This window comes from Streptomyces sp. NPDC001668 (genome assembly GCF_042893155.1).
Classification (GTDB): Bacteria; Actinomycetota; Actinomycetes; order Streptomycetales; family Streptomycetaceae; genus Streptomyces.
Map to the genome: position 1 here is coordinate 440527 of NZ_JBIAUQ010000003.1, position 54757 is coordinate 495283.

Annotated in this window: 56 protein-coding genes (2 of these 56 running past the window's edge); 29 read left to right on the plus strand and 27 right to left on the minus strand. The window is 70.2% G+C overall.

The genetic code is table 11. The annotated features are described in order from the left end of the window. Together ACFYZ8_RS11665 and ACFYZ8_RS11670 are read left to right on the plus strand one after the other, a co-directional pair. Positions 1–203, plus strand: partial view of a GNAT family N-acetyltransferase gene (locus ACFYZ8_RS11665; RefSeq protein ID WP_359033685.1) — the 3' end only. Its footprint begins 454 nt before the window's first position; 203 of the gene's 657 nt are visible here — the last part of the coding sequence; its start codon lies beyond the left edge, outside the window; it ends in the stop codon at positions 201–203. 368 nt (positions 204–571) lie between these two features. Continuing rightward, on the plus strand, positions 572–1372 hold the full coding sequence (locus ACFYZ8_RS11670) for a GNAT family N-acetyltransferase (protein WP_388534570.1): 801 nt from the start codon (positions 572–574) through the stop codon (positions 1370–1372). A 402-nt stretch (positions 1373–1774) separates the two neighbouring features. On the opposite strand, the gene ACFYZ8_RS11675 is transcribed toward ACFYZ8_RS11670, so the two are convergent. After that, complete coding sequence (locus ACFYZ8_RS11675) at positions 1775–2584, minus strand: rhomboid-like protein (RefSeq protein ID WP_388534573.1); 810 nt, start codon at positions 2582–2584, stop codon at positions 1775–1777. Positions 2585–2723: 139 nt separating this feature from the next. Between ACFYZ8_RS11675 and ACFYZ8_RS11680 the strand changes: the two genes are divergently transcribed. The 5 genes from ACFYZ8_RS11680 (at position 2724) to ACFYZ8_RS11700 (ending at position 9748) form a co-directional block, all read left to right on the plus strand. After that, positions 2724–3401: a spermidine synthase gene (locus tag ACFYZ8_RS11680; protein ID WP_359033689.1), complete on the plus strand. Its 678-nt coding sequence runs from the start codon at positions 2724–2726 to the stop codon at positions 3399–3401. Between the two features lie 123 nt (positions 3402–3524). Further along, complete coding sequence (locus ACFYZ8_RS11685) at positions 3525–4262, plus strand: response regulator transcription factor (protein WP_053851412.1); 738 nt, start codon at positions 3525–3527, stop codon at positions 4260–4262. Further along, positions 4259–5365, plus strand: a complete 1107-nt coding sequence (locus ACFYZ8_RS11690; protein ID WP_359033692.1) for an ATP-binding protein — start codon at positions 4259–4261, stop codon at positions 5363–5365. Before ACFYZ8_RS11685 ends, ACFYZ8_RS11690 begins: the two co-directional genes overlap by 4 nt. A gap of 292 nt (positions 5366–5657) precedes the next feature. After that, the gene (locus tag ACFYZ8_RS11695; protein ID WP_388534576.1) at positions 5658–9479 is read left to right on the plus strand and encodes a multifunctional oxoglutarate decarboxylase/oxoglutarate dehydrogenase thiamine pyrophosphate-binding subunit/dihydrolipoyllysine-residue succinyltransferase subunit; all 3822 of its coding nucleotides are present in this window, start codon (positions 5658–5660) and stop codon (positions 9477–9479) included. An 89-nt stretch (positions 9480–9568) separates the two neighbouring features. Then, positions 9569–9748, plus strand: a complete 180-nt coding sequence (locus ACFYZ8_RS11700) for a DUF6104 family protein (protein WP_003992906.1) — start codon at positions 9569–9571, stop codon at positions 9746–9748. A gap of 416 nt (positions 9749–10164) precedes the next feature. Here the strand turns inward: ACFYZ8_RS11700 and ACFYZ8_RS11705 are convergent, their stop codons facing one another. After that, positions 10165–11010, minus strand: a complete 846-nt coding sequence (locus ACFYZ8_RS11705) for a hypothetical protein (RefSeq protein ID WP_388534579.1) — start codon at positions 11008–11010, stop codon at positions 10165–10167. A 117-nt stretch (positions 11011–11127) separates the two neighbouring features. Between ACFYZ8_RS11705 and ACFYZ8_RS11710 the strand changes: the two genes are divergently transcribed. Together ACFYZ8_RS11710 and ACFYZ8_RS11715 are read left to right on the plus strand one after the other, a co-directional pair. Then, the gene (locus ACFYZ8_RS11710) at positions 11128–12342 is read left to right on the plus strand and encodes a hypothetical protein (protein ID WP_388534582.1); all 1215 of its coding nucleotides are present in this window, start codon (positions 11128–11130) and stop codon (positions 12340–12342) included. 1 nt (position 12343) lies between these two features. Next, entirely contained in the window at positions 12344–13411 is a 1068-nt protein-coding gene (locus ACFYZ8_RS11715) for a helix-turn-helix transcriptional regulator (protein ID WP_388534584.1), read from the plus strand. Positions 13412–13907: 496 nt separating this feature from the next. Here the strand turns inward: ACFYZ8_RS11715 and ACFYZ8_RS11720 are convergent, their stop codons facing one another. From ACFYZ8_RS11720 to ACFYZ8_RS11735, 4 genes are all read right to left on the minus strand, one after another. Beyond that, on the minus strand, positions 13908–14471 hold the full coding sequence (locus ACFYZ8_RS11720; RefSeq protein WP_388534587.1) for a Clp protease N-terminal domain-containing protein: 564 nt from the start codon (positions 14469–14471) through the stop codon (positions 13908–13910). Beyond that, positions 14471–14680 (minus strand): helix-turn-helix domain-containing protein, encoded by a 210-nt coding sequence (locus ACFYZ8_RS11725; RefSeq protein WP_007384656.1) that lies wholly within the window; start codon positions 14678–14680, stop codon positions 14471–14473. The genes ACFYZ8_RS11720 and ACFYZ8_RS11725 overlap by 1 nt, the downstream gene beginning before the upstream one ends. Positions 14681–14781: 101 nt before the next feature. Beyond that, positions 14782–15747: a zinc-binding dehydrogenase gene (locus ACFYZ8_RS11730; protein ID WP_388534590.1), complete on the minus strand. Its 966-nt coding sequence runs from the start codon at positions 15745–15747 to the stop codon at positions 14782–14784. Positions 15748–16283: 536 nt separating this feature from the next. Further along, on the minus strand, positions 16284–17507 hold the full coding sequence (locus tag ACFYZ8_RS11735) for an NADP-dependent malic enzyme (protein WP_359040557.1): 1224 nt from the start codon (positions 17505–17507) through the stop codon (positions 16284–16286). A gap of 589 nt (positions 17508–18096) precedes the next feature. Here ACFYZ8_RS11735 and ACFYZ8_RS11740 point away from each other — a divergent pair. The 5 genes from ACFYZ8_RS11740 to ACFYZ8_RS11760 all read left to right on the plus strand — a co-directional run bounded on the left by ACFYZ8_RS11740 (position 18097) and on the right by ACFYZ8_RS11760 (position 23398). Further along, the gene (locus ACFYZ8_RS11740; RefSeq protein WP_359040555.1) at positions 18097–19059 is read left to right on the plus strand and encodes an ABC transporter substrate-binding protein; all 963 of its coding nucleotides are present in this window, start codon (positions 18097–18099) and stop codon (positions 19057–19059) included. Positions 19060–19088: 29 nt separating this feature from the next. Next, positions 19089–20018: an amino acid ABC transporter permease gene (locus tag ACFYZ8_RS11745; RefSeq protein ID WP_359040553.1), complete on the plus strand. Its 930-nt coding sequence runs from the start codon at positions 19089–19091 to the stop codon at positions 20016–20018. Continuing rightward, positions 20015–20782 (plus strand): amino acid ABC transporter ATP-binding protein, encoded by a 768-nt coding sequence (locus tag ACFYZ8_RS11750; RefSeq protein WP_359040551.1) that lies wholly within the window; start codon positions 20015–20017, stop codon positions 20780–20782. Before ACFYZ8_RS11745 ends, ACFYZ8_RS11750 begins: the two co-directional genes overlap by 4 nt. A 141-nt stretch (positions 20783–20923) precedes the next feature. Next, positions 20924–21580 carry a hypothetical protein gene (locus ACFYZ8_RS11755; protein ID WP_359040549.1) on the plus strand — a complete coding sequence of 219 codons (657 nt, stop codon included), beginning with the start codon at positions 20924–20926 and terminating at the stop codon, positions 21578–21580. A gap of 93 nt (positions 21581–21673) precedes the next feature. Then, a complete protein-coding gene (locus tag ACFYZ8_RS11760; RefSeq protein WP_359040547.1) occupies positions 21674–23398 on the plus strand; it encodes a BTAD domain-containing putative transcriptional regulator in 1725 nt (574 codons plus the stop codon). 6 nt (positions 23399–23404) lie between these two features. On the opposite strand, the gene ACFYZ8_RS11765 is transcribed toward ACFYZ8_RS11760, so the two are convergent. Beyond that, on the minus strand, positions 23405–24040 hold the full coding sequence (locus ACFYZ8_RS11765) for a hypothetical protein (RefSeq protein WP_388535067.1): 636 nt from the start codon (positions 24038–24040) through the stop codon (positions 23405–23407). Positions 24041–24147: 107 nt separating this feature from the next. Further along, positions 24148–24906, minus strand: a complete 759-nt coding sequence (locus ACFYZ8_RS11770) for a class I SAM-dependent methyltransferase (protein ID WP_388534594.1) — start codon at positions 24904–24906, stop codon at positions 24148–24150. Between the two features lie 99 nt (positions 24907–25005). Here ACFYZ8_RS11770 and ACFYZ8_RS11775 point away from each other — a divergent pair, with 99 nt between their 5' ends. Further along, on the plus strand, positions 25006–25635 hold the full coding sequence (locus ACFYZ8_RS11775; protein WP_388534596.1) for a CGNR zinc finger domain-containing protein: 630 nt from the start codon (positions 25006–25008) through the stop codon (positions 25633–25635). On the opposite strand, the gene sodX is transcribed toward ACFYZ8_RS11775, so the two are convergent. Further along, complete coding sequence (gene sodX / locus ACFYZ8_RS11780) at positions 25539–25976, minus strand: nickel-type superoxide dismutase maturation protease (RefSeq protein WP_359040539.1); 438 nt, start codon at positions 25974–25976, stop codon at positions 25539–25541. The two genes, ACFYZ8_RS11775 and sodX, sit on opposite strands and share 97 nt — an antisense overlap. 146 nt (positions 25977–26122) lie before the next feature. On the opposite strand from sodX, the gene sodN reads away from it, so the two are divergent. Next, complete coding sequence (sodN, locus tag ACFYZ8_RS11785; protein ID WP_351729542.1) at positions 26123–26518, plus strand: superoxide dismutase, Ni; 396 nt, start codon at positions 26123–26125, stop codon at positions 26516–26518. 147 nt (positions 26519–26665) lie between these two features. On the opposite strand, the gene ppk2 is transcribed toward sodN, so the two are convergent. Genes ppk2 through ACFYZ8_RS11800 form a run of 3 tightly spaced genes read right to left on the minus strand, consistent with a single transcriptional unit; the run spans position 26666 to position 28963 of the window. Further along, on the minus strand, positions 26666–27538 hold the full coding sequence (gene ppk2 / locus ACFYZ8_RS11790; RefSeq protein WP_359030314.1) for a polyphosphate kinase 2: 873 nt from the start codon (positions 27536–27538) through the stop codon (positions 26666–26668). 13 nt (positions 27539–27551) lie between these two features. Continuing rightward, positions 27552–27788 (minus strand): hypothetical protein, encoded by a 237-nt coding sequence (locus tag ACFYZ8_RS11795; protein WP_007384642.1) that lies wholly within the window; start codon positions 27786–27788, stop codon positions 27552–27554. Between the two features lie 20 nt (positions 27789–27808). After that, entirely contained in the window at positions 27809–28963 is a 1155-nt protein-coding gene (locus ACFYZ8_RS11800; protein WP_359030313.1) for an inorganic phosphate transporter, read from the minus strand. Positions 28964–29066: 103 nt separating this feature from the next. On the opposite strand from ACFYZ8_RS11800, the gene ACFYZ8_RS11805 reads away from it, so the two are divergent. The 3 genes from ACFYZ8_RS11805 (at position 29067) to ACFYZ8_RS11815 (ending at position 30716) form a co-directional block, all read left to right on the plus strand. Continuing rightward, positions 29067–29462 carry a helix-turn-helix transcriptional regulator gene (locus ACFYZ8_RS11805; protein WP_266522248.1) on the plus strand — a complete coding sequence of 132 codons (396 nt, stop codon included), beginning with the start codon at positions 29067–29069 and terminating at the stop codon, positions 29460–29462. Between the two features lie 9 nt (positions 29463–29471). Continuing rightward, a complete protein-coding gene (locus ACFYZ8_RS11810) occupies positions 29472–29885 on the plus strand; it encodes a VOC family protein (protein WP_359030311.1) in 414 nt (137 codons plus the stop codon). Positions 29886–29972: 87 nt separating this feature from the next. Next, positions 29973–30716, plus strand: coding sequence for a VOC family protein (locus ACFYZ8_RS11815; protein ID WP_388534602.1), 744 nt, complete (start codon positions 29973–29975; stop codon positions 30714–30716). Positions 30717–30929: 213 nt separating this feature from the next. On the opposite strand, the gene ACFYZ8_RS11820 is transcribed toward ACFYZ8_RS11815, so the two are convergent. The 7 genes from ACFYZ8_RS11820 to ACFYZ8_RS11850 all read right to left on the minus strand — a co-directional run bounded on the left by ACFYZ8_RS11820 (position 30930) and on the right by ACFYZ8_RS11850 (position 36863). After that, positions 30930–31253 (minus strand): DUF952 domain-containing protein, encoded by a 324-nt coding sequence (locus ACFYZ8_RS11820; protein ID WP_359030309.1) that lies wholly within the window; start codon positions 31251–31253, stop codon positions 30930–30932. A 9-nt stretch (positions 31254–31262) separates the two neighbouring features. After that, complete coding sequence (locus tag ACFYZ8_RS11825; protein WP_388534605.1) at positions 31263–32468, minus strand: RNA polymerase sigma factor; 1206 nt, start codon at positions 32466–32468, stop codon at positions 31263–31265. Between the two features lie 5 nt (positions 32469–32473). Beyond that, positions 32474–32887: a YciI family protein gene (locus ACFYZ8_RS11830; RefSeq protein WP_388534609.1), complete on the minus strand. Its 414-nt coding sequence runs from the start codon at positions 32885–32887 to the stop codon at positions 32474–32476. 93 nt (positions 32888–32980) lie between these two features. Then, entirely contained in the window at positions 32981–33178 is a 198-nt protein-coding gene (locus tag ACFYZ8_RS11835; protein ID WP_388534611.1) for a hypothetical protein, read from the minus strand. A 179-nt stretch (positions 33179–33357) separates the two neighbouring features. Then, the gene (locus ACFYZ8_RS11840; protein WP_359030305.1) at positions 33358–33960 is read right to left on the minus strand and encodes a GNAT family N-acetyltransferase; all 603 of its coding nucleotides are present in this window, start codon (positions 33958–33960) and stop codon (positions 33358–33360) included. Positions 33961–34131: 171 nt separating this feature from the next. Beyond that, positions 34132–35301, minus strand: coding sequence for a family 2 encapsulin nanocompartment cargo protein polyprenyl transferase (locus ACFYZ8_RS11845; protein ID WP_388534614.1), 1170 nt, complete (start codon positions 35299–35301; stop codon positions 34132–34134). 155 nt (positions 35302–35456) lie between these two features. Next, positions 35457–36863 (minus strand): family 2B encapsulin nanocompartment shell protein, encoded by a 1407-nt coding sequence (locus tag ACFYZ8_RS11850; protein ID WP_359030302.1) that lies wholly within the window; start codon positions 36861–36863, stop codon positions 35457–35459. A gap of 313 nt (positions 36864–37176) precedes the next feature. Between ACFYZ8_RS11850 and ACFYZ8_RS11855 the strand changes: the two genes are divergently transcribed. Further along, on the plus strand, positions 37177–37767 hold the full coding sequence (locus ACFYZ8_RS11855) for an N-acetylmuramoyl-L-alanine amidase (RefSeq protein WP_388534617.1): 591 nt from the start codon (positions 37177–37179) through the stop codon (positions 37765–37767). A 22-nt stretch (positions 37768–37789) separates the two neighbouring features. Continuing rightward, the gene (locus ACFYZ8_RS11860; RefSeq protein WP_388534620.1) at positions 37790–38683 is read left to right on the plus strand and encodes a 1-aminocyclopropane-1-carboxylate deaminase/D-cysteine desulfhydrase; all 894 of its coding nucleotides are present in this window, start codon (positions 37790–37792) and stop codon (positions 38681–38683) included. Between the two features lie 11 nt (positions 38684–38694). On the opposite strand, the gene ACFYZ8_RS11865 is transcribed toward ACFYZ8_RS11860, so the two are convergent. Then, the gene (locus tag ACFYZ8_RS11865; RefSeq protein WP_388534622.1) at positions 38695–40293 is read right to left on the minus strand and encodes a Na+/H+ antiporter; all 1599 of its coding nucleotides are present in this window, start codon (positions 40291–40293) and stop codon (positions 38695–38697) included. 85 nt (positions 40294–40378) lie between these two features. Here ACFYZ8_RS11865 and ACFYZ8_RS11870 point away from each other — a divergent pair, with 85 nt between their 5' ends. The 3 genes from ACFYZ8_RS11870 to ACFYZ8_RS11880 all read left to right on the plus strand — a co-directional run bounded on the left by ACFYZ8_RS11870 (position 40379) and on the right by ACFYZ8_RS11880 (position 42473). Further along, complete coding sequence (locus ACFYZ8_RS11870; RefSeq protein WP_359030298.1) at positions 40379–40639, plus strand: UBP-type zinc finger domain-containing protein; 261 nt, start codon at positions 40379–40381, stop codon at positions 40637–40639. 260 nt (positions 40640–40899) lie between these two features. After that, on the plus strand, positions 40900–41313 hold the full coding sequence (locus ACFYZ8_RS11875) for an anti-sigma regulatory factor (protein WP_004925829.1): 414 nt from the start codon (positions 40900–40902) through the stop codon (positions 41311–41313). Positions 41314–41330: 17 nt separating this feature from the next. Beyond that, positions 41331–42473, plus strand: a complete 1143-nt coding sequence (locus ACFYZ8_RS11880; protein WP_359030297.1) for an RNA polymerase sigma factor SigF — start codon at positions 41331–41333, stop codon at positions 42471–42473. Between the two features lie 180 nt (positions 42474–42653). Here the strand turns inward: ACFYZ8_RS11880 and ACFYZ8_RS11885 are convergent, their stop codons facing one another. Then, entirely contained in the window at positions 42654–43103 is a 450-nt protein-coding gene (locus ACFYZ8_RS11885) for a hypothetical protein (RefSeq protein ID WP_359030296.1), read from the minus strand. 170 nt (positions 43104–43273) lie between these two features. Between ACFYZ8_RS11885 and ACFYZ8_RS11890 the strand changes: the two genes are divergently transcribed. Both ACFYZ8_RS11890 and ACFYZ8_RS11895 read left to right on the plus strand, forming a co-directional pair. Then, positions 43274–44242, plus strand: coding sequence for a diacylglycerol kinase family protein (locus ACFYZ8_RS11890; RefSeq protein ID WP_359030295.1), 969 nt, complete (start codon positions 43274–43276; stop codon positions 44240–44242). Positions 44243–44563: 321 nt separating this feature from the next. After that, positions 44564–44821, plus strand: coding sequence for a WhiB family transcriptional regulator (locus ACFYZ8_RS11895; RefSeq protein ID WP_006142322.1), 258 nt, complete (start codon positions 44564–44566; stop codon positions 44819–44821). Between the two features lie 197 nt (positions 44822–45018). Here the strand turns inward: ACFYZ8_RS11895 and ACFYZ8_RS11900 are convergent, their stop codons facing one another. Together ACFYZ8_RS11900 and ACFYZ8_RS11905 are read right to left on the minus strand one after the other, a co-directional pair. Further along, positions 45019–46485: a PAS domain-containing sensor histidine kinase gene (locus ACFYZ8_RS11900; protein WP_359030338.1), complete on the minus strand. Its 1467-nt coding sequence runs from the start codon at positions 46483–46485 to the stop codon at positions 45019–45021. Between the two features lie 387 nt (positions 46486–46872). After that, positions 46873–47514 (minus strand): TetR/AcrR family transcriptional regulator, encoded by a 642-nt coding sequence (locus tag ACFYZ8_RS11905; protein ID WP_388534627.1) that lies wholly within the window; start codon positions 47512–47514, stop codon positions 46873–46875. Positions 47515–47607: 93 nt separating this feature from the next. On the opposite strand from ACFYZ8_RS11905, the gene ACFYZ8_RS11910 reads away from it, so the two are divergent. Next, entirely contained in the window at positions 47608–48360 is a 753-nt protein-coding gene (locus ACFYZ8_RS11910) for an SDR family oxidoreductase (RefSeq protein ID WP_388534630.1), read from the plus strand. A 181-nt stretch (positions 48361–48541) separates the two neighbouring features. Then, positions 48542–49327: a glucosamine-6-phosphate deaminase gene (gene nagB / locus ACFYZ8_RS11915; RefSeq protein ID WP_359030292.1), complete on the plus strand. Its 786-nt coding sequence runs from the start codon at positions 48542–48544 to the stop codon at positions 49325–49327. A gap of 72 nt (positions 49328–49399) precedes the next feature. Here the strand turns inward: nagB and ACFYZ8_RS11920 are convergent, their stop codons facing one another. The 4 genes from ACFYZ8_RS11920 to ACFYZ8_RS11935 all read right to left on the minus strand — a co-directional run bounded on the left by ACFYZ8_RS11920 (position 49400) and on the right by ACFYZ8_RS11935 (position 54099). After that, on the minus strand, positions 49400–50902 hold the full coding sequence (locus tag ACFYZ8_RS11920; RefSeq protein WP_388534632.1) for a glycoside hydrolase family 3 protein: 1503 nt from the start codon (positions 50900–50902) through the stop codon (positions 49400–49402). An 8-nt stretch (positions 50903–50910) separates the two neighbouring features. Then, the gene (locus ACFYZ8_RS11925) at positions 50911–51753 is read right to left on the minus strand and encodes a carbohydrate ABC transporter permease (protein ID WP_359030290.1); all 843 of its coding nucleotides are present in this window, start codon (positions 51751–51753) and stop codon (positions 50911–50913) included. Then, positions 51750–52730, minus strand: coding sequence for a carbohydrate ABC transporter permease (locus ACFYZ8_RS11930; protein ID WP_388534635.1), 981 nt, complete (start codon positions 52728–52730; stop codon positions 51750–51752). The genes ACFYZ8_RS11925 and ACFYZ8_RS11930 overlap by 4 nt, the downstream gene beginning before the upstream one ends. An 85-nt stretch (positions 52731–52815) precedes the next feature. Beyond that, entirely contained in the window at positions 52816–54099 is a 1284-nt protein-coding gene (locus ACFYZ8_RS11935) for an extracellular solute-binding protein (protein ID WP_359030288.1), read from the minus strand. A gap of 306 nt (positions 54100–54405) precedes the next feature. Between ACFYZ8_RS11935 and ACFYZ8_RS11940 the strand changes: the two genes are divergently transcribed. After that, on the plus strand, positions 54406–54757 hold the 5' portion of the coding sequence (locus ACFYZ8_RS11940; RefSeq protein WP_359030287.1) for a GntR family transcriptional regulator. It continues 413 nt past the right edge of the window; 352 of the gene's 765 nt are visible here — the first part of the coding sequence; the start codon lies at positions 54406–54408; its stop codon lies off the right edge, out of view.

The following is a 54757-nucleotide window of genomic DNA, read 5'->3' on the forward strand; positions in this document are numbered from 1 at the left end:
AGATCGAGACCGTGGCCGCCCATCGGCGCCGAGGGCTGGGCAGCGTCGTCATGGGCACCCTCCAGGCCGCGGCGGCCGCCACGGGGGCGAAGACCGGCGTCCTGGCGGGGACGCCCGCGGGGCGGTGGCTGTACGAGTCTCTGGGCTGGCATGTGCAAGCTCCGCTCACCAGTGCGAAGTTCGTGGGACCGGACGCCGGGTGACCGCCCGTCACCGCCCGCGGGAAACCCGGAGGCGGCCTGGGACGCTCTCTGTCATGCTGCGCCGGTGATCGCCCCGACACCTCCGGGGGTTCCCGCCGGCCGCACGGCGGACAACGCCCAGCCGACGCCGGGTCTTCCCGAGGGCCTGGAACCGCGTCGGTGGCCCACCCCGGACGCCGGCGCCCCGGGTGGCTGAGAGCCACGGCCCGGCGACCAGCCGGCGGAACCTGCCCGCGCCGACCGAGGACGCGGGACGCGCACGCGGATCGGACGGATGCGGGAGCGGGGGGAGCCGGAGATGCGACCAGTCACCTCCACGCGCGCGTGCGAGGCGAGACGACCGAGAAGACCAAGGGAACGAACCGACCATGACCGCCACGGACACACCACCCCTCCTCTCCGCCTACGACGACCAGATGCGCGGCGCTCCGCCCACCCCGCCCGCCGGGGTGACGTACGAGCAGGACGGGCCGCTGCTGCGGATCGTCGGCCAGTTCCGCGGGTTCGTGAGCGGGCCGCGTGACCTCGGTCTGGAGGGCGCCGCACTCGACGAACTCATCGCGCGGCAACGTGACTTCTTCGCGGCGCGCGGCGAGGCCGTCGAGTGGAAGACCCGCTCCCACGACACCCCGGCCGACCTCACCGAACGGCTCCGCACGGCCGGTTTCGTGCCCGAGGAGCGGGAGACGGTACTGGTCGGCCGGGCCGCCGAGATGGCCGTAGGAGAGCCCGTGCTGCCGGACGGCGTCGCCGTGCGCCGGGTCACGGCGGACGCCGACATGCGGCGGATCGCCGCGATGGAGTCGGCGGTCTGGAGCCAGGACTGGAGCTGGCTCGCCGACGATCTGATCGGCCGGGTCGCCACCGCGCCGGACGACATCGCGGTGTACGTGGCCGAGGCGGACGGCGAAGTGGTGTGCGCCGCCTGGCTGGTGTTCCGCGCGGGCACGGAGTTCGCGAGCCTGTGGGGCGGTTCCACGCTCGCCGAGTGGCGGGGCAAGGGCATCTACCGTGCCCTCGTCGCCGTACGCGCCGCCCTCGCCGCCTCCCGCGGGGTCACCTACCTGCACGTGGACGCCTCGGACGACAGCGCGCCCATCCTGCGCCGGCTCGGCATGCGTGCGGTGACCACGACCACGCCGTACGTCTGGACCCCGCCCGGTCTCTGACACCGCCCTGTGCCGAGCCGCCGAGCCGCCGGGACCCGGAGGCCGCGAGCCGAGTTTTTGGCGCCGTGGACGCCGCGGTGAGCGCGGAACGGCGAGGAGTCGGCCCTCGTTCCGGGCGAGCCCTCCCAGCAGCGATGCCGCACCTGCCGGGGAGGTCACCGGTCCTGCCCCATTCCCGGGGCCCCGCTCCCGACGCCATACTGTCGGCCGACTCGCTGGAAGCGGCGCGGACTTCACGCGGGCAGACGCCGACACCCCGCTGTGCGCGCGGGCCGTAGTGGACGGCCACTCGTCCGTCTCGGGGCCGCCAAGCGGTCGCCCGCCTGCCAGGACCGATGGCCGCCCCGCCCGTCGGCATCCCCCCATCTCCAGCGAGGCTCCCTTCCATACGCCCGCGCCGGCTCAGGAACCGTCACCGCGCAAGCGCCGTGAGCGGCCGCGTCGCACCACGGGCCAGGTCGCGACACCGATGGTCAGGGCGATCAGGTGACCCCAGTCGGTCATCGGGTCGGTGAAGGCGAGCAGGTCGGTCACCAGCATCCAGCCGAACAGCAGCAGCAACGGCCAGCGCAGATACGGCCCGAGCAGCCCCGCCAGAGCGCCCAGGCTCGCGGCCACGCCGAAGCTGACGCCGTAGTCGAGGCGGTGCAGTGAGCTGGCGGGCAGATGCCCGACGAGCACCGCGAGGCCTATGGGGACCTCCGTCGCGAGGGTCGCCCCCACATGCCCGAGCAGGAAGACACCGGCCGTGCGCATGCCGCCGATCCGGCGCTCCAGCGCGGTGAGCACGAACAGCAGGGCGACGGCGTACGGCGAGAGGATGCCGCCGGCGATCCACAGCGCACTGGCGACCAGGACCAGCACCGGCGTCCGCAGGAGGTGGGCGACATCGGTGCTGGAGCCTTGGTGGAGGGTGTGCACGAGCGCGGGATCGAGGTGCGCGGCGACCAGCGCGACGGCGGCCAGGACGGCGCCGTAGGCGAAGGTGAACGGTGTTCCGGTGGGGGTGGGGAGCAGCCGGAGCAGCCGCTGGGGGCGGGTGTCCGGGGTGGCCGTCGGCGGTGCCGGCGGCGGTGTTGCGGCGGTGACCGCCCGTTCGCGCTGGCGGGGCATGCCGTCGAGCAGAGCGGCCACGTCCGGAACGCACGCGTCCGGGGCGGGGGTCTGCGGTGCGGGCGCGTCGGAAGGAGCTGTGGGGGCGATCCGTTCCAAGGTGAACTGCTCCTTCCGTTCCGCCCCACCCTTCGTGCCCCACCCGCCCCTTGTCTGTGACCGGCGCCACCTCGACCCCGATTCACAGGGACTTCTCAAGGAGCCCCGGGCGGGCCGGAGTAGCTGCCAAGATGGGCCGATGCCCACCTCGTACGACATTCCCGAAGTCCTGGACCGTCGCGAGGGCCCGTACGGAGAGGTCGTCCTGCGGCGCCACGGCGAGTTGCTCCAGATCATCGCCAACGGCTGCTTCCTGATGGACACCTCCGACGGGCGCTCGGAGCGGACGCTCGTCGACGCGGCGCTAGGCGCGCTCGACGACCGCCCGGAGCCGCACGTGCTCATCGGCGGCCTCGGCGTCGGCTTCTCGCTCGCACACGCGGCCGCGAACCCCCGCTGGGGCCGGATCACGGTCGTCGAGCGGGAGCCCGCCATCATCGACTGGCACCGCACGGGCCCGCTCGCGGCGCTCTCCGCCGAGGCGCTCGCCGATCCCCGGACGAACATTCTGGAAACGGATCTGGTCGGATTCGTCAATGAGACATGCGCCACTTTTGACGCGCTGTGTCTCGACATCGACAACGGGCCCGACTGGACGGTCACGGAGGGCAACGGCGGACTCTACGCGCGTGCCGGACTCACAAGCTGCGCAAGGGTGTTGAAGCCGGGCGGGGTACTGGCCGTGTGGTCCGCGAAACCCTCTGCGGAATTTGAGGGATCACTGGCAAATGCCGGGTTCCAGCAGGTACGTACCGAGGAGATCCCCGTTGCCCGGGGCGTACCGGACGTCGTGCATCTCGGCGTCCGACCTGGATAGCAAAGGGGTGATGTCTCCCCGTACTCTGCTCCCCTACGCCGATCATTCAAGCGTCAATCGCAGTCATGCGCAGACAAGGAATCACCCCACATGGTTCCGGAAAGCACTCCCCAGGGGCGGGCGATGGAGCAGACACACACCTCCCACAACGGTTCGACGGCTACCCCGGGCGCTCAGCGCCGGGTCCTGGTCGTCGAGGACGATCCGACGATCGTCGACGCCATCGCGACCCGCCTGCGCGCCGAGGGATTCCTCGTGCAAACGGCGGTCGACGGTCCGTCGGCGGTGGACACGGCCGAGGCCTGGCAGCCGGACCTGCTGATCCTCGACATCATGCTGCCCGGCTTCGACGGCCTGGAGGTCTGCCGCCGCGTGCAGGCCGCCCGTCCGGTGCCGGTGCTCATGCTGACGGCCCGTGACGACGAGACCGACATGCTGGTCGGGCTCGGCGTCGGCGCCGACGACTACATGACCAAGCCGTTCTCGATGCGTGAGCTGGCCGCGCGCGTGCACGTCCTGCTGCGGCGGGTCGAGCGCGCCGCGCTGGCCGCCGCTACGCCCCGGTCCGGCATCCTCCGGCTCGGCGAGCTGGAGATCGACCACGCGCAGCGCCGGGTGCGGGTGCGGAGCGAGGACGTCCACCTCACTCCGACCGAGTTCGACCTGCTGGTGTGCCTGGCGAACACCCCGCGCGCGGTGCTCTCCCGTGAGCAGCTGCTGGCCGAGGTGTGGGACTGGGCGGACGCGTCGGGCACCAGGACCGTCGACAGCCACATCAAGGCGCTGCGCCGGAAGATCGGTGCCGAGCGGATCCGCACGGTGCACGGCGTGGGCTACGCCCTGGAGACGCCGACGCCATGAGCCAGGGTCCGGCCGGCCGGAGAAGCGCCAAGGAACCCTGGGGTGGCGTGAGCCCGTTCTCGATCAAGACCAAGCTGGGCGCGCTGGTCGTCATCGCGGTCCTCATCACCACCGGGCTGATGATGATCGCGATGCGCACAGCGACCGAGCTGCGCTTCATCACGGTCTTCTCGATGATCGCCACACTGCTCATTACGCAGTTCGTGGCCCATTCGCTCACCGCGCCCCTGGACGACATGAACGCGGTCGCCCGGTCCATCTCGCACGGCGACTACACCCGCCGGGTCCGCGAGAACCGCCGGGACGAGCTGGGCGACCTGGCCCAGACCATCAACCGCATGGCGGACGACCTGGAGGCCCAGGAACGCCAGCGCAAGGAACTTGTGGCAAATGTCTCCCACGAGCTGCGCACGCCCATCGCGGGCCTGCGCGCGGTGCTGGAGAACATCGTCGACGGGGTCACCCAGGCCGACCCCGAGACCATGCGCACGGCCCTGAAGCAGACCGAGCGGCTCGGCCGGCTGGTGGAGACGCTGCTGGACCTGTCCCGCCTCGACAACGGCGTCGTACCCCTGAAGAAGCGCCGTTTCGAGGTGTGGCCGTACCTGTCGGGCGTGCTCAAGGAGGCCAACATGGTCGCCACCGCGCGCGCGGGCATCGCGTCCGGGTCCGGCAGTCACACGCGCAACGACGTCCATCTGCACCTCGACGTGTCCCCGCCGGAGCTGACCGCGCACGCCGACCCGGAGCGCATCCACCAGGTCGTGGCCAACCTGATCGACAACGCGGTCAAGCACAGCCCGGCACACGGCCGGGTGACGGTCAGGGCGCGGCGCGGGGCGCTGCCCGAGTCGCTCGAACTGGAGGTCCTCGACGAGGGTCCCGGTATTCCGCGCTCCGAGTGGCACCGCGTCTTCGAGCGGTTCAACCGCGGTCAGGTCATGCGGCCGCACGGTCCGGGCAGCGACGGCGGCACCGGGCTCGGGCTCGCGATCGCCCGCTGGGCGGTGGATCTGCACGGAGGCCGGATCGGAGTGGCCGAATCCGAGCGGGGCTGCCGGATTCTTGTCACCCTTCCGGGACTTCCCTCTCTGCCAAGTTGACGTAAAGTGCGAAGCGGAGCCACAAGATCCATCTCTGTTCCGCGCCGACGGACACGTGTGATCAGGCAGAGGGCCGCGCCGCAGTCGCGCAGGGCCCCGCTCAGCGCTTCCCTCAGGCGGATTCACCTGCCGGAACCACGTTTGTTTCCCGCCATTTTCACCCCCGAAACCCGGTCTTTGATGTGACTTACACGACGATGGACCGGCCCGGCCTGACCTTCACCGTCTCGGGGGCGTAGCCTTTATTTCCGCTGTCCATCACCTTGTGAAGCGGAAGAGGGCGGTTGCCGCCGTGTCGCCACAGTCCCCCAGTAACTCCAGCATCTCGACCGACGCAGACCAAGCGGGCAAGAACCCCGCTGCCGCGTTCGGGCCGAACGAATGGCTCGTCGACGAGATCTATCAGCAGTACCTCCAGGACCCGAATTCGGTAGACCGTGCCTGGTGGGACTTCTTCGCCGACTACAAGTCGGGGGCTGCCGCTCCGGCTGCGGCGGGTACCGCGGCCGCGGGGGCCGCGGAGACCACCACCACCGCGTCCGCCGCGCCGGCTCCCAGCGCCCCGGCCCAGGCTCCCGCGCCGGCCCCGGCCGCTGCTCCGGCGGCCAAGCCGGCCGCCGCGGCTCCGGCCCCCGCCAAGGCCGCCGCCCCGGCGGCTCCGGCGCAGGCCGCTCCGGCCGCCAAGCCGGCCGCCGCGAAGCCCGCCGCCGCCGCGAAGCCCGCCACCGCCGGCTCCTCGCCCGAGGGCCCTGAGCTGGTGACCCTGCGCGGCCCCGCCGCCGCGGTCGCGAAGAACATGAACGCCTCCCTGGAGCTGCCCACGGCCACGTCCGTGCGCGCGGTCCCGGTGAAGCTGCTCTTCGACAACCGCATCGTCATCAACAACCACCTCAAGCGCGCCCGGGGCGGGAAGATCTCCTTCACGCACCTCATCGGGTACGCGATGGTGCAGGCCATCAAGGCCATGCCGTCGATGAACTGGCACTACGCGGAGAAGGACGGGAAGCCCACCCTCGTCAAGCCGCCGCACGTCAACTTCGGCCTCGCCATCGACCTGGTGAAGCCCAACGGCGACCGCCAGCTGGTCGTCGCGGGCATCAAGAAGGCCGAGACGCTGAACTTCTTCGAGTTCTGGCAGGCCTACGAGGACATCGTCCGCCGCGCCCGTGACGGCAAGCTGACGATGGACGACTTCTCGGGCGTCACGGTCTCCCTGACCAACCCGGGCGGCCTCGGCACCGTCCACTCGGTCCCGCGTCTGATGCCCGGCCAGTCGGTCATCATGGGCGTCGGCTCCATGGACTACCCGGCGGAGTTCCAGGGCACCTCCCAGGACACCCTGAACAAGCTCGGCATCTCGAAGGTCATGACGCTCACGTCGACCTACGACCACCGGGTCATCCAGGGCGCCGCCTCCGGCGAGTTCCTGCGCATCGTCGCCAACTACCTGCTCGGCGAGAACGGCTTCTACGACGAGATCTTCGAGGCGCTGCGCATCCCCTACGAGCCGGTCCGCTGGCTCAAGGACATCGACGCCTCGCACGACGACGACGTCACCAAGGCCGCCCGCGTCTTCGAACTGATCCACTCCTACCGGGTCCGCGGCCACGTCATGGCCGACACCGACCCGCTGGAGTACCGCCAGCGCAAGCACCCCGACCTGGACATCACCGAGCACGGCCTCACCCTGTGGGACCTGGAGCGGGAGTTCGCGGTCGGCGGTTTCGCCGGCAAGTCCCTGATGAAGCTGCGCGACATCCTCGGCGTGCTGCGCGACTCGTACTGCCGCACCACCGGCGTCGAGTTCATGCACATCCAGGACCCGAAGCAGCGCAGGTGGATCCAGGACCGCATCGAGCGCTCGCACACCAAGCCGGAGCGCGAGGAGCAGCTGCGCATCCTGCGCCGGCTGAACGCCGCCGAGGCCTTCGAGACCTTCCTGCAGACGAAGTACGTCGGCCAGAAGCGCTTCTCCCTGGAGGGCGGCGAGTCCGTCATCCCGCTGCTCGACGCGGTCCTCGACTCGGCCGCCGAGTCCCGTCTGGACGAGGTCGTCATCGGCATGGCCCACCGCGGCCGGCTGAACGTCCTGGCGAACATCGTCGGCAAGTCGTACGCGCAGATCTTCCGCGAGTTCGAGGGCAACCTCGACCCGAAGTCGATGCACGGCTCCGGCGACGTGAAGTACCACCTGGGCGCCGAGGGCACCTTCACGGGCCTGGACGGCGAGCAGATCAAGGTCTCGCTGGCCGCGAACCCCTCCCACCTGGAGACGGTCGACCCGGTCATCGAGGGCATCGTCCGCGCCAAGCAGGACATCATCAACAAGGGCGGCACGGACTTCACCGTCCTGCCGGTCGCCCTGCACGGTGACGCGGCCTTCGCGGGCCAGGGCGTGGTGGCCGAGACCCTGAACATGTCGCAGCTGCGGGGCTACCGCACCGGCGGCACGGTCCACATCGTCATCAACAACCAGGTCGGCTTCACGGCCGCCCCGGAGTCCTCGCGTTCCTCGATGTACGCCACCGACGTGGCCCGCATGATCGAGGCCCCGATCTTCCACGTGAACGGCGACGACCCGGAAGCCGTGGTCCGCGTCGCGCGGCTCGCCTTCGAGTTCCGCCAGGCGTTCAACAAGGACGTGGTGATCGACCTCATCTGCTACCGCCGCCGCGGTCACAACGAGTCGGACAACCCGGCCTTCACCCAGCCGCTGATGTACGACCTGATCGACAAGAAGCGCTCGGTGCGCAAGCTGTACACCGAGTCCCTCATCGGTCGCGGCGACATCACCCTGGAAGAGGCCGAGCAGGCCCTGCAGGACTACCAGGGCCAGCTGGAGAAGGTCTTCACCGAGGTCCGCGAGGCCGTCACGGCCCAGCCGGCCGCCGGTCCCGTCTCCGACCCGCAGGCCGAGTTCCCGGTCGCCGTGAACACCGCGATCTCCGCGGAGGTCGTGAAGCGGATCGCCGAGTCCCAGGTCAACATCCCCGACACCTTCAACGTCCACCCGCGTCTGCTGCCGCAGCTGCAGCGCCGGGCGGCGATGGTCGAGGACGGCACGATCGACTGGGGCATGGGCGAGACGCTGGCCGTCGGCTCGCTGCTCCTGGAGGGCACCCCGGTCCGGCTGTCGGGCCAGGACTCCCAGCGCGGCACCTTCGGCCAGCGCCACGCGGTCCTCATCGACCGCGAGACGGGCGAGGAGCACACCCCGCTCCAGTACCTGAACGAGGACCAGGCCCGCTACAACGTCTACAACTCCCTGCTGTCCGAGTACGCGGTCATGGGCTTCGAGTACGGCTACTCGCTGGCCCGGCCCGACGCGCTCGTGCTGTGGGAGGCGCAGTTCGGCGACTTCGTCAACGGCGCGCAGACGATCGTCGACGAGTACATCTCGGCGGCCGAGCAGAAGTGGGGCCAGACGTCGGGTGTGACGTTGTTGCTGCCGCACGGCTACGAGGGCCAGGGCCCGGACCACTCGTCCGCGCGCGTGGAGCGCTTCCTCCAGCTCTGCGCCCAGAACAACATGACGGTCGCGATGCCGACCCTGCCGTCGAACTACTTCCACCTCCTGCGGTGGCAGGTGCACAACCCGCACCACAAGCCGCTGGTGGTCTTCACCCCGAAGTCGATGCTGCGCCTCAAGGCCGCCGCGTCGAAGACGGAGGAGTTCACCTCGGGTCAGTTCCGCCCGGTCATCGGCGACACCTCCGTGGAGGCCGCCGCGGTCCGCAAGGTCGTCTTCGTGGCGGGCAAGCTGTACTACGACCTCGAGGCCGAGCGTCAGAAGCGCGGCATCACGGACACGGCGATCATCCGCATCGAGCGCCTGTACCCGCTCCCGGGCACCGAGCTCCAGGCGGAGATCGCCAAGTACCCGAACGCCGAGAAGTACCTGTGGGCCCAGGAGGAGCCGGCGAACCAGGGCGCGTGGCCCTTCATCGCCCTCAACCTGATCGACCACCTGGACCTGGCGGTCGGCGCCGACGTCCCGCACGGCGAGCGCCTGCGGCGGATCTCCCGCCCGCACAGCTCCTCCCCGGCCGTCGGTTCCGCCAAGCGGCACCAGGCGGAGCAGGAGCAGCTGGTGCGTGAGGTGTTCGACGCGTAGCCGCTCCCGCGCGGGCAGTACGTCACCGGGCCGCATCCCTCTCCCGAGGGGTGCGGCCCGGCCGTTTCGGCGCACTTATCCTTGACGGCATGTACTTCACGGACCGTGGCATCGAGGAGCTGGAGAAGCGGCGCGGCGAGGAGGAGGTCACCTTCGAGTGGCTCGCCGAGCAACTGAGGACGTTCGTCGACCTCAACCCCGACTTCGAGGTCCCGGTGGAGCGGCTGGCGACCTGGCTGGCCCGGTTGGACGACGAGGACGACGAGTAGGGCGGATGTGGTGCAGGGGCGCGCCTTCGGGTGCGCCCTTCGTGTGTGCGCCGCTCGTGTTCAGCCGCGGGTGTGCGCCAGTTCCGCTCGGGACCGGTCGGACGCGGGCGCCAGTTCCGCTCGGGACCGTCGGACGCGGGCGCCAGTTCCGCTCGGGACCGGTCGGACGCGGGCGCCAGTTCCGCTCGGGACCGTCGGACGCGGGCGCCAGTTCCGCTCGGGACCGTCGGACGCGGGCGCCAGTTCCGCTCGGGACCGTCGGACACGGGCGCCAGTTCCGCTCGGGACCGTCGGACACGGGCGCCAGTTCCGCTCGGGACCGTCGGACACGGGCGCCAGTTCCGCTCGGGACCGGTCGGGCGCGTGCGTCAGTTCCGCTCGGGACCGTCGGACACGGGCGCCAGTTCCGCTCGGGATCAGTCGCGCGGGTGCGCCAGGTCGTACGACAACCCCACCGCCCCGTGCACCAGCAGCAGCGCCCCCGCGGCGAGCCAGCCGCCGCTGCGCTGCCGTAGGCCCCAGGCGGCCAGTGGGAGGCCCGTTGCCATCTGGGCGAGGGCGAGGGTGCGGGCCCTCTGGTCGCCGGACCAGGGGAGCCAGGGGGCCAGGCGGCGGCCTGCGGCGGCTTCCGGTTCGACCCGGACCGTTTCCCGCCCGCCGTCCCAGGCGATCGGGCGGGCGTCCGGCCGGGCCCGGGCCAGCTCGTGGAGGCGGTCGGGCGGTTCGCCGGGAGCGAGGCCGGCGGGGAGTGTCAGGCCCACGCGCGTGAGGACCGCGAGCAGACCGCGCAGACGGGCGCGGGCGTCGGAGGCGGGGTCCGGTTTCGTGAGGTGGTCGAGGGACTGGACGTCCAGGACCGGGTCGAGGCCCAGACGGGCGGCGAAGGTGCGCATGGCCTCGTCCTCGCCGGCCGGGGTGCCGTTGGCGAGCCAGATGTAGCCGACGGGGCGGCGGAAGCCGGACGCGAGGGTGTAGCCGCCGCGGTCGGCGTCCCACCACAGGGCGAGAACGGGCCAGGGAGCGCCGACGGCCAGGGCGGTGGCCCAGCCGGTCAGGACGCGGTCGACGGGCTCCTCACCGTGCAGCCAGGGCCTGCCCTCGGGCACCAGGACACTCCAGCCCTCCCCCGCGCGCGTGAGCAGCATCCGCTCGCGCAGCAGCCGGGCCGCGGGGGCGACGGAATCCGGCTCGGCCCGGCAGAGCAGCAGGGCACCGGGGGCGGGAGCGGTGCGACCGGCGCGGGAGGTGGCTTCCGTCGACATGGTCACACGCTAGGTCGATTTGCCGCGATTAGTCATATTCGCGGCTGTGGAGGTCGCTAGAAAGAGTGTCTTGACTTTCGAGGTCCACGATATATCGTGAATTGCGAGAGACGCGATATGGCGCGTTACTACGGGGAGGTCCGCACCGTGCCCAAGTCCGAGTGGTCCGTCGCTGAGCCGAACAAGCTCGAGTTCGACGTCCCTGTGAACGATCTGCACGTCCGCATCGTCAACGGAACAGTCAACGTCGTGGGCATCGACGAGAGTTCCACCCGCCTGGAGGTCTCCGAGGTCGAGGGCCCGCCCCTGATCGTCACGCTGGAGGGCGACACCCTCACGGTGGCCTACGAGGACCTGCCCTGGAAGGGCTTCCTCAAGTGGCTCGACCGCAAGGGCTGGCGGCGCAGCGCGGTCGTCTCGCTGGCCGTGCCGGCCGACACCCGCGTCGAGGTGGGAGTGGTCGGGGCCGCGGCCGTGGTGTCGGGGGTGCGCGGCCCGTCGGTGGTGAAGGGGGTCAACGGCGACACGACCCTCGTCGGCCTCTCCGGCCCCGTCCGCGCCGACACCGTCTCCGGGAACCTGGAGGCCCAGGCCGTCACCGGCGACCTGCGCTTCAACTCGGTCTCCGGGGATCTCACCGTCGTGGAGGGCTCCGGCCCCTCCGTGCGGGCCGACTCGGTCAGCGGCTCGATGATCGTCGACCTCGATCCGGAGGGTCCCACCGACGTGCGGCTGACCAGCGTCTCGGGTGAGATCGCCATCCGGCTCCCCCAGCCGGCGGACGCGGAGGTGGAGGCCAACACCGCGAGCGGGACGATCTCCAACGCCTTCGACTGTCTGCGCGTGCACGGCCAGTGGGGTGCCCACAAGGTCACGGGCCGCCTCGGCGCAGGCACCGGCAAGCTCCGCGCGACCACCGTCTCCGGCTCCATCGCCCTGCTGCGCCGGCCACCCCGGGAGGACGAGGAGGCTCCGTGGGAGACGGACCCCTTCGTGAAGGACAGGGGCACGGGTACCGAGCCGAGCGGCGCCGGTGACCGGGCGGACGGCAGCGACTCCCTCGCCGCCGGGGACCCGACCGACGCGGCGGCCACCGATCCCACGGACCCCCTCGACCCGTCCGACCTGGCGGACAGGACGGACCCGGCTGACCCGAGGGACCCGTCCGGCCCCACGGATCCAACCAGCCCGGCGGACCCTGCCGCCCCCGCGGACCACGGACACCTCTCCTCGGGAGACAATTCCGTCTCCGGCCAGGGCGACGCCCCCGCCCCCACGGACGATCCCACCCGCGCCCCGGCCGACGGCACGACCGACAAGAAGGTGCTCTGACATGCCCCCCGTCTTCGCCCACGGCCGCCTCCGCCTCTACCTGTTGAAGCTGCTGGACGAGGCCCCGCGCCACGGCTACGAGGTGATCCGGCTCCTGGAGGAGCGCTTCCAGGGCCTGTACGCCCCCTCGGCGGGCACCGTCTACCCCCGGCTGGCCAAGCTGGAGGCGGAGGGCCTGGTCACCCACACCACCGAGGGCGGCCGCAAGGTGTACGCCATCACGGACGCGGGCCGCGCCGAACTGGCCGACCGCAGCGGCGAACTGGCCGACCTGGAGCTGGAGATCCGCGAGTCGGTCGCCGAGCTCGCCGCCGAGATCCGGGCCGATGTGCGCGGCGCGGCGGGCGACCTGCGGCGCGAGGTGCGGGCGGCCGCGACCGAGGCCCGCCAGGGCAGCGGCACCAAGGGAGGCACCGGCGCCCACGAGGGCCCCTTCGGGGACTTCACGGAGTACGCCGACAAGGAGTCGTGGCGTGTCGCCAAGGAGGAGATGCGCCGCGTCAAGCAGGAGTGGAAGGAGCAGGCCCGGCGCGCCAAGGACGAGAGCCGCCGCGCCCGCGAGGAGGCCCAGCGGGCCCGTCGACAGGCCAAGGAGGCCCAGGAGCGGGCCCGGGAGCAGGCGCAGGAGGAGGTGCAGCGCATCGCGCGGCGGGTGCAGGAGCAGGTGCAGGACCACTTCGCGCGGGGCGACTGGCCGACGGGGGTGCGCGAGGGTCTGACCGAACTGGCCAAGGAGTTCGGCGAGTTCGGGAAGGACTACGGCAAGGAGTTCGGGAAGGACTTCGGCTTCGGCCGGGGCGGCGTGAGGTCCGAGAAGGCATCTTCGGGCCCCGAGTACTCGCACACCCCCGACGACTTCCCCGCCGAGCACGAACCTTCCTGGGCCCACGAGGCCCCGACCGACAATCCCGCCCGCGACCTGGACCGTCTGCTGGACCGCTTCCGTGACGACATCCGTGACGCGGCCCGCGACCACGGCGTCACGGCGGACCAACTCCGTGACGCCCGCCGCCATCTGTCCACGGCGGCGGCCCACATAGGAGCGCTGTTGCGCGCACCGAAGGCGTGAGACGGTGCCGGCGGCCATGAAGGCGGCGCGGCGCAGAGCAGTGCGCCGCGCCAGAGGGCTGTCACTCCTGGGGTGACGGCGCAGCCCGCCAGGACCGCTGACGCCGGATTTGCGTACGAGGGGATGACGTCGGCTTCGACGACGTCGCCGTCGCGCGTTGCGCATCCGAATCCCAGTGGGATGAACGACGGCTCGTACCCGGTGAGTCGTCTCGTGCCGACCGCCTTGTCGCACGCACGGGACTGGTCCGTGTCGTCGAAGAAGAGCAGGTGCAGCACGCCCCAGGTGTACATGCCGATCAGGCCGACCTGGCGCGGACCAGCAGTCTGGTGCCGCGGCCGGTCAGCCAGAGCGTGGCGACAAGGCCGAGGAGGATCAGCAGGAGGAGGACAACGGATTTGTGTCCTTCGAACGGAGCGTCTCCCGACACCTGAACCCCTGTCACATGAAGTGCGGCAGCACCGCAGACGGAGGCACCGGAAGCGGACGCAGGCCCTCAGCCGGCCTTCGCCTCTCCCCCGCCGTAGAGGACACGCAAGACCGACTCGTAGGTCACCCCCTGATCGGCGAGGACCTCCCCCGGCAGCCCCGGCCTGACGGTCAGGGCCAGAAGGATGTGCTCGTCGCCGATGTGGCGCTCACGGCGGGCCACCGCCATCCGCAGCGCCTTCTCCAGGGTCTCCTTGGCGCCCTGCCCGAAGGGACGCCGTCCGGACCGCCACCCCTTGCCCCTCCGGTCACCGGACATCGCCCCGACCCCGTGCACCTCCTCGACCCTGGCGACGATCTCCGAGACGTCGATGCCGAGTCCGGCCAGCGCCTCGGCGTCCGCCGGGGACAGCCCGGCCCGCCGCCGCGCCGCACTCAGGGCTTCCCGTACGGCGTCCCCTCGCTCGGCGAGTCCGAGCGCGGCCAGGGCGAAGGAGGCACGACCGGCCTCCCGGTCCAGCAGCGCGAGCAGCAGATGCTCGGCGTCCACGGACCCCGCCCCCGCCCCTTCGGCGTGTTCGACCGCGCCCATGACCACAGCCCGGGCATCCTTCGTGAACCGCTCGAACATCAATGCCTCCCGTACTTCTTGTGCACGGCCTGTCTGCTCACTCCGAGTTCCGCGGCGATCTCCTGCCACGACCAGCCCTGATTGCGCGCGCTGCGCACCTGGACCGACTCCAGTTGCTCCAGCAGCCGACGCAGCGCGGCGACGGCGCGCAGCCCGACCCGAGGGTCGCGATCACCGGCGCGCTCGGCGAGATCCGTTGCTTCGGTCATGATGTCAACCTACGTTGACACGACTCACCTGTCAACCGCGATTGACAAACGCCGACGGCCGACCCGCAACCGGGTCGGCCGTCGGCAGGTGAGCCTGAAGGTCAGCCGTTGGTCAGCACGATCTTCCCGAACTGCTCACCGGACGCGACCCGTTGGAAGCCCTCTCGGGCACGGTCCATCGGAAGGATCTCGTCGATGACGGGACGCACTCCCGTGGCCGAGCAGAACGCGAGCAGGTCCTCCAGCTCGTCCTTGGTGCCCATGGTCGAGCCCACGATCTTGAGCTCCAGGAAGAAGATCCGGGTCAGTTCGGCGTGCGAGGGGCGGTCGCCGCTCGTGGCACCGGAGATGACCAGCGTGCCTCCGGGCCTGAGCGACTTCACGGAGTGCGACCAGGTGGCCGCGCCCACCGTCTCGATGACGGCGTCCACCCGCTGCGGCAGCCGCGCGCCGGGCTCCAGCGCCTCCACGGCCCCGAGCTCCACCGCGCGCCTCCGCTTGGCCGCGTCCCGGCTGCTGGCGAAGACCCGCAGCCCCGCGGCCTTCCCGAGCACGATCGCGGCCGTGGCGACACCACCGCCGGCCCCCTGCACCAGCACGGAGTCACCGGGCCGGACGCCGGCGTTCGTGAAGAGCATCCGGTACGCCGTCAGCCAGGCCGTGGGCAGACAGGCGGCCTCCGCGAAGGAGAGCTCCTTCGGCTTGGGCAGGACGTTCCAGGTCGGCACGGTCACCTGCTCGGCGAACGTCCCCTGGTAGCGCTCGGTGAGGATGGACCGCGGCTCCTTGGGGCCGACGCCGTGCCCGCTCTGCCCGATGACGGAGTGCAGGACGACCTCGTTGCCGTCCTCGTCGACGCCGGCGGCGTCACAGCCGAGGATCATCGGCAGCTTGTCCTCCGCGAGGCCCACGCCGCGCAGGGACCAGAGGTCATGGTGATTGAGGGAAGCGGCCTTGACGTCGACGACGCTCCAACCCGGGCGGGCTTCGGGGGCGGGGCGCTCCCCCAACTCCAGTCCCGAGAGCGGGTTGTCGCGGTCGATTCGGGCGGCGTAGACAGCGAACATGACCTTGACGATAGGGTCCGCCGACGGTGCGGCGGAACCGGGACGCGATGTGACACATGCCCTCTTGCGAAACAGTGCGCCCAGGGGGTGCCGGGTTCGGTCGTCGGGCGGGTGGGGGCTGGTCGCGCAGTTCCCCGCGCCCCTAGGGGGTTGCAGTCGCCCTGCGCCGGAATGGACCGCGGGCCGTTGGCCGCGTACGGCGGGAAGGGGACGGGGTGGGGGGTGTCCGCCCGCAGCGGCCGGCGTCCGTTACCGAGCCCTACTCAAGCGGCCGAGCCGCCGGACCGAGGACGGATACCCCCCACCCCGGCCCCGACCCACAACCCACCGCACGCGCTACACCAGCCCCCACCGAAGCCGCACCGGCCGCCGCAGGCATCTCAGGGGCGCGGGGAACTGCGCAAAACGCCCGCCCCCACCCACCCGCACCCGAACCCGCGCCGCCCCCGCCACCCAATCAGCCCCACCCAAAGGCAAAAAAACGGCCCCGCCCGGAAACGCACCCGGACGGGACCCCTCACACCAAGCACTACCACTCAGCGACGAGCGACACCCTCCGCCCGAGCCGCCGCAGCGACCGCCGCCGTGACCGCAGGAGCCACCCGCTCGTCGAACGGCGAGGGGATCACGTAGTCCGCCGCCAGGTCGTCACCGACCACCGCCGCCAGTGCCTCCGCCGCCGCGATCTTCATGCCCTCCGTGATCCGGGAGGCCCGCACCTGGAGCGCCCCCGCGAAGATGCCCGGGAACGCCAGCACGTTGTTGATCTGGTTCGGGAAGTCGGACCGCCCGGTGGCCACCACGGCCGCGTACTTGTGCGCGACGTCGGGGTGCACCTCGGGGTTCGGGTTCGCCATCGCGAACACGAAGGCACCCTCGGCCATGGAAGCGACCGCGGACTCCGCGACCGTACCGCCGGAGACGCCGATGAAGACGTCGGCGCCGGCCAGCGCGTCCTCCAGCGACCCGGTCAGGCCCGCCTTGTTGGTGAACCCGGCCAGCTCCCGCTTGACGGACGTGAGGTCGTCCCGTTCGGCGGACACGACGCCCTTGCGGTCGGCGACGGCGACGTCACCGATCCCCGCCTCGACGAGCATCTTGGCGATGGCGACCCCGGCCGCTCCGGCACCGGAGATCACCGCACGCAGATCCCCGATCGACCGCCCGCTCAGCCGCGCGGCGTTGCGCAGCGCCGCCAGCGTCACGACGGCCGTCCCGTGCTGGTCGTCGTGGAAGACGGGAATGTCCAGCCGCTCCTGGAGCCGCTTCTCGATCTCGAAGCACCGAGGAGCCGAGATGTCCTCGAGGTTCACGCCACCGAAGGAGGGCGCGAGACGGACCACGGTCTCGATGATCTCGTCGACGTCCGTGCAGGCCAGGGCGAGCGGAACCGCGTCCACACCGCCGAACTGCTTGAACAGGATCGCCTTGCCCTCCATCACCGGGAGGGAGGCCTCGGGTCCGATGTCACCGAGCCCGAGGACGGCCGTGCCGTCGGTCACGACGGCGACGACGGAGGACTTCCACGTGTAGTCGTGGACGAGGTCCGGCTGCTCGGCGATGGCGCTGCACACCTTCGCCACGCCGGGCGTGTACGCGAGGGACAGGTCGTCCTTGTCGCGGATCGGCACGGTGGCCTGCACAGCCATCTTGCCGCCACGGTGCAGCGCGAACGCGGGGTCGAAGGAATCGAGGGGCTCCGCCCCTCCGTCCTGTCCCGTATCACTGTCGCTGCGAGGATTGACGATCTCCGCTGCCACTTTGTCTTACCCCTTAGGTCTTCATGGTTTGAGGGTGGCCACTCCTGGTTGAGAAGTGGGCGGGCACCGCGTACGGCCCTGGTCACTGATGCGTACGGGCCGGTACGCGACGGGCGCGCCGCACACGCGCCCTGAGCCCCGGATGAGGGGTGTAAAGAACCTTCTTACCGGACGACCGGCGTCGGCGACGAGTCCAATACGTCCAAGGTCACATGCCGGAGCCCAAATCGATCATCGATCATCGGCGCGGGTGACATGCGTCATGGGGGCGGTATACGGCCACGTCCACGCGAGCCCCTCGGCCAGAGGCCGAACCGAAGATTTTCCGGCCGGAATGCCAGATTCCCGCAGATGGTCCGGTCACGATGTACGGACATAGTGCGGTTCGGGGGTCACCCGTTATCCGATTTTGACATGACCGGCCCCCAGAATGGTCCAGTCCGAATGGCAAGATGCCGTAATCACACGAGGTCGCGACACTCGAAGGCGTGTGCTCTCGTCGACCTGAGGAATGAAGGCGGTGCTGCCGGACCGATCGGCAGCCGCCCCGCCCATCGGCATCTCCACCCATCCGCCGGAGGAACCCACCATGACCGCAAGCTCCACCCGTCGTACGACCGCCGCGCGCACCAGGACAGCCGCGGTAGGCGCGATCGCGGTCGCAGGCGCCCTGATCCTCACCGGCTGCGGCGACCAGACGGACAGCGGCGGCAGCAGCTCGGAGTCGTCCGCCTCCGCCTCGGCTCCGCTCGCGAGCAAGCTGCCCGCCGACATCCGCAAGGCCGGCGTCATCAAGGTCGGCTCGGACATCGCGTACCCGCCGGTCGAGTACATGGAGAACGGCAAGGCCGTCGGTATCGACCCGGACATCGCGGACGCGCTCGGCAAGCAGCTTGGGGTGAAGTTCGACTTCCAGAACGGCAAGTTCGACAACCTGATCGTCGGCCTCCAGGCCAACCGGTTCCAGGTGATCATGTCGGCGATGAACGACACCAAGGACCGCCAGAACGGCATCAACTCCGACAACGGCCAGAAGGCCGGCAACGGCGTCGACTTCGTCGACTACTTCACGGCCGGTACGTCGATCCTGGTCCAGAAGGGCAACCCCAAGGGCATCAAGTCGCTGGACGACCTGTGCGGCAAGGTCGTGGCCCTGCAGAAGGGCACCACGTCCGAGGGCATCGCCCAGGCGCAGAGCAAGAAGTGCAAGAAGGACGGCAAGAAGGCCATCGACCTGCAGACCTTCGACACCGACCCCGAGGCGCTGCTCCGCCTGAAGCAGGGCGCGTCCGTCGCCGACCTCAACGACTTCCCGGTGGCGGCCTACAACGCGAAGACCTCCGGCGGCGGCAAGGACTTCGAGGTCGTGGGCGACCAGATCGAGGCAGGGCCGTACGGCATCGCCGTCAGCAAGGGCAGCACCCAGCTGCGCGACGCCCTCCAGGCCGCGATGAACGCGATCATCAAGAACGGCGACTACGCCAAGATCATGCAGAAGTGGAACGTCGCGGACGGCGCGGTGACCGAGTCGAAGATCAACGGCGGCTCCTGATCCCGGCGCAACACTGAAGGGCAGTCACCGTGACTGACACTCTCGACAAGTCTCCGGCGGACTCGGTGCCGCCGGAGCAGATCAAGGCCATCCCGGTGCGCCACTACGGGCGCTGGGTGGCCGGCGTCCTGGTCATCGCCGTCCTGGTGCTGATCGGGGTGGCGTTCTCCAACGCGAAGATCAACTACAACGTCATCCCCGATTACCTCTTCGACCCGGGCATCGTGAAGGGTGCCTGGACGACGTTGTACATCTCCGTGCTCGCCATGGTGCTCGGCGTCTCACTGGGCATCGTGCTCGCCGTCATGCGGCTGTCGTCGAACCCGGTCACCAGCACCGTGGCCTGGTTCTACATCTGGTTCTTCCGCGGTACGCCGGTCCTGGTCCAGTTGCTGCTCTGGTACAACATCTCGCTCGTCTTCCCCGTCCTGAACCTGGGGTTCTACAAGGACGAGATGAACCAGGTCATGACCCCGGTCCTGACGGCGCTGCTGGGGCTCGGCCTGAACGAGGCCGCGTACATGTCGGAGATCGTCCGGGCCGGCATCCAGTCGGTCGACGAGGGCCAGACCGAGGCGGCCCACGCGCTGGGCATGACCCAGGGCAGGACACTGCGCCGGGTGATCCTCCCGCAGGCGATGCGGGTCATCGTCCCGCCGACCGGCAACGAGTTCATCAACATGCTGAAGACGTCGTCGCTGGCTTACGCCGTCCAGCTTCCCGAGCTGATCAAGAAGGCCAACGACATCTCCAGCACCTCGCTGGCGGTCGTCGAGATGTACTTCGTAGCCTGCATCTGGTACCTGTTCCTGACCACGATCTTCAGCATCGTGCAGTACTACGTCGAACGCCGTTACGCCCGCGGCTCGACGCGCAGCCTCCCGGCGACGCCGTTGCAGAAGCTCCGAACCAACGTGGCCAAAATGAACCTGTTCTCCCTCTCCAACTGGCGGCGATGACCATGACCCCAATGGTGAAAGCCGAGGGCGTACACAAGTCCTTCGGGCTCGCGCACATCCTCAAGGGCATCGACCTGGAGGTGAACGCCCGCGAGGTGTTCTGCCTGATCGGCCCGTCCGGTTCCGGGAAGTCCACGTTCCTGCGGTGCATCAACCACCTGGAGAAGATCAACGCCGGCCGGCTGTACGTCGACGGCAGCCTGGTCGGCTACCGGCAGAGCGGTGACAAGCTGTACGAGCTCAAGGAGAAGGAGGTGTCGGCGCAGCGACGGGACATCGGCATGGTGTTCCAGCGCTTCAACCTCTTCCCGCACATGACGGCGCTGGAGAACGTCATGGAGGCGCCGGTCCAGGTCAAGCGCGAGTCCAAGGCGGTCGCCCGCGAACGGGCGCAGCGGCTGCTCGACCGCGTCGGCCTCGGCGACAAGAACGGCCACTACCCCGCCCAGCTCTCCGGAGGCCAGCAACAGCGCGTCGCGATCGCCCGCGCACTGGCGATGGAGCCCAAGCTGATGCTCTTCGACGAGCCGACCTCGGCCCTCGACCCGGAGCTGGTCGGCGAGGTCCTGGACGTGATGCGGGATCTCGCGGAGGACGGGATGACGATGATCGTCGTCACCCACGAGATGGGGTTCGCCCGCGAGGTCGGCGACTCACTGGTCTTCATGGACGACGGCGTGGTCGTCGAGGCCGGCCATCCGCGCGAGGTCCTGACGAACCCCCGGCACGATCGGACGAAGTCCTTCCTCTCCAAGGTGCTCTGACCCTCCACCGGGTTCATCCGCGCCCTCTCACCCCGCCATGCACTTCTGTATGGCGGGGTGTGTGGCTTCCGACGCGATCATCGCTGTCGCCCGGCGGCCGACAAGAGCCGCCTTCTCCCTGTGGAAGAGGAACGCGTGAAGGTGCGGAAGAGGTTCCTTGCAGTCGTACCGCTGGCCCTGACGATGGTCGTCGGCGTGAACACCCAGGCGGACGCGGTCACCAAACACCTGACGAGCAAGACGTACAGCGACGGTTTCTCGGCCTGGTCGTCGCCGCTGGACCGCTGCATCACCCTCACCATCACCGGAAAGATGCAGTACCGCTGGTGGCTCAAGCAGCCGAACACCGGCCGCAAGGACATCTGGATCGACCAGCTCAAGCTCCAGAACCCCCAGCTGAAGATGATCGTCAGGGGCCAGTGCAATGGCGGCCACGCGGCATACCGAAGCGTGAACAGCGTCAAGATGTCGCAGTACATCTACGACCACGGATGCAAGACGTCCACGGCCATCACGGTCAACGTTCCGTTCGCCGTCGGTGTCACACCGACCAAGAAGTGCGGCCGCATCAAAGCGGCCGATGCCACGTCCTCCTTCAACAGGAAGGACCACTACTACATCCAGAACAACACGCACTCGACTGTCGCCTTCAAGCCGGGAGACACCCTGGACGCCAAGCCCTATCCGGGGCACAAGCAGATCTGCCTGCGGGACGACGTGTCCGCCAGGGTGGTTCTGGGCAGCCAGGACGACGGGTTCAGCAAGGCCCTCAACGTCTGCGTGAAGGTTTTCAATTAGCAAAGACTCCGTTGTCGAAGCGGCTGGTAAGCGGATAATCGAACTCCCTTGTGTTTAGTATGCACAAGCTGCTGAACACGGGGGTGTTCCACTATGAAGTACCGCATACTCGGACCATTGCACGTATGCACCGATACGGGGGAAACGCTGACACTGCAACGGCGCAAACTCCGTCTCCTGCTCGCCATGCTGCTGTTGCGCAACGGCCGTGCCGTCTCGGCTCGGGAGCTGACCGCCTCGCTCTGGGGCGATACGCCACCGCAATCGGCCCGCGCCAATCTCCAGTCCTATGTCTCCAGTCTCCGCGTGCTCCTGGGCGTCTCACAGCTCATCACGACGGGTGACGGCTACCGCCTCCGCGTCGAACCGTCCGACCTCGACGCCGACGTCTTCCAACGGCTCGTCGGCGAAGGGCGTGCGGCAGCGCGCACGGGTCGCCCGCGGGATGCCATGCGCTGCTTCACGGAGGCGCTGAGCCTGTGGCGGGGCGACATCCTGGAGACGCTGGAACTGACGGAGCCCCTGCACGACGCGACAGCCGCACTGCGGGAGTTGCGCCTGTCGGCAGAGGACGAACTCATGGACGCGCTTCTCGACGCCGGTGAACACACCCATGCCGTCGCCGAGTTCAGGCGGCTGGTCCGGGCCGAGCCGTTCCGTGAAGGCCGGTGGGGCCGGCTGATGACGGCACTCCAGAGGTGTGGCCGCGTCAAGGAGGCACTGGATGCGTATCAGGAGCTGTACACCCTCCTCATGGAGGAACTCGGGGTGGGCCCCTGCGAGGAACTGCGGGCGCTGCACGGCGGGATCCTCGCGGAGGCCGACACCGGCACGAGTCGGGGCGCGGCGACGCCGCAAGCCAGGTGGCGGGGCGCGCGACCGTATGTCACCGTGATCGGCCGGGAGCACGAGCGTGCGGAACTCTCGGAACTCGCCCTCCGCGGAGGGCTCGTGACCGTCACCGGACCCGGCGGTTGCGGCAAGTCGGCACTCGCTCTGGACACGACACGGACGCTGGCCGCCCGGTTCACGGGCGGAGTGACCGTCATCGGCCCCGCCGGAGCCGACACCACGCTCCCCGGCCTGTTGTCCGGTCCCGAGACCGGGACCCGCACGCTGTTCGTGTTGGACGACTGCGAGGGCCTGCCGAACGCCGCCGCCCTGGCCCGCAGTCTGCTGTCTCGGCCCGGCAGCACCGTACTGACGACCTCACGGGCTCCTCTGCACATCAGCGGCGAGGTGACGTGGCCGCTGGGCCCGCTGCCCGTTCCGAAGGCGAACGAGGAGACGGCCGCCACCCGGCTGTTCGTCGAGCGGGCCGCTCAGGCGACACCCGGCTTGCGGACCACAGCCGCGCACCCCGCGCTGGTGGGGAGGATCTGCCGCCGCCTCGACGGGCTGCCGCTGGCCATCGAACTCGCCGTTGCCCGGTTGCGGGTGCTCTCCCTCCCGGAACTCGCCGACCGGTTGGACACCGGTCTGGACTGTCTGCTGACCCACACCGCCGGCACACCCGGGCAGAACACCCTCACATCCGCCTTCAGACGGGATCATGCCCGCCTCGGCTCGCACGAGCGCCGGTTGCTGCGCCTTCTCGCCGAGGGAGAAGGGGCGTTCAGCCTCACCGACGTGGAGGCCGCCGCCGGGCCGTACCTCCGCTCCGGCAGTGTCCTGCAGGCACTGGCCACGCTCGTGGAACAGTCATTCGTGGAGTCTCAGGACACGGCGGCCGGCCGAAGATTTCGGCTGCTGACGCCAATTCGGGCGCTCGTCACGCAGTTGCCCGCGCAGGAGCCCGAATTGGAGTCGGCAGGGTAGTTCCTCTCAGTAGGCCTTCACGCAGACCTTCGCGTCCTTGGCAAACGAATCGGAATCAGTTCCACTGTGGGCGGTGTAAATGGCGTCGACCCGCAGACAGACCTGATTGCGGCCGCTGGTGGGCGCGACGCCGAAGGTCTTCTTGAAAGTGGCCGGCCTACCGCTGTTGTACTGGCTGTAGGACGAGCCCTTGGCGTTGCTGGTGGTCGACCGTTTGGCGGTCTTGATGCGCCCGCACTTCCGAGTGGGGGTCACTCCGACCGCAAAGGGAGCGTTGATCGTGATGGCGGTGGACGTCGTGCACCCGGAGTCGTAGAAACGCTGTGACAGATCCGCGCCGGTCAGCTTCGCCGGTGCCCCGTGACGGCCGCACTGGCCCTTGACGTCCATCGTCATCGCGGGAGCCTTGAGGCGGATCTCCTGGACCCACTTCTCCTTGGAACTCGGCTTCTTGTACCACCAGAGGTATTCCATCTTCCCTGTCAGGTTGACCACGAGGCACCTTTTCAGCGGAGTGGAGTAACTCTCGAGTGTCACGTAGTACGGCTTGCTCGACCAGGTCTTGGTCACCGCTTCCGCCTGGCCGTTCACGCCGACCAGCACCGTCAGTGCCAGCGGCGCAACGACCAGGGCCCTCTTCATCGCAGTCACTCGAAACTCTCCCGGGAAAGGAGCGGCGCCGATCGCCGCTGGGAGCGACGGTCCCAGCGGCCTCTACGCACGGCGCCATACACCCCTTTCCCATGGGTCTACTTCAGCGCGAGCAGCAGCGTGTCAGAGGGTGAGCACCACACCGGCCGGGCCTCGCCGAAGCCCCGTTCGCGCAGCACGCGCGCGTGCCAGTGCACCGACGGCGTGTCGCCCTCCGCGTGCTCGCCGTAGATCTCGAAGCGGCGGGCGGTCGGGCCGGCGAGGAGGGGGTCCTCGGCGGCGAGCTGCCACCACTCGGCCCAGTCGAGGGCTCCGTCCCGCTTGGCCCGCTCCATGTGCGCGTGACGCTGCGCGCGTTCGGCCGCGTTGATCCGTGGGGTGGTCTCGTCGGTCATGTGGTCCGCGTTCATGAAGACACCGCCGTCGCGGACGAGTTCGGCGATCTGTCCGTAGAGGGCCGCGAGGGGTTCGCGGTGCAGCCAGTGCAGGGCCGTGGCGGTCAGGACGGCGTCGTACGAGTCGTACGGCAGCTTCGCGGGCCAGTCCGGGTCCTTGAGGTCGGCCGTCACGAAGGTGACCCGCTCGTCGCCCGCGAAGGTGCCCTCGGCGATGGTGAGGAGCGCCGGGTCGAGGTCCACGCCGGTGCTGGTGGCCTCCGGGAACCGGGTGAGCAGCCTGGCCGTGATACTTCCCGTGCCGCACGCGAGGTCGAGCACGCGCGGCCGGGGTCCGACGAGGGCCTCGACCATGTCCAGCATGACCCGGAACCGCTCCTCGCGGTCCGGCATGTACCACTCCTGCTGCCGGTCCCAGCTCTCCTGCCAGGCCTGCCAGTCGGTGTCGACACCGGTCGCCATCAAAGCCCCCTGTCCACGCACTGTCGTAATACCCTGGAAGCACGATCAGCTGTTACCCGACCGCATCACGACGATAGAACGCCTCCGTAAGGACTACAAGTGGAACTGGCCTATTACTCGGACTATGCCGTCCGTCTGGTCAACAGCGAGGACCCGGCCCGCGGCAAGGACTCCCTGACCTCGGTCGAGGCCGTCCGCGATCTGTTCGGTGTCAGCCAGGAGGCGGGCCGCCGGGTCACCGAGGCCGACGTCACCCGCTTCCGCTCGGTGCGGGGGCGGCTGCGGGCGGTCTTCGAGGCGGCGGATCAGGGCGACGAGGAGACGGCGGTGAACCTGCTGAACTCGCTCCTGCTGGAGTTCCCGGTGAACCCGCAGATCTCCGGGCACGACTTCCGCGACGACGACGGCCGTCCGCTGTGGCACATGCACCTGGCGGACCACCCCTCCAACGCCACCGCCGGGTACGCGGCGATCGCGGCGATGGGCCTGGCCTTCCACCTCACCGAGTACGGCGTGGACCGGCTGGGCCTGTGCGAGGCCGCGCCCTGCCGCAACGCCTACCTCGACACCTCCACGAACCGCTCCCGGCGCTACTGCTCCGACCGCTGCGCCACCCGCGCCAACGTGGCCGCCTACCGGGCCCGCAAGCGCCTGGAGGCCGACCGGTCGGGGAACACGGGCCGCACGGCGGACAGCGCCCAGCGCACGGCGGCCAGCGGCGAGCGCTGAGCGGGCCCGAGCGGCCGGTACCTGAGCCGGGCCTTCCCCAGGACGAGGTCCTCCGGTACGACGCCGTAGTCCGTGCTGTCGCCCCCGGCGAACGCGTTGTCCCCGAGCACCCACCAGCCGCCCTCGCGCCGCTCCACGGCCCGCTTGACGACCAGCAGGTCCTGCTGGAAGGGATGCCGCAGGACCACGATGTCACCGGGGCCGACCCTGGCGCCCCAGTGCACGACGAGCTGGTCCCCGTGCTGGAGCGTGGGCACCATCGACGGCCCGGTCACCTCGGCCACCCCCACGAAGGGCAGCAACGACCTCTCCCGCTCGGTCTCCTGCGACAGCTCCGGCATACCCCGGCACCTCCCCGGTACGTTCATCCACCAGTCTCAGTCTGACCCCGGACTTTTGTCCTAAGCCCATGGGGGCACCCGCGAATTCGGCTCTCCCAGGGAGTAATGTCGCACCTGAGAAGACGATCACGAGGAAGGAATGCTCCATGCTTTCCCGCCTGTTTGCCCCCAAGGTCAAGGTCAGCGCACACTGCGACCTGCCCTGCGGTGTGTACGACCCGGCCCAGGCCCGCATCGAGGCGGAGTCGGTGAAGGCCGTGCAGGAGAAGATGGCCGCCAACGACGACCCGCACTTCCAGTCGCGTGCCACGGTCATCAAGGAGCAGCGCGCCGAGCTCGCGAAGCACCACGTTTCCGTGCTCTGGAGCGACTACTTCAAGCCCCCGCACTTCGAGAAGTACCCGGAGCTGCACCAGCTGGTCAACGACACCCTCAAGGCCCTCTCGGCCGCGAAGGCGTCCACCGACCCGGCCACCGGCCAGAAGGCTCTGGACTACATCGCCCAGATCGACAAGATCTTCTGGGAGACCAAGAAGGCCTGACCTCGTCGGCCTCCGCCGGACCCGCGATCGGTGCACCATCGCAGGCCGACGGGAGAACGTGGAAGGGGCCCGGTCCGCACGGACCGGGCCCCTTGCGCGTGTACCGCTCCGCGGAGCGGCCGGCCGGCCTGACCCAGACGACAGGCCCTAGGCCTCCCCCGCCTCCAGCAGTCCCGCCGCCGCGCCCACGATCCGCGGGTCCGGGGTGCCGACGACCTCCTCGTCCTTGTCCGAGTAGTCGAAGCGGGCCAGGACGCTGCGCATGGCCTCGACGCGGGCGCGCTTCTTGTCGTTGCTCTTGACCACCGTCCAGGGGGCGAACTGGGTGTCCGTCTCGCGGAACATGGCGACCTTGGCGGCGGTGTAGTCGTCCCAGCGGTCCAGGGAGGCGAGGTCCATGGGGCTGAGCTTCCACTGCCGTACGGGGTCGATCTGGCGGATGGTGAAGCGGGTGCGCTGCTCGCCCTGGGAGACCGAGAACCAGAACTTCAGCAGATCCACGCCGTCGTCGACGAGCATCCGCTCGAACAGCGGGGCCTGCCGCATGAAGCGCCGGTACTCGTCGTCCGAGCAGAAGCCCATGACCCGCTCGACACCGGCCCGGTTGTACCAGGACCGGTCGAACAGCACGATCTCGCCCGCGGTCGGCAGGTGTTCGACGTACCGCTGGAAGTACCACTGCCCGCGCTCGCGTTCGGTCGGCTTCTCCAGGGCCACCACGCGCGCGCCACGGGGGTTCAGGTGCTCCGTGAAGCGCTTGATGGTGCCGCCCTTGCCGGCCGCGTCCCGTCCCTCGAAGACGATGACGAGCCGGCGCCCGGTCTCCTTGATCCAGCTCTGGAGCTTCAGCAGTTCGATCTGCTGGAGCCGCTTGTGCCAGTCGTACTCCTTGCGCTCCATGCGGTGCGCGTAGGGGTAGTTCTCCCGCCAGGTGTCGATCGGGCTGCCGTCCGGGCGGATCAGCACAGGGTCGTCGGGGTCGGTGTAGTCGACCTTCAGGTCGGTCAGCAGGGGCGTCATCCCCGGTCCCCTCTCAGTGGAACTGCGGCACGATCAGATAGATGCCGTACGCCACCACCGCCGCGCAGGCGAGGAAGCACAGGCCGGCCTGGGCGATGCCGAGCGTGGACGTGCCACCACCGCCATCCTCCCTCGCCCCCTCGAAGCGGGCGAGGCCGAGTACCCCGAGGGCGAAGACCACCACCACGGCGATGGTGACGCCGACGCTCACCGCGGTGACCTGGCCGAGTGCGGTCCAGTCGATGCTCATGACAGGAACTCCTAAAGGGCTCAGGCGGCCGTGCCGACGCGGGACGGCGGCTCGGTGCGGACGGTGACCTCGTGGGTGTCGTTGACGTTGTGCGCGCTCACCGGGTTGCGGCGGGAGATGAGCACGATGCCCGCGGCGACGGCGGCACCGACCAGCGCGACGACGACCGTGCCGAAGTTGCCGCCGTGCTTGACGGCGCTCGCGGAGAGGCCGCCGACCAGCGCGGCCGCCGGCAGTGTGATCAGCCAGGCCGCGACCATGCGCCCGGCGATGCCCCAGCGGACCTCCGCCAGCTTCCGGCCGAGACCGGCGCCGAGGATGCTGCCCGAGGCGACCTGCGTGGTCGACAGGGCGAAGCCGAGGTGGGCGGAGGTCAGAATGACCGTCGTCGACGCGGTCTCCGCGGCGAAGCCCTGCGGGGACTGGATCTCGGTGAGCCCCTTGCCCATGGTGCGGATGATCCGCCAGCCGCCGAGGTAGGTGCCGAGGCCGATCGCGAGACCGGCGGAGGCGATGACCCAGACCGGCGGTCCTGCGTCGTGGCCGAGCGCGCCCGCCGAGATCAGGGTCAGCGTGATGACACCCATGGTCTTCTGGGCGTCGTTGGTGCCGTGCGCGAGGGAGACGAGGGACGCGGAGGCGATCTGCCCGAGCCGGAAGCCCTTGGTCACCGAGTCCTTGCGGGCGCGGGCGGTGAGCTTGTAGGCGAGGTAGGTGGCGATCAGCGCCGCCACGCCGGCCACCACCGGGGAGGCCACGGCGGGGATCAGGATCTTCTCGACGACCTTGTCGAAGTGCACGCCGTGGGAGCCGGCACCGACCCACACCGCGCCGATCAGCCCGCCGAACAGGGCGTGCGAGGAGCTCGACGGAAGGCCGACCAGCCAGGTCAGCAGGTTCCACAGAATCGCTCCGACCAGCCCCGCGAAGATCATCCCGGGCGAGACCAGGGTGTCGTCCACGATGCCGCCGGAGATCGTCTTGGCGACCTCGGTGGACAGGAAGGCGCCGACGACGTTCAGGACGCCGCTCACCAGGACCGCGGTCCTGGGTTTCAGCGCGCCGGTCGCGATGGACGTCGCCATCGCGTTGGCGGTGTCGTGGAATCCGTTGGTGAAGTCGAAGGCCAGGGCCGTGACGATGACGACCGCCACGAGGAACGTGATGTGGTCCATGCCTCTCATGGGAGCAAGCGCTTCCGTACGGCAGGAGAACGTGAGGCAAAGCCCGTTACAGGTCCCCGCGCCCAGCCGGTGAGCATCGTGCGATGCTGGCGTGATGGTGAGCATCGAGGACCTGGTGCGGCTGCGGCAGGCACGCGACCGGATGGACCGCGAGTACACCGAGCCGCTCGACGTGACCGCGCTCGCCCGCACCGCGCTGATGTCCCCGGGCCACTTCCAGCGCAGTTTCCGCGCGGAGTTCGGTGAGACGCCCTACGGCTATCTCATGACCCGGCGCATCGAGCGCGCGAAGGCGCTGCTGAGGCGGGGCGACCTGTCCGTCACCGAGGTCTGCATGGCCGTGGGCTGCACCTCCCTCGGCTCCTTCAGCTCGCGGTTCACGGAGCTGGTGGGCGAGACGCCGAGCGCGTACCGGGCCCGCTCCCACGAGGAGATCGCCGGGATCCCCCCGTGCGTGGTCCGCAGGCACACCCGGCCGCGTCGGGCCTAACGTGAAGCCATGGACATCAGACTCAAGAACTGCTTCATCGCCGTCGACGATCACGACAAGGCGATCGCGTTCTACCGGGACGTCCTGGGCATGGAGGTGCGCGGCGACGTCGGGTACGAGGGCATGCGCTGGGTGACGGTCGGCTCGCCGCTCCAGCCGGACGTGGACATCGTCCTGGAGCCGCCCGCCGCGGATCCGGACGCGTCCCCCGCGGACAAGGAGGCGATGGCCCGGCTGCTGGCGAAGGGGCTGCTGCGGGGGGTCAACTTCACGACGACCGACTGTGACGCGTTGTTCGCACGCGTGCGGGAGTCGGGGGCGGAGGTGGTCCAGGAGCCGACGGACATGCCGTACGGGGTGCGGGACTGCGCGTTCCGGGACCCGGCGGGGAACATGCTGCGGTTCATGGAGGTACCGAAGTGATGGAGGTGCCGAAGCGATGGAGGCGCCGAAGTGATGGAGGCACCGAAGTGATGGAGGCACCGAAGTGGTGAAGCCTACGATCACCGCATGACTACCCGCTGGACATACGCCTTCGTGGACCGGCCCGCTCCCCGCTTCGCCCAGGCCTGCGACTTCTGGGTCAGCGTCACCGGCAGCCGCCTGTCCGAATTCCGGGGTGAGCGGCGGGAGTTCGTGACCCTCCTGCCGCCCGGCGGGGCGGACGCCTGCGTCAAGGCGCAGGCCGTCGCCTCGGGACCCGGCGGTGCCCATCTCGACTTCTGCGTGGACGACGTACGGAAGTTCGCGAAGGCGGCGCGGGCGCTCGGCGCGCACATGGTCGCCGACCAGGGCACGCTGGTCGTGCTCCGGTCCCCCGCGGGTCAGTTGTTCTGCGCCGACCCCTGGCGCGGGCAGTCGGTCCGCCCGCCGGTGATCCACGGCAGCCGTCTCGACCAGGTCTGCCTGGACGTCCCGCCCTCCCTCTACGAGGCCGAAGTCGCCTTCTGGGCCGCCCTGTTGCCCGACTGGGACTCCCTGCGCGGCTCGCTCCCCGAGTTCCACGTGCTCAAGCCACCGCCCGGACTCCCGGTCCGCATCCTCCTCCAGCGCCTCGACGAGGAACGCCCCGCCTCCGCCCATCTGGACCTGGCCTGCGCGGACATCGAGGCGACACGGGCCGAACACGAGCGCCTGGGCGCGGAGTTCGTCGCCGAGGGCAGGAACTGGACGGTGATGAGAGACTCGGCAGGCGGCATCTACTGCCTGACGGGCCGGGACCCGGAGACGGGCGGGCTGCCTAGCGGGTCCTGACGAAGCAGAGGGTCCGGCCCTGCGCGTCGGGCGTGGAGCGGGAGCACGCCGTCTCCCACCCTTCCGGGAGCGAGGGCGTCGGACTCTCCCTCTCCCATCCGTACGGCCCCGGCGGCTCCGCCGAGTCCTGAAGCCAGAGCGTGAGCCCGCCCGCGACGACCACGAGAGCCGCCCACACCAGCAGGACCCAGCGCCATGACCGGCGGCGACCCGTCACCCCCACGGCTCCACGTCGACGACCGCGTCCACCGGGATCGGCCCGTAGACGTGCGGGAACTCCTCGGCGCCCGGAGCGGGGGCCTCGTACTTCAGGGGTACGTCGAGGCGGGCGGGGTCGATGACGAGGACCACGAGGTCCGGTACATCAGCGAAGAAGCGCGCGGCCGTGCCGGGGAGCTGCTCACGCGTCGAGCAGTGGATGAACCCCTCCTCCTGGAGAGTGCGGCCGCGGGTCGAGATCTCGTACCTGCCACGGGCCCGGGCCTCCTCCCAGAGGGAGCGTTCGGTCAGGTGCACGATGAGGTTCGCTGTGGACATGCCGTCACGTTAAGGCCTCAGCCGGGCCGCCCGCCCCTGCAAATACCGCTGCTCGGGCAGGCTCAGGGTCTTTCCGGCCGCCGCCTCGTACGCGGCACGCGCCTGGTCGTACGACCCCGCCCGCTCCAGCAGATGCCCGCGTACGGCGTCCAGCCGGTGGCCCAACTCGTCGGGGAGCGCGTCCAGTTCGGCGAGCCCGGCCTGCGGGCCGTGCACCATCGCGACCGCGACCGCCCGGTTCAGCCGCTCCACCGGCCCCGGAACGAGCCGTACGAGAACGTCGTAGAGCCCGAGGATCTCCCGCCAGTCGGTCGCCTCCGGCGTGGGCGCCTCGTCGTGTACGGCGGCGATGGCCGCGCGGATCTGGTAGGGGCCGGGTCGGCGGCGGGCCAGCGCCCGGGTGACGAGCGCGACGCCCTCCTCGATCGCGGCCTTGTCCCAGCGGGCGCGGTCCTGTTCGTCGAGGGGGACCAGGTCGCCGTCCGGGCCTGTGCGGGCGTCGCGGCGGGCGTCGGTGAGGAGCATCAGGGCGAGCAGGCCCGCGATCTCGCAGTCGTCGGGGAGGAGCCGGTGCACCGTGCGGGTCAGGCGGATCGCCTCACCGGCGAGGTCGCGCCGCTGGAGGGCCGGTCCGGAGGTCGCCGTGTGGCCCTCGTTGAAGATCAGGTAGAGGGTGTGCAGGACGGCCGGAAGCCGTTCGGGCCAGTTCTCCGGGCGGCCGAAGCTCACGCCCCGCACCTTCTGCTTGGCCCGGCTGATGCGCTGGGCCATGGTCGCCTCGGGGACGAGATACGCCCGGGCGATCTCCGCGGTGGTCAGTCCGCCGACCGCGCGCAGGGTGAGCGCGATCTGCGCGGACGGGGGCAGCTGCGGATGGCAGCACAGGAACAGCAGGGACAGGGTGTCGTCCTCGCGTGGCGCGCGGTCGGCGACCGCCGTGACGCGCTCGCTCAGTGCCGCGGCCCGCTCCTCCCGCGCCCGCCGTGCCTCCTCCGCCCGCAGCGTGTCAATCAGCCGCCGCGAGGCCACCTTGATGAGCCACCCGCGCGGATTGCCGGGCACCCCCGCCGACGGCCACTGCCCGGCCGCGGCCAGCAGCGCCTCCTGTACGGCGTCCTCGGCGGCGTCGAAATGGCCGTACCGCCTGACCAGCGCCCCGAGGACCTGCGGCGCGTGCCGGCGCAGCAGGTCCTCGGTGCCGGTCGTCGGTCGCACGGCCCTCAGATGTCCCCGGCGCCGTCCAGGATGGGCCGGATGACCACCGGGTACTCGGGGGCGCCGGCGGGCTGGGGGCAGTGGGTGATGCGCTCGGCGATCTCCGTGACGCGCTCCAGGCTCTCGCACTCCAGCACCCAGTAGCCGCACAGCAGCTCCTTGGTCTCGCTGTAGGGACCGTCGGTGATCACGGCCTTGCCGTCCGCGCCCCTGCTGACGTGGCGGATCTTCGCGGGCTCGGCGAGGCCCTGGCCGTCGAGCATCTCGCCGGTCTCGGAGAGGTCGTCGTTGATGGCGCTCATGAAGGCGTACATCGTACGGATCTCCTGCTCGCTCCAGGCCGGGGAGTGCTCGGAGCCCTTGCCGCGCATGGCCTCGTAGTCGGCCTGCGTGCCCTGCACCATGACCAGGTACTTCATGATCCCGCTCCTTCGGCGTCGATCGGCTCGGCCGCCCGGTGCGGGCGGCTCTCACAGGGGACGTCGGAGCCGGGGACGGATTCTCGACAGGGTTCAGGAACTTTTTCCGGCGGGTGCGCCGCCGTGGTCCTCGCCGGATCCGGCGGCCAGGTCGGGGTTCGCCTCGCACTCGGGGTTGCGGCACGGGCCGCCCGTCCACACGGGGACCCACGCGCCCAGCGTTTTGTGACGCCGTACGACTGTCTCGACCGGCTGTCCGCAGACGGGACAGACGCGTTCGTCAGTGCCCATGCCCTCAGGGTAGGGCGAGGGGGCCGCGGGCGCTTGCCTCAGCGTTTTCTGCTGTACGCCCTTCTGCTGTACGCCCTTCTGCTGTACGCACCGCGCCACCCGTGGCCCAGTCAGGGGACGGCAGCCGCGTGACCGCCCCTCTTCTCACCGGGGCCACGAGACCCGCCGCCCCTTCCGCACTACCGCGAAGCGCCCGGCTCGCGCCACATCGGCCACATCTGCGGCCCGTCGGGCAGCTCCAGCGGGCGCTCCACCAGCTCGAACCCGAGCCGCTGGTACAGCGCCCGGCTTCGCGCGCTGCTCGCCTCCAGATACGCCGGGACCCCCTCCCGGTCGCACCGGTCCAGAACCGACCCGATCAGCGCGCTCCCGAGCCCCTCCCCCTGCCGCTCGGGAGCGACCCCGATCATCCACAGGTACTCATGGGCGCGCCCGGCCGGATGCACCTCCGCGGTGAGCCGCCCGATCAGCTCGATCCGCTCGTTGTCCGGATCGAGCGCCTCACGCAGCTCGGCGAACCCGTCCTCGTCCCCCTCGCCGCTCCCGTCCGCCGCCACCGGAAGCCACAACGCGCATGCCGCCCCGTCCTCCGTGACGTCCACCCGTCCCTCGGCGAGCACGAGGTCGACGAACGCGGCCATCAGCCGGGGGTGGGTCGTACGGCGCTCCTCCTCCCCCGGGAAGATCCACCCGCTGACCGGGTCGTCCTGGAAGGCCGAGTCCAGCAGCCGCGCTACCCGTTCGCGATCGCTTTCGTCGGCCGTCCGTATCACCACGCCCATGCCCCACCCCTTCATCTCAACCACCGTCGGTCACAAGGGTGTTGAGACTATCCGGTGCGCATGCGGAAGCGGGCCCCGCACACCGTGGGGATGTGCGGGACCCGTTCGCGCCGGAGCCCCCGGCCACCGTGCGGGGTCAGGAACCGCACGGTGCCGGGCGCTCCGGGGTCCTCAGGCGCTGCGCCGCGTCACGAACTCCGCGAGGGAGAGCAGCCCGCCCGCCGCCTCCGGCTCGGGCACCGCACGGGCCAGCTGCCCCATCGCCCGGGCCATCCGGTCGGCCGCCTGCACCTGTGCCCAGTCCCGGCCGCCGGCCTCCTCCACGGCGAGGGCCGTACGCGCCAGGTCCCCTTCGTCGTACGGCGCCGCGTACAGCTCGGCCAGTTCCTTGGCCGCCGCCGTGCCGGAGGTGAGCGCGGCGACCACCGGGAGGGACTTCTTGCGGGCGGCGAGATCCGCGCCGGCCGGTTTGCCGGTGCGGCTCGGGTCGCCCCATATGCCGATCACGTCGTCGATGAGCTGGAAGGCGAGGCCCGCCTCCCGGCCGAACGCGTCCATCGCGGCGACGTCCTCGGCGGACGCGTCCGCGTACAGCGCGCCGAGCGCACAGGCACAGCCGAGCAGGGCGCCCGTCTTGGCCTCGGCCATGTCGAGTACCTGGTCGAGGGTGACCTCGCCGGGTCCGAGCTTCTGCAGGGCGGTGTCCTCGTGCTGGCCCTCGCACAGCTCGACGACACAGTGCGCGAGGCGGGCCGCGGCCGCTCTCGCCGCGGGGTACGGATCCTCGGCCAGCAGCCGCAGGGCCAGCGCCTGGAGGGCGTCCCCGGCGAGGATCGCGTCGGCGTCGCCGAACACGGTCCACGCGGTGGGGCGGTGGCGGCGGGTGGTGTCGCGGTCCATCACGTCGTCGTGCAGCAGCGTGAAGTTGTGCACCAGCTCCACCGCCACGGCGGCCCGGACGGCCGCCGCCCGTGCCCGGTCCCCGCCGAGGGCGGCGGCAGCGGTGAGGACGAGCGCGGGCCGTATCGCCTTGCCCGCGTTGCCCGCCGACGGGGTGCCGTCGGCCTGCTCCCAGCCGAAGTGGTAGAGCGCGATCCTGCGCAGCGAGCCGGGCAGCGACTCCAGCGCGGCACGCAGCGCGGGATCGACGACCGCCCGCACCCGCTCCAGGATCACCACGGCCTCATGCCCGTCGAGCGGGCGGGTCTCCGGCCGGTCCGGCTCGGCCGGGACCCGCTCCCCCCTTCGGTCGGCGGCCGGCGCCTCCGTCCCCCCGGTCGTCGGCGCCGCCTCCGTCCTTTCCCCCGCCCGCCCCGGTGTCCCCGTCGTGGACTCGGCCATGGAACCCCCCTCGGTCGGTCCGCGGACGGTGGCGTCCGTGCTGTGGGCGTCCGTGCTGTGGGCGGGCGCGCCGCGCCGGGGTGCCTCCGCCCCGGTGTTCGACCGAGGTGTACCCGCCCCGGTGGACGGGGACACGGCTCCCAGGGGCAGCAGCGTCACCTCCACCGGCCGATCTCGACGTTCTCCAGCACCCCGAGCGCGTCCGGCACCAGCACGGCGGCCGAGTAGTAGGCCGTCACCAGGTACTTGATGATCGACTGTTCGTTGATGCCCATGAACCGCACCGACAGGCTCGGCTCGATCTCGTCGGGGATACCGGCCTGCTGGAGGCCGATGACACCCTGGTCGGCCTCGCCGGTACGCATGGCGATGATCGAGGTGGTCCGCTCCGGGGTGACCGGGATCTTGTTGCACGGGTAGATCGGCACCCCGCGCCAGGTGGGGATGCGGTTGCCGCCCATGTCGATGGTCTCGGGGACCAGTCCACGCTTGTTGAGCTCACGGCCGATCGCGGAGATCGCGCGCGGATGGGCGAGCAGCAGCTTGGTGCCGCGGCGGCGGCTGAGCAGTTCGTCGAGGTCGTCGGGGCTGGGCACGCCGTCGTGCGGCTGGAGTCGCTGGTCGTACTCGCAGTTGTGCAGCAGCCCGAACTCACGGTTGTTGACGAGCTCGTGCTCCTGGCGCTCCTTGAGTGCCTCGACGGTCAGCCGGATCTGCTGTTCCGTCTGGTTCATCGGCTGGTTGTAGAGGTCGGCCACGCGCGTGTGGATGCGCAGCACGGTCTGGGCGATGCTCAGTTCGTATTCGCGGGGCCGGGCGTCGTAGTCGACGAAGGTGTGCGGGATGTCGGGCTCGCCCTCGTGGCCCGCCGCGAGGTCGATCGCCTTCTCGCCGTATTTGTTGGTGCGCTGCGAGGGGATCGCGCGCTGCTCCCGCAGGTGCTCGCCGAGGGCTTCAGCGCGCTCCGCCACCTGGTCGACGTCCTGGCGGGGCAGCACGAGGACGGTGCAGGCGGTGGCCGCGCGGGCGGTGTACTCCCAGATGGCGTCCGGGTCGAGCAGCGCCTGGTCGCCGAAGTAGGCGCCGTCGGCCAGCACTCCGAGGACCGCGTCGTCGCCGTAGGGGCCGGTGCCGACCTTCTCCACCCTGCCGTGCGCCAGCAGGAACACCTCGTCGGCCTGGGCGCCGAACGAGGCGATCACGGAACCCGGGGTGAACTCCCGCTGCTGGCAGCGCTGGGCGAGTTCGGAGAGCACGTCGTCGTCCTCGTACGACCTGAGGGCCGGCAGTTCGCGCAGCTCGGCGGGGATCACCTCGACCCGGTCCCCGGTCTTCACGAACGTCACCCGGCCGTCGCCCACGGCGTAGCTGAGGCGGCGGTTCACCCGGTACGTACCGCCCTGGACGTTCACCCAGGGCAGCATGCGCAGCAGCCAGCGGGAGCTGATCTCCTGCATCTGGGGTGCGGACTTGGTGGTGGTGGCCAGGTTCCGCGCGGCCGCCGTGCCGAGGCTCTGCTGCGGCCGGTTCTGCTCGGTGCGGACCTCTTCGCCTACCGACATAAGGAATTGCCCTCCCGGTACATGCCCGGACGCGATCTACGCCCAGGCATCGATGTGCAAGGGCAAGCCTTCCTCACGGAACGTGCCGGTGCTATTACACGAAAGAGGGGGAATGGATCACCGCGAGGCTGGGCATATGCGAGATCCCTGTCCACTGACGTGCAGTCAAGTCTCCTGCGGTGAACGGAATTTGCCTGTCCGAATCAGCTCGCACGCTGTGCGAACCAGGAGTCGGATTCCGCCGCTTTCGGTACAAGCACCGGTACGAGCCGGCCGCGGTCCGCCGCCGGCGCACAGCGCGAAGGAGGGGGCCATGGCCTCACCCATGTCCGCGGACAGATTCCTGGCCGTCCTGCGGGCGGAGGGCGCCACCGTCGTCGAGGTCGGCGACTGGGAGCACCACAACCGCAACCACGTCGGCGCCTGGGGCCCGGTGCACGGCGTGATGATCCACCACACGGTGACCAAGGGCAGCGCGGCGACGGTGGAGCTGTGCCGCAAGGGCTACACCGGCCTCCCGGGCCCCCTGTGCCACGGCGTCATCACCAAGGACGGCACCGTCCATCTCGTCGGCTACGGCCGCGCCAACCACGCCGGTCTCGGCGACGACGACGTCCTGCGGGCGGTGATCGCGGAGAAGGCGCTCCCCCTCGACAACGAGGCGAACACCGACGGCAACCGCCACTTCTACGGCTTCGAGTGCGAGAACCTCGGCGACGGCGAGGATCCCTGGCCGGCCGCCCAGCTGACAGCGATCGAGCAGGTCTCCGCCGCTGTGTGCCGCCGGCACGGCTGGACGGAACGGTCGGTCATCGGCCACCTGGAGTGGCAGCCGGGCAAGGTGGATCCGCGGGGCTTCACGATGGGCTGGCTGCGGGGCCGGATCCGGGAGCGCCTGAAGTGATCCCGCAGGTCACAATGGGGGCGTGACCGGTCTCGACACCCTGCGCCCCCGCCTGCCCTCCCCCCTGCAGGAGTTGTCGGACCCCCGCTTCGCCCGGCACGGCCTGCGCCTTCTCCTCAAGCGCGACGACCTGATCCACCCCGAGCTCGTCGGCAACAAGTGGCGCAAGCTCGCGCCCAACCTCACCGCGGCAGCCGGCCGTACGGTCGTCACCTTCGGCGGCGCGTACTCCAACCACCTGCGCGCCACGGCCGCCGCGGGCCGCCTCCTCGGCCTGCCCACGGTCGGCGTGGTCCGCGGTGAGGAACTCGCCGGCCGCCCCCTGAACCCCTCCCTCGCCCGGTGCGCGGCCGACGGCATGCGCCTGCACTTCGTCGACCGGTCGACGTACCGCCGCAAGGGCGGACCGGACACCCTCGCGCGCGTGCTGCGCGCGGCGGACGCCGAGGACGCGTACGTCGTCCCGGAGGGCGGCAGCAACGTCCTCGCCGTTCGAGGCTGCCGCGCGCTCGGCGAGGAGCTGGCGGGGCGGGCCGACGTCGTCGCGATCGCCTGCGGCACCGGCGGCACCCTCGCGGGCCTGGCCGCGGGCCTCGCCCCGGACCAGCGCGCCCTCGGCATACCGGTCCTCAAGGGCGGCTTCCTGACGGCCGGCACAAGGGCGCTCCAACGTGAGGCCTTCGGTGGTCCGCGCGGCGACTGGCGGCTCGACGACCGCTTCCACTTCGGCGGCTACGCCCGCGTCCCACCCGAACTGGACGCCTTCGCCGAGGACTTCGAGAACCGTCACGGCGTCCCCGTGGAACGTCTCTATGTCGCCAAGTTGCTGTATGGATTGGTCGCCCTCGCCGAGGAGGGCGCCTTCCCGCGCGGGGCGACGCTCGCGGCCGTGGTCACGGGGCGCCCCTTCCCCTGACCCGCACCCGCCTACTCGGACGCCTCCCGGTAGGCCGCCGCCTCCTCCAGGTCCAGCCTGCGCAGGAGCGTCCGCAGCATCTCGTCGTCGATGTGGCGCCCGTCCCGCAGCCTCACGAACACCGCGCGTTCGGCGCCGATCATCTCCCGGGACAGCCTGCGGTAGGTGTCGTCGACGGTCTCACCGGTGAGGGGGTTGGACTGGCCGAGGCGTTCCCAGACGGCGTTGCGGCGGCGTTCCAGGACCATGCGCAGACGGTCGGCGAGGGGCGGCGGGAGGGTGTTGTGCTCGTCGGAGAGGAGTTCGTCCAGGCGCCGTTCGGCGGCGCGCGAGGCCTGCGCCTGGGCGTTGGCCTCGGCGAGGGTCTCGGTCTGCTGGTCGCGGCCGGGGAGCTTCAGCACGCGGATCAGCGGGGGCAGGGTGACGCCCTGGACGACGAGGGTGCCGATGACCGTGGTGAAGGTCAGGAAGAGGATCAGGTTGCGGCCCTCGAACGGCTGGCCGTCGTGCAGGTGCTCCGGGATGGAGAAGGCGATCGCCAGCGAGACCACGCCCCGCATGCCGGCCCACCCGATGACGAACGTCGCCCTCCAGGTGGGGTTGTCCTCACGCTCGCGGATCCGCGCGGAGAGCATGCGCGGCAGGTAGGTCGCCGGATAGACCCAGACGAACCTCGACACGACGACCACGAGGAAGACGGCGACCGCGTACCAGGCGGCGGGTCCGCCCTCGTACTCCCCGAGGCCCTTCAGCACGACGGGCAGCTGCAGCCCGATGAGGGCGAACACCGATGATTCCAGGACGAAGGCAACCATTTTCCATACGGCGTCCTCCTGGAGGCGCGTCGCGAAGTCGACCTCCCACGCGCGGTGTCCGAGGAAGAGCGCCACCACGACCACCGCGAGCACCCCGGAGGCGTGGAACTGCTCGGCCGCCGCGTAGGCGACGAACGGGATGAGCAGGGAGAGCGTGTTCTGGAGCAGCGGCTCCTTGAGGTGGGTGCGCAGCCAGTGGATCGGCACCATCAGCACCAGGCCGACCGCGACCCCGCCGACCGCTGCGAGCAGGAACTCGCCGATGCCGCCCGCCCAGGTGGCACCTTCGCCGACCGCGGCCGCGAGCGCGACCCTGTAGGCGGTGATCGCGGTGGCGTCGTTCACCAGGGACTCGCCCTGCAGGATGGTGGTGATCCGGGAGGGCAGTCCCACCCGGCGTGCCACGGCCGTCGCCGCGACCGCGTCCGGCGGTGCCACCACCGCGCCCAGGACCAGCGCCCCGGTCAGCGAGAGCCCCGGCACGATCTGGTACGCCGCCCAGCCGACGACGAAGGTCGCGAAGAGCACGTATCCCACCGACAGCAGCGCCACGGGCCGCATTTGCGCCCTGAGGTCGAGATAGGAGCTGTCGGTGGCCGCGGAGTGCAGCAGCGGCGGCAGGATCAGCGGCAGGACCACGTCCGGGTCGAGCGTGTACACGGGGACCCCGGGAAGGTACGAGACCAGCAGTCCGGCCGCGACCAGCAGCAGCGGCGCCGGGACCGGGGTGCGCCGGGCCGCCGCGGCGATCGCCGCGCTCCCCGCCACCAGCAACAGCAGTGGCATCACGTCCATGACCCTCGCCCGCCCTTGTTCATCGTCGTGCGCCCGCCCTCATTTTCCGCGCGGCCTCCCGCGCGGCCGTCGTAACCTGGCAATCATGAAACAGTGCACGCACGCCGACGCGCTGCCGCACCCCGAGCCCGAGCCGCTCAACGACACGTGCCCGGAGTGCCTGAGGGACGGTACCCACCCGGTACAACTGCGCCTGTGTCTGGACTGCGGTCACGTCGGCTGCTGCGACTCCTCGCCGGGACAGCACGCGACGAAGCACCACAAGGACACCGGCCACCCGATCATGCGCACTCACGAACCCGGTGAGAACTGGCGTTGGTGCTTCGTGGACCACGTCCTTGTGTGACCCTGGACCCTCGGGTTCCAGGACGGTTCGACCGTCTGACGTCTGGGTACGTCAACCCGGCGCGCGTTCTTCCCAATTGGAGCCGCAAACCCCTAGACACGGAGCGTGTCCACAGTTTTACTGTGAGTGACGGCAAGGGGTTGGGGTCCCGGGGACAGGAAAGTCGAGAGCGCGGTAGCGTCACCGCTGAACCACACGTCGCGTTACTCCGGGGGGCGACCCTCGGCCCCCGTAAAGCTTGTACCACCTTGGAGGTGAGGGTGTCCCAGATCGCAGGCGAGCCCGCGACCCAGGACTTCGTGGAAGTCCGGCTGCCGGCCGCGGGTGCCTACCTGTCGGTGCTGCGGACGGCCACGGCCGGCCTCGCAGCCCGTTTGGACTTCACCCTCGACGAGATCGAGGACCTGCGCATCGCGGTGGACGAGGCCTGCGCGATCCTGCTCCAGCAGGCCGTGCCCGGCTCGGTGCTCAGCTGTGTCTTCCGACTTGTCGACGACTCGCTGGAGGTCACCGTCTCGGCCCCGACCACGGACGGTCACGCACCGTCACGGGACACCTTCGCCTGGACCGTCCTCTCGGCCCTCGCGGGCAAGGTCTCGTCGGCCGTGGACGAGGACAAGACCGTTTCGATCAGCCTCTACAAACAGCGCGGCGCGGGACCCGGGCCGGCGTGAGGGACGGGGACGGGCCGGTGCGGGACGAAGAGCGCGGCACACGGGAGCTGCCGGCCGAGGGCGGGCACCGTCCGCCCTGCCCGAGCGGCGCCGACGGCCCGGGCGACGGCCCCGGCGGTTCCCGCCGCATGGCGGACGGCATCGACGGCATCCCCGAGCAGGCCCGGCCGCATCCGGAGGAGGGCATCGTCGACACGACGGCGACCGGCTTCCTGGACGACGGGCAGCGGGATCGGAAAGGTGCCGTGCAGGGTGCGCCTCCGGCAGGGCCGGCCGGGATCCTCCCGGTGCCGACGGAGGCGAGGGCTCGTGGAAGGGCGACGGGCGGGACGATGAGCGAGCACGAGCGAAACGCAGAGGACGGCGCGGCCGGCGCGAACAACACGCCGGTCCCCCGGCACGATCCACAGGACCGCAGCGGGGCACGCGCCCTGTTCGTCGAGCTGCGCGCGCTGAAGGACGGCAGCCCGGAGTACGCGGAGCTGCGCAACCAGCTGGTCCGGATGCACCTGCCGCTCGTCGAGCACCTCGCGCGCCGCTTCCGCAACCGCGGCGAGCCGCTGGACGACCTGACCCAGGTCGCCACCATCGGCCTGATCAAGTCGGTCGACCGCTTCGACCCGGACCGCGGGGTGGAGTTCTCGACCTACGCGACCCCGACGGTCGTGGGCGAGATCAAGCGCCACTTCCGTGACAAGGGCTGGGCGGTGCGGGTGCCCCGGCGCCTTCAGGAACTGCGCCTGTCCCTGACGACGGCCACGGCGGAGCTGTCCCAGCAGCACGGCCGCTCCCCCACGGTCCACGAGCTGGCCGAGAAGCTGGCCATCTCGGAGGAGGAGGTCCTGGAGGGCCTGGAGTCGGCCAACGCGTACTCCACGCTGTCCCTGGACGTCCCGGACACGGACGACGAGTCCCCGGCGGTCGCTGACACGCTGGGTGCCTACGACGAGGCACTGGAGGGCGTCGAGTACCGGGAGTCGCTCAAGCCGCTCCTGGAGGACCTGCCACCCCGCGAGAAGCGCATCCTCCTTCTTCGCTTCTTCGGCAACATGACGCAGTCGCAGATCGCGCAGGAGGTCGGCATCTCCCAGATGCACGTCTCCCGCCTGCTGGCCCGCACCCTCGCCCAGCTCCGGGAAAGGCTCCTGGTGGAGGAGTAGCCCTCCGGCCCGGTTCAGGCGGCCGGCGCGCCTCGCGCCGGTGCGCGACCGGGCCGGCCACCACCACTGCGCCCAGCGGCCATCTGCGTGCCGTTTCGCCCCCGGTCCACCACCGCGACCGCTTCGGCCCCTGCACTGCGGGCCGCACCGGACCGGCGGCCACAGTGCTCCGGTCGAGGGCTACCGCTCGCCGTCCTGTGGCCGGCCCGGGCCCCTGATCCCGAGCGCCTGGGTCGTCGCCGGGTTGATCAGCAACACCAGCGCGGCCAGCGCGACGACCGCGAGGACGATGCCCGCCGGGATGGCCACGCTGTCGGCCTGGAGGAGGTTGTAGGCGACGGGGAGGGCCATGATCTGGGTGACGACGGCCGGCCCCCGGCTCCAGCTGCGCCGGCCGAGCAGTCCGCGCGCGGCGATCAGCGGCAGCAGTGCGAGGACGATCAGCGTGATGCCCCCGGTGACGGCAGACTGCCGGTCGTCCGGATCGCCGGCCAGCCCCTCCACGAGCATCCAGGCACCTCCCGCGACGAGCGCGAGCCCTTCCAGGGCGGCCAGGGCGGCGGCGTACGTCAGGCGCCGCGGGCGCGGGCCGGCGGTCTCGGGGATGGCGGGGGTCTGCTCGCTGCTCACCCCTGAAGGGTAGCCCTCGCCCGCGCGGCTCCCACGGGTGAGGAGCGGCCGACGCAGACCGCCGCGGGCGGGTTGCCTCACGCCCCCGTGGCAAGGTTCACGCCCCGAAGTCTTACGTGATCCCTACCTCGAACTGTGCCCGGTACCACCCAGTAGGTACGCTGCAACCCATGCGTGCACTTCTCGTGGTCAATCCGGCGGCAACCACCACAAGCGCACGTACGCGCGATGTCCTGATCCACGCGCTCGCGAGCGAGATGAAACTCGAAGCGGTCACCACCGAGTACCGCGGCCACGCGCGCGACCTGGGCCGGCAGGCGGCGGAGAGCAAGGACATCGACCTGGTCGTGGCCCTGGGCGGCGACGGCACGGTCAACGAGGTCGTCAACGGCCTTCTGCACGCCGGCCCCGACCCCGAGCGCCTGCCCGGCCTCGCCGTGGTCCCGGGCGGATCCACCAACGTCTTCGCCCGCGCCCTCGGCCTGCCCAACGACGCCGTCGAGGCCACCGGCGCGCTCCTGGACGCCTTGCGCGACGGCGGCGAGCGGACGGTCGGCCTGGGCCTGGCCACGGGCACGCCCGGCACCGAGGACGAAGCCGTGCCGGGACGCTGGTTCACCTTCAACGCGGGGCTCGGATTCGACGCCGGAGTGGTCGGCCGGGTCGAGCAGCATCGTGAGCGCGGCAGGAAATCCACCCACGCTCTCTACGTCCGCCAGGCATTGCGCCAGTTCTTCGGCGAGGCGCACCGCCGCCACGGGACGATCACCCTGGAGCGCCCGGATGCGGAGCCGGTGACCGATCTGGTCCTTTCCATAGTCTCGAACACCTCTCCGTGGACCTTCCTGGGCAATCACCCGATGTACGCGTCACCTAAGGCCTCGTTCGATAAAGGCCTCGACGTACTCGGTCTCAGCCGGATGACGACGACCGCGATCGCCCGATATGGCACCCAGTTGCTCACTTCGTCCCCCGAACGCGGACCCCACGGCAAGCACGCCGTGTCCCTGCACGACCTGGACCAGTTCACCTTGCATTCGAAGGTCCCCCTGCCCCTCCAGATGGACGGCGACCACCTCGGACTGCGCACGAGCGTGACGTTCACAGGCGTACGCCGTGCACTGCGTGTGATTGTGTGAGCAGAAGGGGCTAAAGTCCTTTCACTCGAACGTTTAGGCCAGCATCCACCCCATGGAAGTACGGCTGTGACCTAGTCGACACCGAGGAATCAAAAAAAACTTTCCGGAAGGGGTTGTATCCGCCGCTGAGGTTTGCGAGTCTCTACGTGGCGGTCGGGACAGCCCGCAACACCAGCGTCCACAGGCCACCGGAACCCCTCTTCAATCCACAGGACCACGCCGGGGAAGACTCGGCGATCGGCCCTTCACTTGTTGAGGGATTCGTGAAAGCGTTCACATTCACAAGCAACTTGCACGTAATACCAAGGAGAGGTAGCAGCCATGGACTGGCGTCACAACGCCGTTTGCCGCGAGGAAGACCCCGAGCTCTTCTTCCCCATCGGCAACACCGGTCCTGCGCTGCTGCAGATCGAGGAAGCCAAGGCCGTCTGCCGTCGCTGCCCCGTTATGGATCAGTGTCTGCAGTGGGCGCTCGAGTCCGGCCAGGACTCCGGCGTCTGGGGTGGTCTCAGCGAGGACGAGCGTCGCGCCATGAAGCGCCGTGCCGCCCGCAACCGGGCCCGTCAGGCTTCTGCCTGACACACCCGCCCCGTAAAACAGCCTGAGCTTGGCGGCGCGTACACCGCGTACGCTTCTCCCGCCCCCGAGCCGCAGCGCGCAGTACCCCCGATGCGCAGCACACGCTGGCAACGAGCATGTGAGCCCCGGACCCCTGAACGGTCCGGGGCTTTTTGCTGCGCCCAGGACCGTTGGCCGCGCCCGGACCGTACGCAGTCCTACTTGTGGGCCTGCACCGGCACGTCCAGGAGCACCCGGGTGCCGCCCTCCGGTGCCGGGACCATGTCGAACGTGCCGCCCAACTCGCCCTCCACCAGCGTCCGTACGATCTGGAGGCCGAGGTTGCCCGAGGTGTGCGGGTCGAAGCCCTCGGGCAGACCGACGCCGTCGTCCTGGACGGTGACGAGGAGACGGGCCTCCTTGGTGGTGCCGCCGCGGACGGCCGACACCTCGACCGTGCCGGTCTCGCCCTCGCGGAAGCCGTGCTCCAGGGCGTTCTGCAGGATTTCCGTGAGGACCATGGACAGCGGGGTGGCGACCTCGGCGTCCAGGATGCCGAAGCGACCGCTGCGCCGGCCGGTGACCTTGCCCGGGGAGATCTCGGCGACCATGGCGAGCACCCGGTCGGCGATCTCGTCGAACTCCACGCGCTCGTCCAGGTTCTGAGACAGCGTCTCATGCACGATCGCGATCGAGCCGACGCGGCGTACCGCCTCCTCCAGTGCCTCGCGGCCGCGGTCGGACTCGATGCGGCGGGCCTGGAGGCGGAGCAGGGCGGCGACCGTCTGGAGGTTGTTCTTCACCCGGTGGTGGATCTCCCGGATGGTCGCGTCCTTGGTGATCAACTCACGCTCGCGGCGGCGCAGTTCGGTCACGTCCCGGAGCAGGACCAGCGAACCGATGCGGGTGCCCTTGGGTTTGAGCGGGATGGCCCGGAACTGGATGACCCCGTCGTGCGCCTCGATCTCGAACTCCCGGGGGGCCCAGCCGCTCGCGACCTTGGCCAGTGCCTCGTCCACGGGGCCGCGGGTGGGGGCGAGTTCGGCGGTGGTCCGGCCGAGGTGCTGGCCCACGAGGTCGGAGGCGAGGCCCATGCGGTGGTAGGCGGACAGGGCGTTCGGGGAGGCGTACTGGACGATGCCGTCCGCGTCGAGACGGATGAGGCCGTCGCCGACGCGGGGGGCCGCGTCCATGTCCATCTGCTGGTTGGGGAACGGGAAGGAGCCGGCCGCGATCATCTGGGCCAGGTCGGACGCGCTCTGCAGATAGGTCAGTTCGAGCCGGCTCGGGGTGCGGACGGTCAGCAGGTTGGTGTTGCGCGCGATGACACCGAGGACGCGGCCCTCCCGTCGTACCGGGATCGACTCGACGCGGACCGGGACCTCCTCGCGCCACTCCGGGTCGCCCTCGCGCACGATCCGGCCCTCGTCGAGCGCCGCGTCCAGCAGGGGGCGGCGGCCGCGCGGGACGAGGTGGCCGACCATGTCGTCCTGGTAGGAGGTGGGGCCGGTGTTGGGCCGCATCTGGGCGACGGAGACGTAGCGGGTGCCGTCGCGGGTGGGGACCCACAGGACGAGGTCGGCGAAGGAGAGGTCGGAGAGCAGCTGCCACTCCGAGACCAGCAGGTGCAGCCACTCGAGGTCGGAGTCGTCGAGGGCGGTGTGCTGGCGGACCAGTTCGTTCATGGAGGGCACGGGTGCGAGCGTACCTGGGGGTATGTGCGTGACCTAAAAGCGCCGTACGCCGACGGGATCCTGAGCCCGGAAACACCCGCGGGCCGCGGCGCCTGGGAAGGACCCTCAACCTTCCCGGCACCGCAGCCCGGAGCAATATCGGCCGTGGGGTGTGCGGTCCCGGTCGGCCGAGGTGAGGATCCGGGGCAGTCAGGGCAGAGAGCTCCGGTTCCTCGGTCCGTCTTCCTGTGCGGGGAAGACGGAAGTCACGCTTCAATTGTGGACTAGACCACTAGGTGTGTCCATGCGTTGGAGCCTGTTTGTTGTTGGAGCTTTCCCTCGCGGGAGCCACTTACTCGGACGCTCTGACAACCACCACGCAGCCTAACGCGTGTGGGTTCATGTGCGGGGCCAGATAGTCATGGCAATTTCCGCGACTGCCTCCAACTCCTGCCGGCTCGCGCCGTCGCGCGCCTGTTGGGACATGCCCTGGATCACCGCCCCGGTGCACCGGGCCAGCGCGGCGGCGTCCGTGCCGGCCGGCAGCTCCCCTGCGGCGATGTCCGCGCCGATACGGCTCTCGAGGGCGGCGATGCCGGCGTTGCGCCGCCGCCGCAGCGACTCCTCGACCTCCGGGGTGGAGCAGTTGGTGGCGGCGTGGATGACGAGGCAGCCGCGCGGACGGCCGGGGGCCGTGTACTCGACGGCGGCCTCCCGCAGCATCCGCCGCACGGCGGCCCGGGCGGTGGGCTCCTCGGTGAGGGCACGGTCACCGAAGGAGCCGTACCGGACGCCGTACTCCCTCACGACCTCCTCGAACAGCGACCGCTTGTCGCCGAAGGCCGCGTAGAGACTGGGGGCGCCGATGTCCATGACGCGGGTGAGGTCGGAGACGGACGTGGCCTCGTACCCGTGCTCCCAGAAGGCTCGGATCGCCTTCTCCAGGGCGGTCTCGCGGTCGAAGGACCGGGGGCGCCCACGGGGTCTCGATCTCCCGACCACAGGCTTGACCCGCGCTTCCGTCTCCTCGCTACCCACCATGGAGTGAATTGTATAGCGGGCACTAGAGAAAGAGCGCGGGGTACCTGTACGGTTTTTTCTGTATCGACTGCTAGAGAAATGAGGGGCAACGACATGGGTGCGCTCACGGGCAGGACGGCTCTGGTGACGGGGGCCGGCAGGGGGATCGGGCGAGGCATCGCCGAGCGCCTCGGGCGGGACGGCGCGCGGGTGGCGGTGCACTACGGCAGGAGTGAGGCGGCGGCGAAGGAGACGGTCGCCGCGATCGAGGCCGCCGGAGGCCGCGCCTTCGCGATCGGGGCCGAGCTGGAGGCGCCTGGAGCCGTCGACCGCCTCTGGGAGGAGTTCGACCGGCACGCGGACGGACTGGACATCCTGGTGAACAACGCGGGAATCGGCTCCTCGCGTCCGATCGAGGAGATCGACGAGGAGGAGTACGACCGCCTCTTCACGGTGAATGTCAAAGCGCCGTTCTTCCTGGTCAAGCAGGGCTCGATACGCCTGCGGGACGGCGGCCGGATCATCAACGTCTCGTCCGGGCTGGCCCGCACCGCCGCGATGCCGCACAACATGGCCTACGCCATGACGAAGGGTGCGCTGGACGTGTTCTCCCGCGATCTGTCCAAGGTGCTGGGCGCCCGGGGCATCCGGGTGAACTCGGTGGCGCCCGGCCTGATCGACACCGACAACACCGCCCCGCTGCTGCACGAGACCGAGGGCGGCTGGGAGCAGGCGGAGGCGTATTCGGCGCTGGGGCGGGTGGGGACGCCAGCCGATGTCGCGGACGTGGTGGCCTTCCTGGCCTCGGACGACGGGCGGTGGGTGACCGGCAGCTGGGTGGACGCCACGGGAGGTTCGATGCCGTGAGCCGTCCCGCGGGGACCAGCCGCGAACTGGAGGGGATGACGGCATTCTGGGATCTGGGCCGGGACACCCGATTCTGTTAGATTGGTCTAAACCACATGGGCCGTACCGGGGTCCGGTCGAGCCCTCTCCGTTCAGACCGTTTCTACAGATCAGACCGTTTCCTCAGATCGGCAGGCCCAGCGTGGAAGTTGTCATCGTCCCGGACGCCAAGGCGGGTGGCGAGCTCATCGCCGAGGCCATGGCCCAGCTGCTCCGGCGCAAGCCCGACGCCCTGCTCGGTGTGGCCACCGGCTCGACCCCGCTGCCCATCTACGAGGCCCTGGCGGCGAAGGTGCGGTCCGGCGCCGTGGACGCCTCGCGGGCGCGGATAGCGCAGCTCGACGAGTACGTGGGGCTGCCGGCCGAGCATCCGGAGTCGTACCGCTCGGTGCTGCGGCGCGAGGTGCTGGAGCCGCTGGGGGTGCCGATGACCTCCTTCATCGGGCCGGACGGGACGGCCGAGGACATCCCCGGGGCGTGCGCGGCCTACGACTCGGCGCTGGGCGAGGCCGGGGGCGTGGATCTGCAGTTGCTCGGGATCGGTACCGACGGGCACATCGGGTTCAACGAACCGTGTTCCTCGCTGGCCTCGCGGACCCGGATCAAGACCTTGACCGAGCAGACCCGGGTGGACAACGCGCGGTTCTTCGACGGGGACATCGAGCAGGTGCCGCACCATGTGATCACTCAGGGGATCGGGACGATTCTCGAGGCCCGGCATCTGGTGCTGCTCGCCACCGGTGAGGGGAAGGCGGACGCGGTGGCGGCCACGGTGGAGGGGCCGGTCGCCGCGGTGTGTCCCGCGTCGGCGCTGCAGTTGCATCCGCATGCGACGGTGGTGGTGGACGAGGGGGCCGCGTCCAAGTTGAAGCTGGCGGACTACTTCCGGCACACGTTTGTCAACAAGCCGGACTGGCAGGGGATCTAGGGCGCTCGCCCCTGAAGGCGATGAAGGCGCCGCTCCCCTGAGAGGGAGCGGCGCCTTTTCGGTTGTGGTCCCCTACTCCCCCGCGATGACCTCCGCCGCCGCCCTGCCGCAGACCCGGGCCGCGCCGTGGGTCGCGATGTGCAGGGCGCCTCGGGCGGGGGCCTGGGGCAGGCCCATCTCGATCACGATCGTGTCGGGGCGGGTCCTGAGGACGGTGTCCAGGGCCGCCCCCATCCAGGCGTGACGGTGTTCGTCGCGGACCACGGCCACGATGCGGCGGGGGCCCGCCGCGGCCAGGGTGGCGAGGCCGGCGTCCGCACCGGCGAAGCTGCCGGTCTCCGTGCCGGGGAGCAGTCGGGCGAGCTCGGCGGCGGCGCCCCAGGGTGTTTCGTCGCCGACGGCCACGTTGGCCACCGGGGTGAAGGCGGCGACGTAGGGCGCTGTGGTGAGGGGGGTGAAGCCGTCGGCGCCGGTGACACGCAGCGCCCTGCGGGCCGCGCGCAGTCCCACCTCCTCGTCGGCCTGGAGTTGGGCGTCGGCCGCGCCGGCCGCCGTCCAGTGGGCCAGCGTGCGCACGCGTTCCGCCGCTTGTGCGAGCCGCTCCTCGGGCAGTTCGCCCGAGCGGACCGCCGAGACCAGGGCGTCGCGCAGGCGCCGTACCGTCTCGTCGTCGGCGAGGCCGCCGCCCACGCAGATCGCGTCGGCGCCCGCGGCGATGGCCAGGACGCTGCCGCGCTCGATGCCGTAGGTGCCGGCGATGGCCTGCATCTCCATGCCGTCGGTGACGATGAGGCCGGTGTAGCCGAGTTCACGGCGGAGCAGGTCGGTCAGGACCTTGGAGGACAGCGTTGCCGGGCGGTCCGGGTCCAGGGCCGGGACCAGGATGTGGGCGGTCATCACGGCGCGGGTGCCGGCGGCGATGGCCGCGCGGAAGGGCCGCAGTTCCCGCTCCAGCAGGACCGACTCGTCCACGTCGATGCGCGGCAGCGCGTGGTGGGAGTCGACCGCGGTGTCGCCGTGGCCCGGGAAGTGCTTGGTGCAAGCGGCGACGCCCGCCGACTGCAGCCCCGTGACGTACGCCGCCGTGTGCCTGGCGGTGAGGTCGGCGGAGGCCCCGAAGGAGCGGACGCCGATCACCGGGTTGGACGGGTTGGAGTTCACGTCGGCCGACGGGGCCCAGTTGAGGTTGACCCCGCAGGCCGCGAGACGGCGGCCGAGTTCCGCGGCGACCGCCCTCGTCAGTTCCAGGTCGTCGACCGCGCCGAGGGCGTGGTTGCCGGGGAAGGACGAGCCGGTGCGCACCTCCAGGCGGGTGACGTCACCGCCCTCCTCGTCGACGGCGACCAGGACGTCGTCGCGTTCGGCGCGCAACTGGGCCGTGAGTGCCGTCAGTTGTTCCGGTGAGGTGATGTTGCGGCCGAACAGGCCGACCGAGGCGAGGCCCTCGCCGAGGCGGCGCAGCAGCCAGTCGGGGGCGGTGGTGCCGGTGAAGCCGGGCTGGAGGACGGTCAGCGCGTCGCGGGTGAGCACGTCTTTTGCATTGGACCCAGTCGTGCCGCTGGCGAATGTCGTCATCGGGGGCGTTATCCCTTCACGGCGCCCGCGGTGAGGCCCGCGGCCATCTTGCGCTGGACGAGGAGGAAGAGGACCACGATCGGCACGGCCATCATGGTGGAGCCGGCCATCATCGGGGCGTATTCGGTGCCGTGTTTGGTGGTGAAGTTGCCGAGCCAGACGGTCGCGGTCTGGTTCTTCTGGCTGAGCAGCATGAGGGCGTACAGGTACTCGTTCCAGGCAAGAATGAAACCGTAGACCGAGGTGGCGACCATGCCGGGGGCGAGCAGCGGGAAGACCACGCGGATGAAGGCGCTGGTGCGGGAGCAGCCGTCCACCATCGCCGCCTCCTCCAGTTCCTTCGGGACGTTGACGATGAAGCCGCGCAGCGTCCACACCGTGAAGGGGAGGATGAAGGTCAGGTAGGTGATGATCAGGCCCGACAGCTTGTCGTACTGGTCGAGGTCGTTCAGGAGCAGGAAGACCGGGATGATCATCGCGACCAGGGGGACCATCTGGACCGCCAGGATGGCCACGATCACGACCTTGCGGCCGCGGAAGTCGAAGCGGGAGATGGCGAGGGCGGCCAGGGTGCCGACCACGATGCCGATCGCCACGACCGAGAGGGAGACGATCAGGCTGCGGCCGACCGGGCCCCAGAAGTCGGCGATGTCCAGTGCCCGACTGAAGTTGCCCAGCGTCAACCCCGTCGGCAGCAGGCTCGGGTCCGGGTCGATGGCGTCCTTCGCCGGTTTGAACGCCGTGTTGAGCATCCAGTAGACGGGGAAGCCGGCGGTGACGAAGACGAGGAGGCCGAGGAGGTTCCAGCCGGCCTTCGCCTTCCGGCGGGTCCCGGGAGCGAGCGTGCTCATTCGACCTCTCCGATCTTCAGCATCTGACGCATGTACACGGCGACGACCCCGAGCAGCAGGAGCACGGTGATGAGGGCGATCGCCGAGCCCTGCCCGTAGTCGTTGACCACGAAGGCGCGGTCGTAGGAGTACGTCGGCAGGATCTGGAACTCCGGCTCCGGGTGGCCGCCCCGCATGACGAACACCTGGGGGAAGACGCCCATGTCCCAGATGACCGACAGGGTCGTGAGCATCACGATGATCGGCTTGAGGATCGGCAGGGTGACGTACCGGAAGACGCCCCAGGCGCCCGCGCCGTCGAGCCGGGCCGCCTCCTCCAACTCGGCCGGGACCTGGGTGAGTCCGGCGCTGAGGGTGATGACGACGAAGGGCACCGCGCCCCACACCACCAGCAGCATGATCACGGCGAGGCCCTGGGGGCCGCTGGCGAACCAGTTGTGGCCGATGAGGTCGACCCCGGGCAGTTTGCTCAGCAGCGCGTTGAGGATGCCGTAGTCCGCGTCGAACAGCCACTTGAAGACCGTGGTGGCGACGATGATCGGCATGCCCCAGCTGGCCACCAGCGCGATGTTGACGAGGGTCTTCACCCAGCCGGAGACCCGCTGGAGCAGCAGGGCGATCAGCATGCCGGCGACCATCGTGAAGATGACGCAGCCGGCCGCGAAGACGATGGTCCGGACGACGACCGTCCAGAACTCGCCGTCGCTCAGGACGGCGGTGAAGTTGTCGAAGCCGACCCACTGGGCGGGCAGGAAGCCCCACAGCTGGGACTGCCCGAACTTCTGGAACGACAGCGTGACCAGGCGGACCAGCGGATAGCCCATGACCAGGCCGAGGATCAGCAGGCAGGGCGCGAGCAGCAGCCAGGGGATGGTGCCGGAGCTCCGCCTTCTGCGGGGCGCCACCGGCGGGGACGGCGGTGGTACCGACATCGGCGGCGGCACCTCGGTGGGGGTGGTCGTGTCTGCGGCACTCATGGCGCGCTCCTCAGCGGTCCCTCTGGTCGTGCGGGAAGCAGGGCCCCGCCGTGGCCGAGTGGGCGTACGGGGCCCTGCTGTCAGGTCACTTGGTGTTGATGACCTTGTCGATCGCGGCGTCCGCTTCCTTCGCGGCGGCCTCGACCGACTTCTTGCCGGTGCCGATCTCCTGCAGCATGTTCTGCAGGACCTGCGCCTTCTCGACCTGGCCCCAGCCGGGCGCCATGGGCACGAACCAGTTGGACTCGGCCGCGGTGGCCGGGACCGCGGTCGCCGGGTCGTTCTTCAGGGTGGCGAGGTCGGTCTTGTTGTTGGGCAGGTTGCCCTTGGCCATCAGGCCCTTCTGGCCGGAGGGACCGGTGAAGGCGTTGATCCACTCGGCGGCGACCGCCTGGGCCTTGGACTTGACCGGGACGGCGAGGTCGCTGCCGCCCAGGAAGACGGGCAGGTTCTTGCCGGACGGACCGGGCATCACGAAGTTCTCGAGGTTGTCCTTGAGCTTGCCGGTCTTGTCGTTCTTCGGGTCGGCGGAGGTCGCGCCCTCCCAGGCCGCGCCGAAGATCATGCCGGACTTGCCCTGGCCGTAGACGATGTAGCGGTCGGACTCGTCCTTGGTCTTGTCGCCGTGCATGTACTTGTCGACGACGTTCTTGAACTCGGTGAGGCCCTTGACCGACTCGGGCGAGGAGAGGTTGGCCTTCCACTGGCCGCCCGACTCGGCCGCGATGGAGCCGCCGGCGTCGTAGACGAAGGACATGGCCGCGTACCAGTCACGGGTGGGCTGGTACCAGGCGGAGAACTTGTCGCCCTCCTTCTTCTGGACCTTGTCGAGGGCGGCGGTGAGCTCCGCGTAGGTCTTGGGGGTGGACTTGACGCCGACGGAGGCGAAGACGTCCTTGCGCCAGTTGCCGACCCGGCCGCCCGCGTAGTAGGGGACGCCGTAGGTCTTGCCGTCGTAGGTCACCGAGGCCTTGAGGCCGTCGAGCCAGGCGGACGAGTTGGTGAACTTCGACGTGTCCAGGGGCGCGAAGGCGCCCTTGACCATGTAGCCGAGCATCTCGGTGTTGCCCATCTCGACCACGTCGGGCGCCTTGTCGGTGGCGAGGACCGCGTCGAGCTTGGTGTTCTTGTCGGGCCAGCCGTAGTACTCGTGGTTGATCTTGATGCCGGGGTGCTTCTTCTGGACCGCGGCGTCCGCGGCCTTCACCAGCCCGGGCCAGTTGTTCTGGGCGTCGACGGTGAGCCAGACGGTCAGCTCCTTGGCGTCCGCGCCGCTGTTGTCCGAACTTCCGCTGTCGCCGTTCCCACATGCCGCGACGGAGACCACCATGCCCGCGATACCGATCGCGGCTGCCAGCTTGCGCTTCACGCCACCCTCCTCAGGGATGCCCACACCTCCCGCCCACGAGCCGGGACCTGGACCAATGGTGTAGACCAGTAGGGGGAGCTTGGACCAGACCAGAAGGCCTGTCAAGAGCTGCCGAAAAGGCCCTGACCAGCCGTTATGCGACCTACATATGCAGGGACCATTAGTAAAGAAGGCAGCGAAAACAGCGGCGCCGGAGTACTCTCGTCCGCTAGACCACTTAGCTCTGTGGACTAGACCAAAAGAGGTGGCGACGGTATACAGAAGGGATCACGATGTGATCCGCATCCGGAGCCGGGAAGGCAGACCATGAGCAGCGACGTCAGCAGTGCGGAGACCGAGGGCGGGGCAGGCGTCCGTACCGCGCGCGTGCCCAAGTACTACCGCCTGAAGAAGCACCTGCTCGACATGACGGAGACGCAGTCGCCCGGTACGCCGGTACCGCCCGAGCGCACGCTCGCCGCCGAGTTCGACACCTCCCGCACCACCGTGCGCCAGGCCCTCCAGGAGCTGGTGGTCGAGGGACGGCTGGAGCGCATCCAGGGCAAGGGCACCTTCGTCGCCAAGCCGAAGGTCTCCCAGGCGCTGCAACTCACCTCCTACACCGAGGACATGCGTGCCCAGGGCCTCGAACCCACCTCGCAGCTCCTGGACATCGGCT

Excerpts from the sequence above, each read along its gene's own strand:
- ACFYZ8_RS11905 (WP_388534627.1), bottom strand. The coding sequence starts at position 47,514 with ATGGTGGGTAGCGAGGAGACGGAAGCGCGGGTCAAGCCTGTGGTCGGG.
- ACFYZ8_RS11890 (WP_359030295.1), top strand. The coding sequence starts at position 43,274 with ATGCGTGCACTTCTCGTGGTCAATCCGGCGGCAACCACCACAAGCGCA.
- ACFYZ8_RS11690 (WP_359033692.1), top strand. The coding sequence starts at position 4,259 with ATGAGCCAGGGTCCGGCCGGCCGGAGAAGCGCCAAGGAACCCTGGGGT.
- ACFYZ8_RS11725 (WP_007384656.1), bottom strand. The coding sequence starts at position 14,680 with ATGACCGAAGCAACGGATCTCGCCGAGCGCGCCGGTGATCGCGACCCT.
- ppk2 (WP_359030314.1), bottom strand. The coding sequence starts at position 27,538 with ATGACGCCCCTGCTGACCGACCTGAAGGTCGACTACACCGACCCCGAC.
- ACFYZ8_RS11685 (WP_053851412.1), top strand. The coding sequence starts at position 3,525 with ATGGAGCAGACACACACCTCCCACAACGGTTCGACGGCTACCCCGGGC.
- ACFYZ8_RS11705 (WP_388534579.1), bottom strand. The coding sequence starts at position 11,010 with ATGTCGACGGAAGCCACCTCCCGCGCCGGTCGCACCGCTCCCGCCCCC.
- ACFYZ8_RS11830 (WP_388534609.1), bottom strand. The coding sequence starts at position 32,887 with ATGAAGTACCTGGTCATGGTGCAGGGCACGCAGGCCGACTACGAGGCC.
- ACFYZ8_RS11835 (WP_388534611.1), bottom strand. The coding sequence starts at position 33,178 with ATGGGCACTGACGAACGCGTCTGTCCCGTCTGCGGACAGCCGGTCGAG.
- ACFYZ8_RS11810 (WP_359030311.1), top strand. The coding sequence starts at position 29,472 with ATGGACATCAGACTCAAGAACTGCTTCATCGCCGTCGACGATCACGAC.
- ACFYZ8_RS11770 (WP_388534594.1), bottom strand. The coding sequence starts at position 24,906 with ATGGCGACCGGTGTCGACACCGACTGGCAGGCCTGGCAGGAGAGCTGG.
- ACFYZ8_RS11800 (WP_359030313.1), bottom strand. The coding sequence starts at position 28,963 with ATGGACCACATCACGTTCCTCGTGGCGGTCGTCATCGTCACGGCCCTG.
- ACFYZ8_RS11900 (WP_359030338.1), bottom strand. The coding sequence starts at position 46,485 with ATGAACGAACTGGTCCGCCAGCACACCGCCCTCGACGACTCCGACCTC.
- ACFYZ8_RS11730 (WP_388534590.1), bottom strand. The coding sequence starts at position 15,747 with ATGTTCGCTGTCTACGCCGCCCGAATCGACCGCGACAACCCGCTCTCG.
- ACFYZ8_RS11715 (WP_388534584.1), top strand. The coding sequence starts at position 12,344 with ATGCCCCCCGTCTTCGCCCACGGCCGCCTCCGCCTCTACCTGTTGAAG.
- ACFYZ8_RS11710 (WP_388534582.1), top strand. The coding sequence starts at position 11,128 with ATGGCGCGTTACTACGGGGAGGTCCGCACCGTGCCCAAGTCCGAGTGG.
- ACFYZ8_RS11855 (WP_388534617.1), top strand. The coding sequence starts at position 37,177 with ATGGCCTCACCCATGTCCGCGGACAGATTCCTGGCCGTCCTGCGGGCG.
- ACFYZ8_RS11760 (WP_359040547.1), top strand. The coding sequence starts at position 21,674 with ATGAAGTACCGCATACTCGGACCATTGCACGTATGCACCGATACGGGG.
- ACFYZ8_RS11700 (WP_003992906.1), top strand. The coding sequence starts at position 9,569 with ATGTACTTCACGGACCGTGGCATCGAGGAGCTGGAGAAGCGGCGCGGC.
- ACFYZ8_RS11910 (WP_388534630.1), top strand. The coding sequence starts at position 47,608 with ATGGGTGCGCTCACGGGCAGGACGGCTCTGGTGACGGGGGCCGGCAGG.
- ACFYZ8_RS11870 (WP_359030298.1), top strand. The coding sequence starts at position 40,379 with ATGAAACAGTGCACGCACGCCGACGCGCTGCCGCACCCCGAGCCCGAG.
- ACFYZ8_RS11920 (WP_388534632.1), bottom strand. The coding sequence starts at position 50,902 with ATGACGACATTCGCCAGCGGCACGACTGGGTCCAATGCAAAAGACGTG.
- ACFYZ8_RS11865 (WP_388534622.1), bottom strand. The coding sequence starts at position 40,293 with ATGGACGTGATGCCACTGCTGTTGCTGGTGGCGGGGAGCGCGGCGATC.
- ACFYZ8_RS11795 (WP_007384642.1), bottom strand. The coding sequence starts at position 27,788 with ATGAGCATCGACTGGACCGCACTCGGCCAGGTCACCGCGGTGAGCGTC.
- ACFYZ8_RS11895 (WP_006142322.1), top strand. The coding sequence starts at position 44,564 with ATGGACTGGCGTCACAACGCCGTTTGCCGCGAGGAAGACCCCGAGCTC.
- ACFYZ8_RS11850 (WP_359030302.1), bottom strand. The coding sequence starts at position 36,863 with ATGTCGGTAGGCGAAGAGGTCCGCACCGAGCAGAACCGGCCGCAGCAG.
- sodX (WP_359040539.1), bottom strand. The coding sequence starts at position 25,976 with ATGCCGGAGCTGTCGCAGGAGACCGAGCGGGAGAGGTCGTTGCTGCCC.
- ACFYZ8_RS11720 (WP_388534587.1), bottom strand. The coding sequence starts at position 14,471 with ATGTTCGAGCGGTTCACGAAGGATGCCCGGGCTGTGGTCATGGGCGCG.
- ACFYZ8_RS11680 (WP_359033689.1), top strand. The coding sequence starts at position 2,724 with ATGCCCACCTCGTACGACATTCCCGAAGTCCTGGACCGTCGCGAGGGC.
- ACFYZ8_RS11845 (WP_388534614.1), bottom strand. The coding sequence starts at position 35,301 with ATGGCCGAGTCCACGACGGGGACACCGGGGCGGGCGGGGGAAAGGACG.
- ACFYZ8_RS11765 (WP_388535067.1), bottom strand. The coding sequence starts at position 24,040 with ATGAAGAGGGCCCTGGTCGTTGCGCCGCTGGCACTGACGGTGCTGGTC.
- ACFYZ8_RS11815 (WP_388534602.1), top strand. The coding sequence starts at position 29,973 with ATGACTACCCGCTGGACATACGCCTTCGTGGACCGGCCCGCTCCCCGC.
- ACFYZ8_RS11930 (WP_388534635.1), bottom strand. The coding sequence starts at position 52,730 with ATGAGTGCCGCAGACACGACCACCCCCACCGAGGTGCCGCCGCCGATG.
- ACFYZ8_RS11925 (WP_359030290.1), bottom strand. The coding sequence starts at position 51,753 with ATGAGCACGCTCGCTCCCGGGACCCGCCGGAAGGCGAAGGCCGGCTGG.
- sodN (WP_351729542.1), top strand. The coding sequence starts at position 26,123 with ATGCTTTCCCGCCTGTTTGCCCCCAAGGTCAAGGTCAGCGCACACTGC.
- ACFYZ8_RS11840 (WP_359030305.1), bottom strand. The coding sequence starts at position 33,960 with ATGGGCGTGGTGATACGGACGGCCGACGAAAGCGATCGCGAACGGGTA.
- ACFYZ8_RS11820 (WP_359030309.1), bottom strand. The coding sequence starts at position 31,253 with ATGTCCACAGCGAACCTCATCGTGCACCTGACCGAACGCTCCCTCTGG.
- ACFYZ8_RS11670 (WP_388534570.1), top strand. The coding sequence starts at position 572 with ATGACCGCCACGGACACACCACCCCTCCTCTCCGCCTACGACGACCAG.
- ACFYZ8_RS11805 (WP_266522248.1), top strand. The coding sequence starts at position 29,067 with ATGGTGAGCATCGAGGACCTGGTGCGGCTGCGGCAGGCACGCGACCGG.
- ACFYZ8_RS11750 (WP_359040551.1), top strand. The coding sequence starts at position 20,015 with ATGACCATGACCCCAATGGTGAAAGCCGAGGGCGTACACAAGTCCTTC.
- ACFYZ8_RS11740 (WP_359040555.1), top strand. The coding sequence starts at position 18,097 with ATGACCGCAAGCTCCACCCGTCGTACGACCGCCGCGCGCACCAGGACA.